General features: G+C 46.5%; 43 protein-coding genes (1 of these 43 cut by a window edge). 21 read left to right on the top strand and 22 right to left on the bottom strand.

The features are described 5' to 3' along the window. The 5 genes from BMW71_RS12200 to BMW71_RS12180 all read right to left on the bottom strand — a co-directional run. Positions 1 to 387 carry the beginning of a ring-cleaving dioxygenase gene (locus tag BMW71_RS12200; RefSeq protein ID WP_092174177.1) on the bottom strand. The gene continues 573 nt to the left of window position 1, outside the view, so only the first 387 of its 960 coding nucleotides appear in the window; the start codon lies at positions 385 to 387; its stop codon lies off the left edge, out of view. Positions 388 to 437: 50 nt separating this feature from the next. Continuing rightward, positions 438 to 965: a YceI family protein gene (locus BMW71_RS12195; protein WP_092174174.1), complete on the bottom strand. Its 528-nt coding sequence runs from the start codon at positions 963 to 965 to the stop codon at positions 438 to 440. Between the two features lie 81 nt (positions 966 to 1,046). Next, the gene (locus BMW71_RS12190; protein ID WP_092174171.1) at positions 1,047 to 1,496 is read right to left on the bottom strand and encodes a MarR family winged helix-turn-helix transcriptional regulator; all 450 of its coding nucleotides are present in this window, start codon (positions 1,494 to 1,496) and stop codon (positions 1,047 to 1,049) included. Positions 1,497 to 1,610: 114 nt separating this feature from the next. Next, the gene (locus BMW71_RS12185; protein ID WP_092174169.1) at positions 1,611 to 4,127 is read right to left on the bottom strand and encodes an ABC transporter permease; all 2,517 of its coding nucleotides are present in this window, start codon (positions 4,125 to 4,127) and stop codon (positions 1,611 to 1,613) included. Continuing rightward, positions 4,120 to 4,797, bottom strand: coding sequence for an ABC transporter ATP-binding protein (locus BMW71_RS12180; protein WP_092174166.1), 678 nt, complete (start codon positions 4,795 to 4,797; stop codon positions 4,120 to 4,122). Before BMW71_RS12180 ends, BMW71_RS12185 begins: the two co-directional genes overlap by 8 nt. A 104-nt stretch (positions 4,798 to 4,901) precedes the next feature. On the opposite strand from BMW71_RS12180, the gene BMW71_RS12175 reads away from it, so the two are divergent. The 4 genes from BMW71_RS12175 (at position 4,902) to BMW71_RS12160 (ending at position 8,947) form a co-directional block, all read left to right on the top strand. Continuing rightward, positions 4,902 to 5,576, top strand: coding sequence for an arylesterase (locus BMW71_RS12175; protein ID WP_092174163.1), 675 nt, complete (start codon positions 4,902 to 4,904; stop codon positions 5,574 to 5,576). 122 nt (positions 5,577 to 5,698) lie between these two features. Next, the gene (locus tag BMW71_RS12170; protein ID WP_092174159.1) at positions 5,699 to 7,438 is read left to right on the top strand and encodes a GMC oxidoreductase; all 1,740 of its coding nucleotides are present in this window, start codon (positions 5,699 to 5,701) and stop codon (positions 7,436 to 7,438) included. Between the two features lie 3 nt (positions 7,439 to 7,441). After that, positions 7,442 to 8,158 (top strand): gluconate 2-dehydrogenase subunit 3 family protein, encoded by a 717-nt coding sequence (locus BMW71_RS12165; protein WP_092174156.1) that lies wholly within the window; start codon positions 7,442 to 7,444, stop codon positions 8,156 to 8,158. A 99-nt stretch (positions 8,159 to 8,257) separates the two neighbouring features. Then, entirely contained in the window at positions 8,258 to 8,947 is a 690-nt protein-coding gene (locus tag BMW71_RS12160) for a 3-keto-disaccharide hydrolase (protein WP_092174881.1), read from the top strand. 11 nt (positions 8,948 to 8,958) lie between these two features. On the opposite strand, the gene BMW71_RS12155 is transcribed toward BMW71_RS12160, so the two are convergent. From BMW71_RS12155 to BMW71_RS12145, 3 genes are all read right to left on the bottom strand, one after another. Next, positions 8,959 to 9,672, bottom strand: coding sequence for a Crp/Fnr family transcriptional regulator (locus tag BMW71_RS12155; protein WP_092174153.1), 714 nt, complete (start codon positions 9,670 to 9,672; stop codon positions 8,959 to 8,961). Positions 9,673 to 9,773: 101 nt separating this feature from the next. Then, positions 9,774 to 10,250 carry a type I restriction enzyme HsdR N-terminal domain-containing protein gene (locus BMW71_RS12150; RefSeq protein WP_092174878.1) on the bottom strand — a complete coding sequence of 159 codons (477 nt, stop codon included), beginning with the start codon at positions 10,248 to 10,250 and terminating at the stop codon, positions 9,774 to 9,776. Between the two features lie 55 nt (positions 10,251 to 10,305). Next, on the bottom strand, positions 10,306 to 11,019 hold the full coding sequence (locus BMW71_RS12145) for a ComEA family DNA-binding protein (RefSeq protein WP_092174149.1): 714 nt from the start codon (positions 11,017 to 11,019) through the stop codon (positions 10,306 to 10,308). 184 nt (positions 11,020 to 11,203) lie between these two features. On the opposite strand from BMW71_RS12145, the gene hemA reads away from it, so the two are divergent. Then, positions 11,204 to 12,478, top strand: a complete 1,275-nt coding sequence (gene hemA / locus BMW71_RS12140; protein ID WP_092174146.1) for a glutamyl-tRNA reductase — start codon at positions 11,204 to 11,206, stop codon at positions 12,476 to 12,478. 118 nt (positions 12,479 to 12,596) lie between these two features. After that, positions 12,597 to 14,180 carry a WG repeat-containing protein gene (locus BMW71_RS12135; RefSeq protein WP_092174143.1) on the top strand — a complete coding sequence of 528 codons (1,584 nt, stop codon included), beginning with the start codon at positions 12,597 to 12,599 and terminating at the stop codon, positions 14,178 to 14,180. Between the two features lie 18 nt (positions 14,181 to 14,198). On the opposite strand, the gene floA is transcribed toward BMW71_RS12135, so the two are convergent. From floA to proS, 3 genes are all read right to left on the bottom strand, one after another. Then, the gene (floA, locus tag BMW71_RS12130) at positions 14,199 to 15,206 is read right to left on the bottom strand and encodes a flotillin-like protein FloA (RefSeq protein WP_092174140.1); all 1,008 of its coding nucleotides are present in this window, start codon (positions 15,204 to 15,206) and stop codon (positions 14,199 to 14,201) included. 3 nt (positions 15,207 to 15,209) lie between these two features. Further along, the gene (locus BMW71_RS12125; RefSeq protein ID WP_092174138.1) at positions 15,210 to 15,671 is read right to left on the bottom strand and encodes an NfeD family protein; all 462 of its coding nucleotides are present in this window, start codon (positions 15,669 to 15,671) and stop codon (positions 15,210 to 15,212) included. 128 nt (positions 15,672 to 15,799) lie between these two features. Further along, positions 15,800 to 17,278, bottom strand: a complete 1,479-nt coding sequence (gene proS, locus BMW71_RS12120; RefSeq protein ID WP_092174136.1) for a proline--tRNA ligase — start codon at positions 17,276 to 17,278, stop codon at positions 15,800 to 15,802. A 131-nt stretch (positions 17,279 to 17,409) separates the two neighbouring features. Between proS and BMW71_RS12115 the strand changes: the two genes are divergently transcribed. Together BMW71_RS12115 and BMW71_RS12110 are read left to right on the top strand one after the other, a co-directional pair. Further along, a complete protein-coding gene (locus BMW71_RS12115) occupies positions 17,410 to 18,777 on the top strand; it encodes a hypothetical protein (protein ID WP_092174133.1) in 1,368 nt (455 codons plus the stop codon). A gap of 251 nt (positions 18,778 to 19,028) precedes the next feature. After that, complete coding sequence (locus BMW71_RS12110) at positions 19,029 to 20,504, top strand: OmpP1/FadL family transporter (protein ID WP_092174130.1); 1,476 nt, start codon at positions 19,029 to 19,031, stop codon at positions 20,502 to 20,504. On the opposite strand, the gene BMW71_RS12105 is transcribed toward BMW71_RS12110, so the two are convergent. The 3 genes from BMW71_RS12105 to BMW71_RS12095 are packed head-to-tail and all read right to left on the bottom strand — an operon-like array spanning position 20,487 to position 22,664. Next, the gene (locus BMW71_RS12105; RefSeq protein ID WP_092174127.1) at positions 20,487 to 21,023 is read right to left on the bottom strand and encodes a shikimate kinase; all 537 of its coding nucleotides are present in this window, start codon (positions 21,021 to 21,023) and stop codon (positions 20,487 to 20,489) included. The two genes, BMW71_RS12110 and BMW71_RS12105, sit on opposite strands and share 18 nt — an antisense overlap. Further along, positions 21,020 to 22,126: a BT_3928 family protein gene (locus BMW71_RS12100; RefSeq protein WP_092174124.1), complete on the bottom strand. Its 1,107-nt coding sequence runs from the start codon at positions 22,124 to 22,126 to the stop codon at positions 21,020 to 21,022. Before BMW71_RS12100 ends, BMW71_RS12105 begins: the two co-directional genes overlap by 4 nt. After that, on the bottom strand, positions 22,116 to 22,664 hold the full coding sequence (locus BMW71_RS12095) for a DUF1599 domain-containing protein (protein WP_092174121.1): 549 nt from the start codon (positions 22,662 to 22,664) through the stop codon (positions 22,116 to 22,118). Before BMW71_RS12095 ends, BMW71_RS12100 begins: the two co-directional genes overlap by 11 nt. 15 nt (positions 22,665 to 22,679) lie before the next feature. Between BMW71_RS12095 and folP the strand changes: the two genes are divergently transcribed. The 3 genes from folP (at position 22,680) to BMW71_RS12080 (ending at position 25,858) form a co-directional block, all read left to right on the top strand. After that, complete coding sequence (folP, locus tag BMW71_RS12090; protein ID WP_092174118.1) at positions 22,680 to 23,564, top strand: dihydropteroate synthase; 885 nt, start codon at positions 22,680 to 22,682, stop codon at positions 23,562 to 23,564. Continuing rightward, positions 23,561 to 24,427 (top strand): diadenylate cyclase CdaA, encoded by an 867-nt coding sequence (cdaA, locus tag BMW71_RS12085; RefSeq protein ID WP_092174115.1) that lies wholly within the window; start codon positions 23,561 to 23,563, stop codon positions 24,425 to 24,427. Before folP ends, cdaA begins: the two co-directional genes overlap by 4 nt. A 462-nt stretch (positions 24,428 to 24,889) precedes the next feature. Next, a complete protein-coding gene (locus tag BMW71_RS12080; RefSeq protein ID WP_092174112.1) occupies positions 24,890 to 25,858 on the top strand; it encodes a metallophosphoesterase family protein in 969 nt (322 codons plus the stop codon). A gap of 308 nt (positions 25,859 to 26,166) precedes the next feature. On the opposite strand, the gene BMW71_RS12070 is transcribed toward BMW71_RS12080, so the two are convergent. The 5 genes from BMW71_RS12070 to BMW71_RS12050 form a co-directional block, all read right to left on the bottom strand. Then, the gene (locus BMW71_RS12070) at positions 26,167 to 26,712 is read right to left on the bottom strand and encodes an inorganic diphosphatase (RefSeq protein ID WP_092174106.1); all 546 of its coding nucleotides are present in this window, start codon (positions 26,710 to 26,712) and stop codon (positions 26,167 to 26,169) included. 202 nt (positions 26,713 to 26,914) lie between these two features. Next, positions 26,915 to 28,003 carry a hybrid sensor histidine kinase/response regulator gene (locus BMW71_RS12065; RefSeq protein WP_092174103.1) on the bottom strand — a complete coding sequence of 363 codons (1,089 nt, stop codon included), beginning with the start codon at positions 28,001 to 28,003 and terminating at the stop codon, positions 26,915 to 26,917. A 6-nt stretch (positions 28,004 to 28,009) separates the two neighbouring features. Next, a complete protein-coding gene (locus BMW71_RS12060; RefSeq protein ID WP_092174101.1) occupies positions 28,010 to 30,142 on the bottom strand; it encodes a 7TM diverse intracellular signaling domain-containing protein in 2,133 nt (710 codons plus the stop codon). Continuing rightward, positions 30,139 to 30,840 (bottom strand): hypothetical protein, encoded by a 702-nt coding sequence (locus BMW71_RS12055; protein ID WP_092174098.1) that lies wholly within the window; start codon positions 30,838 to 30,840, stop codon positions 30,139 to 30,141. Before BMW71_RS12055 ends, BMW71_RS12060 begins: the two co-directional genes overlap by 4 nt. After that, entirely contained in the window at positions 30,830 to 31,942 is a 1,113-nt protein-coding gene (locus BMW71_RS12050) for a ThiF family adenylyltransferase (RefSeq protein WP_092174095.1), read from the bottom strand. The genes BMW71_RS12055 and BMW71_RS12050 overlap by 11 nt, the downstream gene beginning before the upstream one ends. Positions 31,943 to 32,203: 261 nt before the next feature. On the opposite strand from BMW71_RS12050, the gene BMW71_RS12045 reads away from it, so the two are divergent. Then, a complete protein-coding gene (locus BMW71_RS12045; protein ID WP_092174092.1) occupies positions 32,204 to 32,668 on the top strand; it encodes a response regulator in 465 nt (154 codons plus the stop codon). 10 nt (positions 32,669 to 32,678) lie between these two features. Here BMW71_RS12045 and BMW71_RS12040 read toward each other — a convergent pair whose 3' ends face one another. The 3 genes from BMW71_RS12040 to porX are packed head-to-tail and all read right to left on the bottom strand — an operon-like array spanning position 32,679 to position 35,885. Further along, positions 32,679 to 33,899 (bottom strand): alanine dehydrogenase, encoded by a 1,221-nt coding sequence (locus BMW71_RS12040; RefSeq protein ID WP_092174089.1) that lies wholly within the window; start codon positions 33,897 to 33,899, stop codon positions 32,679 to 32,681. Beyond that, entirely contained in the window at positions 33,896 to 34,300 is a 405-nt protein-coding gene (tsaE, locus tag BMW71_RS12035) for a tRNA (adenosine(37)-N6)-threonylcarbamoyltransferase complex ATPase subunit type 1 TsaE (RefSeq protein WP_244891160.1), read from the bottom strand. The genes BMW71_RS12040 and tsaE overlap by 4 nt, the downstream gene beginning before the upstream one ends. Positions 34,301 to 34,331: 31 nt before the next feature. Next, positions 34,332 to 35,885, bottom strand: coding sequence for a T9SS response regulator signal transducer PorX (gene porX / locus BMW71_RS12030; RefSeq protein WP_092174083.1), 1,554 nt, complete (start codon positions 35,883 to 35,885; stop codon positions 34,332 to 34,334). Between the two features lie 63 nt (positions 35,886 to 35,948). On the opposite strand from porX, the gene BMW71_RS12025 reads away from it, so the two are divergent. The 9 genes from BMW71_RS12025 (at position 35,949) to BMW71_RS11985 (ending at position 57,231) form a co-directional block, all read left to right on the top strand. Then, the gene (locus BMW71_RS12025; protein WP_092174876.1) at positions 35,949 to 37,178 is read left to right on the top strand and encodes an HD domain-containing protein; all 1,230 of its coding nucleotides are present in this window, start codon (positions 35,949 to 35,951) and stop codon (positions 37,176 to 37,178) included. Between the two features lie 15 nt (positions 37,179 to 37,193). Then, complete coding sequence (lpxD, locus tag BMW71_RS12020) at positions 37,194 to 38,216, top strand: UDP-3-O-(3-hydroxymyristoyl)glucosamine N-acyltransferase (RefSeq protein ID WP_092174080.1); 1,023 nt, start codon at positions 37,194 to 37,196, stop codon at positions 38,214 to 38,216. Between the two features lie 47 nt (positions 38,217 to 38,263). After that, the gene (locus tag BMW71_RS12015; RefSeq protein ID WP_092174078.1) at positions 38,264 to 39,658 is read left to right on the top strand and encodes a bifunctional UDP-3-O-[3-hydroxymyristoyl] N-acetylglucosamine deacetylase/3-hydroxyacyl-ACP dehydratase; all 1,395 of its coding nucleotides are present in this window, start codon (positions 38,264 to 38,266) and stop codon (positions 39,656 to 39,658) included. Beyond that, positions 39,655 to 40,434: an acyl-ACP--UDP-N-acetylglucosamine O-acyltransferase gene (gene lpxA, locus BMW71_RS12010; protein WP_092174075.1), complete on the top strand. Its 780-nt coding sequence runs from the start codon at positions 39,655 to 39,657 to the stop codon at positions 40,432 to 40,434. The genes BMW71_RS12015 and lpxA overlap by 4 nt, the downstream gene beginning before the upstream one ends. Positions 40,435 to 40,436: 2 nt before the next feature. Beyond that, positions 40,437 to 41,072 (top strand): ABC transporter ATP-binding protein, encoded by a 636-nt coding sequence (locus tag BMW71_RS12005; protein ID WP_092174072.1) that lies wholly within the window; start codon positions 40,437 to 40,439, stop codon positions 41,070 to 41,072. A gap of 43 nt (positions 41,073 to 41,115) precedes the next feature. Continuing rightward, positions 41,116 to 41,598, top strand: coding sequence for a hypothetical protein (locus tag BMW71_RS12000; RefSeq protein WP_092174070.1), 483 nt, complete (start codon positions 41,116 to 41,118; stop codon positions 41,596 to 41,598). A 14-nt stretch (positions 41,599 to 41,612) separates the two neighbouring features. Beyond that, a complete protein-coding gene (locus BMW71_RS11995) occupies positions 41,613 to 42,038 on the top strand; it encodes a nuclear transport factor 2 family protein (protein ID WP_092174067.1) in 426 nt (141 codons plus the stop codon). A gap of 1,297 nt (positions 42,039 to 43,335) precedes the next feature. Next, positions 43,336 to 52,263 (top strand): LamG-like jellyroll fold domain-containing protein, encoded by an 8,928-nt coding sequence (locus BMW71_RS11990; protein ID WP_092174065.1) that lies wholly within the window; start codon positions 43,336 to 43,338, stop codon positions 52,261 to 52,263. Positions 52,264 to 52,275: 12 nt separating this feature from the next. Beyond that, positions 52,276 to 57,231, top strand: coding sequence for an RHS repeat-associated core domain-containing protein (locus BMW71_RS11985; protein WP_092174062.1), 4,956 nt, complete (start codon positions 52,276 to 52,278; stop codon positions 57,229 to 57,231). Positions 57,232 to 57,671 lie beyond the last annotated feature (440 nt).

Genomic DNA, 57,671 nt, shown 5'->3' with positions numbered 1-57,671 from the left:
CAGCTCGATCCCCATCCCATCCGGATCGGTGAAACGTATCACTTCCTCTCCAAAACGCTGCAACGTATCCGAGACCGGAATCCCAAACCCCTTCAATCGCTTTCGCCAAAACGGAATGGATTCCTTGGGGATGGAAAGTGCCGTAAAGGTTAATTCGCCCATCCCTCGTTTACCCTTTGACGCTCCACTGAATGGAAAAAAGGTGAGGATCGTACCCGGGCTTCCTCTTTCGTCTCCAAAATAAAAATGGTACACATCCGGCGCATCAAAATTGATGGTCTTCTTCACCAACCTCAATCCCAGCACGCGGGTGTAAAAATCTACATTCCGCTGCGGGTCCGAAGCGATTGCGGTGATGTGGTGGATGCCAGATATCGGCTGAATCATGACTTATGGGTTTTATTCCGGACTCCCGAATACCGGGAGTCCGGATTGGATTATTGTTTGACCAGCTGAATGCTGGCAAAGATTTTAACTTCGTCTCCAACGACGACGCTGCCCGCTTCCGTAACCGCCGACCAGGTCAGTCCGAAGGCTTTTCTGGAGAGTTTGCCTTCTAGCTCAAAGCCGGCCTTTGTCTGCCCGTAGGGATCCTGAGCGATGCCTCCAATGTCCGCTTTCAGCGAGATGGGATGCGTGGTACCCCGAATGGTCAGGTCACCGTTGACGACCCATTCCCCCTCCTTTTTTTCCAGCTTTCCCTTGCTGAAAGTGAGCTCCGGATGGTTTGCGGCGTCAAAAAAGTCGGCTGACTTCAAATGGGCATCCCGGTCCTTTTGGTTGGTATCAATGCTGTCTACGGCTGCCGAAAAGGCAATGCTAGTATTGGAGAAATCATCCGAATCGCTCTCTGCTTCTCCTTTGAATTCACGAAAATAACCGGTAACGGTAGAAATAACAAGGTGCTTTACCTTGAACGCTACTTCCGAATGGGTGGGATCGATGATCCATTTTGCTTTACTCATCTTTTTAAAATTTAGTATTTGTTGGAATTGATTTATATATTAATACATTAAATGTATATACATTTATTTAGGTAAATTTTTTTACCCACGCAATTTGTCGAGAAGTTCGTTGAGTGTTTCTACTTCTGCTTCTGTCAAGTGAAGGGTGTCTTTATTGAATTTTTTTACTTCTTCTTCCAACTCCTTCAAAACGGCCAGCCCTTTTTCTGTGATGGTGATATCTACCTGTCGCCGATCTTCGGCACATTCTGTCCGGTTCACCATACCTTTTACCTTTAACTTCTCCACCAGCCGGGAAGCATTACTCATTTTGTTAAGCATCCGGTCTTGTATAGACGATACCGTGATCGGGCTGGGGTGCTGTCCCCGTAAGATGCGGAGCACGTTGTACTGCTCGGGAGATAAGTCAAAGGGCTTAAAAATTTTGCTCTGTCGGGTAACCAGGTAACTGTGGGTATACAGCAGGTTGACCACCGCTTTGTTGTAAACATCTTTGAATGGCTTTTGCCTAATCTCCTCTTCAATTTTCATTTAATTTCGATTGTATTTAATGTATAGACATTAATAGTGATCAAAAAGTTCAGGATGCAGCGCTTTTTTTTCAATTTTTTCTTTACCCCTCAGCGTAGCGGTTGAAAACCACCCTTAGGTTCGCAGGATATCCATGGTTTTTGCTTTTAAAATACTGGTGCTATTGATCCAGCCCAAAATCACCGTAAGGAGGGTGATCAGGAAAAAAACCAGGGCTAAGGGGCCCCATTCCATGCGAAAGGATATCTCAAATACGTACCGGGTTAGCAGAAAAGCCGCCAGTACCGATAGCAGGATACCACCCCCGGCAGCCAACCCTCCGAGGAACAAGTATTCCAGCGCGTTAATTCTTAGTAACGTATTGCGGCTGGCGCCGATGGTACGCAGCAGGATATTTTCCCGAATCCGTTGAAATTTGCTAATCAACAGCGAACTAATCAGCACCAACACACCCGTGAGTATACTAAACAAGGCCATGAATTGGATAACAAAGCTAATTTTTCCTAGAATATCCTCAAGGGTTTCTACGATCATGCTGAGGTTTACGACCGAAACATTGGGGAATTGACGCACGATGAGATTTTGCAGGTCTGCGGATTCCTGATCGTTTTTGGTACGGGTGATCAACACGTGAAACTTGGGGGCATTGTCCAGTACCCTGTCCGGGAAAACCACAAGGAAATTCGTTGATACCCGCCGAAAATTCACTTTCCGAAAGCTCCCCACATAGGTAGTAAGCGGCCTTCCCTGCACGTTGAATACCACCTCATCCCCTAGGGAAACATTGTTTCTCTCGGCGTAGCCTTCTTCCATGGAAACAAAAATGCTGTCGCTTTTTCCGAATGGCACCAACTTTCCAGCGGTCAACTCTTCCGTGGCGATCAGGGTATCGCGGTAAGTGACCCGAAATTCCCGGTTGTACATCGAATTGGACCGTCGTTCTTCTTCCTCCAGTTCCTCATTGTCTTGTTTGGTGAGACCGTTAACCTCTGCTACCCCCATGGTCACGATAGGGACATGTTGCAGCACGGGCAGCCCTTCCGCCGCCAGTACCGCTTTCATGCTGTCTACCTGATGGGTTTGTATGTCAAAGAACAGCATGTTTGGCTGATCTTCCTTATCCGCAAAGCGCACCTCATCGAGTAGCTGATCCTGAATAAAAAAGAGCGTACCGATCATGGCCGTTCCCAGGCCGATGGTCGCCAACAGAGAAACGGTTTGGTTATTGGGTCGGTAAAGGTTGGACAAGGCCTGTCGGACGGGGTAGTTCAGGGAGATGGGTAAAAATTTCCGAATGGCCTTCATAATCCCTACGGCCAATAGCCACAAGGATCCAAAGGCAAACACCACAAATCCCGTAAACCAAAACGTTTGGTCCCACTCTTCCAGCAGGTAATAGCTGAATCCCAGAATAAACAACAAAATAGCCAACAGCACCATCCAGCGAAGCGGATCTTTTCCAAAACCGGCGGCAGGATCGTCTGGTCGCAGCGTCATCATGGGAGAAACCTTCCGGACTTTCAGCAGTGGGATCAAGGCAAACAACACCGATATCAACACCCCGGTAATGGTACCCATCGCCACCGCTCTCCAGGAAACCTGCACCGTTACTTCCACTGGGAGGAAGTCACTAAACACAAGTGGCAGCAAAAACTGCAGAAAAGCGCCGGCGGTCGCACCCAGGAGGGAACCAAAGAGTCCCATGATAAAAATCTGTACCAGGTACACAAATACGATTTCCTTTGCGCGTACGCCCAGGCAGCGCAATACCGCGACCGAGGGCAATTTTTCCTTTACGAAGACATTGATGGCGCTCCCCACTCCCACGCATCCCAGGAGGACGGCGATAAATGCCACCAATACCAGGAAGTTTGACAGGTTTTGAAACGACCTTCCCGTGGACTCCTTTTGGGACTGCACCGTTTCGAGCCTGACTTTATCCTCTTCCCAGGATTCTTTTTTTTCGGTAATTAGAGCTTCCAGGTCAAATTCTTCTGGAAATTGGAAATAATGCACGTAATTGACGCGGCTGCCGTACTGTACCAGGCCCGAGGCTTCCAATTGGTCCATGGGAATGTAGACAGCAGGTGCCACGGTGGCGGTAATGCCGTTTTGCCCGGGAACCTTTTGCAAGGCGCCAACGATTTCCAGGGTAACATTGCCCACTTTAATGCGGTCCCCCACGCTGGCTCCGAACTGGGCCAGGAGGGTTTTTTCAACCAGGGCGCGTTTCCCTCCCTTTCGGAATTCCCCGTCACCTGCAGCAGGTAGGGTTTCCAGACTTCCATAAAACGGAAAATCTCCCTCCAGGGCACGCACCTGGGTTAGCCTGCTTTCGCCTACTTTGGGAAAATAGACCATGGAGGCAAAATTCACCTCCAGGGCCCGCCTTGCGGCCCGGTCTTCAAGGTCGGGAAACTCAATGGGCTGGTTCTTTTCCAGGGACAAATCTGCTCCAAGCAATTCCTTGGCCTGCTCGTCAATGTCTTTACTAAGGTTATCACCAAAGGAGGTCACGGCTACCAACGCGGCGATCCCGGTCACAATAGCGGATACAAAAAGAATGAGTCTTCCTCCCGTTTTTCGCAGGTCTCGTTTGGCCATCAACAGGGACCATTTCCAATCAACCATTGAGCGCCTCCTGTAATTTACCACCTTTAATATGAATGGACTGATGGGTCCGGGCGGCCAATTCCAAATCGTGGGTAACCAAAATCAAGGTGGTCCCTTCTTCCTCGTTCAGTTTAAAAATCAAATTTTCCACCATTTCTCCCGTTTCGGTATCCAGGTTGCCGGTCGGTTCGTCAGCAAACAGAATCTTCGGTTCGTTGGCAAAGGCCCGGGCGATGGAAACCCGTTGTTGCTCGCCCCCTGAAAGCTGGTTGGGATAATGCGTAACCCGGTCTTCCAGGCCGACTTTTCGCAACAGTTCCAGGGCTTTTTCCCGGGCATCTTTCCGTTTCTTTAATTCCAATGGAACCATGACGTTTTCCAGGGCTGTAAGGGTCTGTAGGAGTTGAAAATTCTGAAAAATAAATCCCACCAATTGGTTCCGTACGCCGGCGCGTTGGTCTTCAGTCAGGGTTTCCAATGCCTGCCCGTCCAAAACTACGGATCCAGAACTGGCCACATCCAATCCTGCGCAGAGTCCCAGAAGTGTGGTTTTTCCGCTTCCGGAGGGGCCCACGATCGAAAGGGTTTCCCCCAATGCCACTTCAAAATTCACCTCGTCCAATACGGTAAGCTCCCGGTTGCCACTTCGGTAATTTTTCGTCAGATTTTCAACTTTCAATACATTCATATACTTCAAATAAAAATACTTATCCCCTGTTAACAAAAACAATAGTGAATTAAGTTTAGTAATTTTGATAAATGAACGCTAATTTCTTGTCAAATTTACTATTCATGAAAGGTATCCATCGATTAATTCTGATTGTACTGCCGGTATTCCTGGTGCTTTCCTGTAGTCAAAAACAACCGGAGAAACAAGAGACCGAAAATACCGAAGCCAGCCAGCAGGCAGAAACCGCTGTAAAAACGATTTTATTTTTTGGAAATAGCCTTACTGCGGGGTACGGGATTGACGAAGAAGATGCCTTTCCTGCCTTGATCCAGGATCGGATCGATAGTCTTGGGATGGATTACCGCGTCATCAATGCCGGATTAAGCGGCGAGACCACGGCGAGCGGATTGAGTCGTCTGGATTGGTTTCTGGAGGAGCAGCCGGACCTGTTTATCCTCGAACTGGGTGGAAACGACGGCCTGCGGGGGATATCGCTGGAAGAAACCCGAAAAAACCTGAGGGGCATTATTTCACAGGTACGCGAAAAATACGCCGAGACCCAAATTGTACTGGCCGGCATGCAAATCCCGCCAAACATGGGTACCGAGTACGCTGCAGATTTCCGGAGTATGTACGCCCAAATCGCGGAAGAGACCGGTGTAGCCCTGATTCCATTTCTCCTGGAAGGTGTAGCCGGGGACCCCGAATTAAATTTACCGGATGGCATACATCCCACGGAGGAGGGGCACCTGCTCGTAGCGGAAACCGTTTGGCAATACCTGCAACCTTTGCTGTAGACAGGCGTTGCCGAATAGCCCGATTTCGGTTCCTCCGGTATTCCGGGTCAGAACGACAATTCGTTTTTTATTTTAAGAAAATTATCTTACTTTTTGAAAAATTTTAATCAAAGAACAAGTTTATGAGTACACATATCCAAACTGCCGGGGATGCCTACGATGTAGTGATCGTGGGATCGGGAGCAGGAGGTGGCATGGCGTCAAAAATCCTGGCCGAAGCCGGGTTAAAAGTAGCAGTAGTCGAGGCAGGTGCAGATTTTGACCCGGCCAAAGAGGAACACCGGACACAGCTTCGTCCTCCTTGGGAATCCCCACGCAGGGGTGCCGGAACCGTTCGGCCCTTTGGCGATTTTGATGCCGCCATTGGTGGCTGGGACATCGAAGGAGAGCCCTACACCCGGGGCGACGACAGTGAGTTTGATTGGTTTCGGTCCCGAATGCTGGGCGGCAGGACCAACCATTGGGGGCGAATTTCCCTTCGTTTTGGTCCCTTGGATTTCAAACGAAAAGACCTGGACGGGATGGGTGATAATTGGCCGATAGGCTACGAAGACGTCGCACCCTACTACGACAAGGTAGATCAGCTGATAGGCGTATTTGGCTCCAAGGAGGGGATTCGCAACGAGCCGGACGGTTTTTTCCTTCCCCCACCGAAGCCGCGTTTGCACGAATTGCATATCAAAAAAGGAGCCGATAAGGTTGGGATTCCCGTGATTCCATCCAGGCTATCCATCTTGACCCGACCTGTAACTAACGACCGGGGCACCTGCTTTTTCTGTAGCCAATGCAACCGGGCCTGTCAGGTGTATGCAGATTTCTCTTCCGGTACCTGTCTGGTAAAACCTGCCATGAAAAAAGGGCAAGTGGATCTGTTTACCATGGCCATGGTGCGCAAAGTGGTTACCAATGATCGGGGCGAAGCCACCGGCGTACGGTACATCAGCAAGCTGGACATGCAGGAATATACCCTCAATGCCCGGGTGGTGGTGCTCGGTGCCTCTGCCTGCGAATCCGCCCGAATCATGCTCAATTCCAAATCCCAGACCCATCCCAATGGATTGGGAAACAGCTCGGGACAAGTCGGGCACTACCTGCACGATTCTACCGGGGCCGACCGCATGGGCATTCTGCCAGACATGATGGACCGGGAGCGGTACAACGAGGACGGAGTAGGCGGCATGCACGTTTACACACCCTGGTGGCTCAACGAAAAAAACCTGGATTTTGCCCGAGGCTACCACATTGAGTACTGGGGTGGGATGGGTATGCCTTCCTACGGCTTTGGCGGTGGGATGGATACCATGCGCAAGTATGTGAAAGACGAATTTGGCAACCCGAGTCCGAATGGTGGATACGGTGAGGGCTTGAAAAAAGACATTCGCCGATTTTATGGCAGCACCGTGGGCATGTCGGGAAGAGGCGAAAGCATCCCGCAGTACAGCAACTACTGTGAAATCGACAACCAGGTGGTCGACAAGTACGGGATCCCTGTTTTAAAATTTCACTACAAGTGGACCGATCAGGAGCTCAAGCAAGCCAGGCACATGCACGATACCTTTGAGGAAATACTGGGCAGCATGGGGGCCATTATTCTGGGATCCAAGCCGGGAGCCGAGCAACAGTACGGTTTGCACAAGCCCGGGAGGATCATTCACGAAGTGGGAACCACCCGTATGGGTGACAACCCGGAGACTTCCGTACTCAATAAGTTCTCCCAGGCGCACGATTGCAAAAATCTATTTGTGGTCGATGGCGGACCATTTGTCTCACAAGCCGATAAAAACCCCACCTGGACCATACTGGCACTTTCCTGGAGAACCTCCGAATACATCATCGATCAATTAGCAAAGCAAAACATCTAAGCCATGAACAGAAGAGAAAATTTAAAGCTGTTATTCACGGGGTCCCTGGCTTCGGGCTTCCTTTTTACGGGCTGTGGTCCAGAGGCACCCGAATCCACGGAAATTCCACACAATCCTACTATCGGTGAATTTGGAAGTTATGGCCGTACCCCAGAGGAAATTCTTCACAACGAAACCCTCAAGTCTCAAACTTTTTTTACCGAAGAAGAACGAAAAAAACTGGATATACTGGTAGACATCATTATTCCCGCAGACGATACTTCGGGCAGTGCTACGCAGGCCGGTGTCCCGGATTTCATTGAGTTCATGATGAAAGACATCCCTACGTACCAAACCCCCATGCGGGGAGGGCTGTTGTGGCTGGATCACCTTTCCGACGAAATGTTTGGTGCAAAATTTCTCGAAATCAGCGAAGCACAACGCATTCAGGTCATTGACGAGATTGCTTGGCCAGACAAAGCCAAACCTGAAAACGAAGGTGGCGTTCGGTTTTTCAACATGCTCCGCAACCTGACTGCGACCGGTTTCTTTACCAGCGAAGAGGGGTTTAAAGACCTGGGCTACGTAGGAAACCGTCCCAATGCCTGGGATGGAGTACCGGAAGCCGTTTTAGCCAAGCACGGTCTCCAAAACGATCCCAAGTACAAGGACGTTTACCTGGATATCTCCACCCGAGGCACCATTGCCCAATGGGACGATGAGGGCAACCTGATCGGGTAAGACCCGAAGGCCTTTTCTTCTTTTCATCCAAGCGCCGGAAGTAGGGGATTGCCTTGCTTCCGGCCCTATTCTATCCACCAACAGGAACCCATGATGCCGATGAAGCCTTTTTTTTACTTACCCATGCTTGCAGCCTTTTTGCTCGTCTTTGCTGCGAAGGGGCAACACGTACCCTTATTTAACGGAAAAGACCTGAGTGGCTGGCATGCCGATGTCCCCGAAAAAGATAAGAATCCGGACCTGGGACCTTCTTTTTTGGTTCGAGACGGCATGCTCGTGAGCCTGGGAACCCCTCAGGGGCATCTGATCAGTGATGCGATCCATGAAAACTACCGTATTACCGCCGAGTACCGTTTCCCGGGAGAGACGGGCAATTGCGGCATATTGGTCCACGCCTCTACACCCCGATCGCTATACGGGATGTTTCCCAAATCCATCGAAGTCCAAATGATGCACGAAAATGCTGGCGATTTCTGGTGCATCGTGGAAGACATTGAGGTGGACAACATGGTAGCGCGAAGGGGACCGAAAAAAGATTGGGGCATTACTGAGGGAAAAAACCGACGCATTCTAAACCTAACCGACGGCTCGGAAAACCCTCCGGGGGCCTGGAATGAAATGGTCATCGAATGCTTTGAAGATCGGGTGCGCGTATGGGTAAACGGCGCCCTCGTCAACGACGGCTACAATGCTACCGCCAGCAGCGGGCAAATTGCGGTACAGGCAGAGGGAGCCGAAGTCGAATTTCGGAAATTAATCCTTGAAAAAATTACCGGTCTTTCCGAATGAACCGGCCGGACTCAGCCGTAGAAGTCCGACAGGCGTGCAAGTCCTTTTCGGTCCAGCAGCAGAATTTTCTTCCCCTGAAGATCGATCAAACCATCTTTTTTAAACTCTGACAGCAGGCGAATCACTGTTTCGGTAGCGGTACCCACAATCCCGGCAATTTCCTCCCGCGTCAGGGTGATATCCAATCGTTGCTTGTTGCCCCCGTCTACGCCGTAACTATCACCCAATTTTAACAGAGCCAGGGCCAGGCGTTCCCGAATGGATTTCTGGGTAGCATCGGTCAACTTGCTTTCCATGACGCCCATGTCGTGGCAGAGGGCTTGGGTTAGGCGGCGGTGGAAGTTGTTATCCTCGCCCAAAACCTTCAGAAAAACCTCCTTCGGGACAAAGCAAATCTTGGCGTCCTCCACAATCGTAGCGGTCGTAGAATACGCCTCCTCGCCTATAAGGGAGGTATACCCCACAAAATCACCTTTTTTCGCCAGACGAATGATTTGTTCTTTTCCATTGGAGGCAGTCTTAAAAATCTTTACCACCCCGCTATTGACACAAAAAACTCCCAACGGTTTGGTATTCTCGTAATACAGTATCTGACCTTTTTTGTGAGAAATGAAGTTCTTGCTATCGGAAACGGTGCATAGGTGGGCTTCTCCCAAATCCGAAAACATGGAAAACTTTCTACTCAAACACAATTCACAGGGGGTGTTTTTTACCGGATTGTTCATGTTGCGTTGTCAAATTCACTGGAAATCTATACCCTAAATTTACTAATTTACATGACTAAAGTCACTGAACTTTCACTATTTCTGTAATTTAGTTTGGAAAGCTAACTTGAAAAATCGGGAAAATGCTGAATCTGCCTGTACTTTCCCGTTCCGGCGTCTCGTTGCATGCAGATGTGTGTGTTTCCATTGCTGACCCCTAAAAAGGCCGCCTGAATTTTTTGATTGTACACACTGACCTGTTCCACCACTTTTTGGGTAAGGGGGATTCCCGGAGCCTTGCATTCAATCAATAAAAAAGCTGCACCGGTCCGGTCCCTGACGAGAATATCAAACCGCTTTTGTAGGACGTGGTATCGAAGCCCTCGTTCCAGAGAAATCAAACTTTTCGGGTAGTCCAAATACGCCGTCAAGTAGTGGACCAGATGAACCCGAACCCATTCTTCCGGGGTAAGCACCAGGTACTTCCTTCTCAGGGGATCAAAAATCGACACATTCCCATTTTCTTCCTCCCGGAACCGAACATCAAAAGCAGGTAGGTTTAACTTTTGTTCGCGCCAATGCTGCAGCTTGTCGACCATGATGCAAAGTTGCGGGAAAAAAACCATCCGACCAATACCTTTTTAAAAATGTGTCCTAAAAACTCAGGTAAGGCGCAATGCGGTCCACCCATTCTTCAGTGAATATCTTGATTTGAAGTAGGTCTGCAGCACGCGTATAGGGCCCGTGTTGCTTCCGGTACGCGACAATTACCTTGGCCTCTCCAAAACCGATATAGGGATGGTTTGCCAGCTCCCCGACCTCCAGTTCATTGATCGCAATGGTTCGGTCTATTCTGGCCTGAAAAGGGAATACTGCATAAATTTTGTCCGCCAGCTCCCCGTCTATACCGTACACTTCCAGCAATTGTGCCGGCGAATGAAATCCTCCAAGTTTTTCACGAAAGGCCTCAATACGAGCCGAAAGGACCGGCCCCACGCCCGATACCATCTGCAGTTCTACCGAACCAGCCTCCGGAAACAGCACCGTGTTTAAACCTGGCGCTTGGGGTCGACTAAGTCCGCCCGCCTTTCTTTCGGAACCCCGCTTGCCCTTTTCCTCCTGAAACGAGGCGGTGCGCTGTGCGGTATCAGAATTCACCGGTAACTGCAAGGATATCTCGGGGAGTGCATCTGCCGCCTCAAGGTACCGCCGGTATTTCTTTTGTTCTACGGATCGCAAATAACCCGAAATCAGGTTGGGAACCGCGTGCAGAACCAACAGCAGGGGAATAACGAAGACGAATCCCCTGGACTCTTTTCGGGTAAAACCCAGGTAACCCTTGAGAAAATAAAACAACTTATCCGCCATCGGTTTTATCTATTGCCTTCATAAATTAATAATATTGGAATTATATTCCAAAAATTCGCATTATTGCATGTTGAGAAGTGGATGGGAAAATTATTTAGAAGGATTATAAATTAATTTCCAGTGACTGAATTAATTCCTTTCGTCCGTTTTCTGTAATAAATTTGTAGCCGAAAGTATCGTGTCCATGCAATCAAAGTTTAAAGCTTTAAGTCTCTCTTACAAAAACGCCCCTGTAGAAATCAGGGAACTGGTTTCGTTGGATGAGGGTGCTGTGCGTTCGCTGCTTGGAAAATTAAAGGAATTTTTTAGCCTTACGGATACCTTGATTCTTTCGACCTGTAACCGCACGGAAATCTATTACAGCCATGAATTGGATCTTTCAACCGAGATCATCAAGCTGGTAGGTTTGGAAAAAGGGCTGGTTGATACGATTTCCTATCTGGAATACTTTGATTTGTTTCCTAACGATAAAGATGCCATCGAGCATCTATTTCGGGTGGCCATGGGCCTGGAAGCACAGGTAATCGGGGACATGCAAATAGCCAATCAGGTGAAAAGAGCCTATCAGGCAGCCGCAGATATGGAGATGGCTGGTCCGTTTCTTCACCGGTTGATGCACACCATCTTTTTCACCAATAAGAAGGTGGTACAGGAAACGGCGTTCCGGGATGGAGCCGCATCGGTCTCCTACGCCGCCGTAGAACTGATAGAAGAATTGACTTCCAATACCCACCAACCCCGGGTATTGTTGATCGGATTGGGTGAAATCGGAGAGGACGTCGCCAAAAATTTGGCCTACCTGAAAGATGCCCGCATCGTGATTTCGAACCGGACGTATACCAAAGCAGAGGTACTCGCTGCTGAATACGGCTTTGAAGCCATCCCATTTGAAGATTGCTTCGAGGCCATGAAATATTCGGACGTGATCATTTCCTCTGTCATGAAATCTCAACCTTTTATCACAAAGGGTTTGGTAAGCAATTTTGAAATAAAAAGCTACAAACTATTTGTGGACCTGTCTGTACCCAGGAGCATTGACACTGCTCTTGAAGACATTCCGGGTGTGTTGTTGTACAATGTGGATAACATTCGAAGCAAAGCCAGTGAGACGCTAAGCAAACGCACCGCGGCCATTCCATTGGTAGAGGCAATTATTGAAGAGAGTATCCGTGAATTTTACGATTGGAAAAAAGAAATGATGGTATCCCCTACCATCAACAAACTGAAAAACAGTTTGGAACAAATACGCAAGGAAGAATTGGAACGGTATCTAAAAAACACCTCCGACAACCAGTTCGAAATCATCGATAAAATCACCAAGAGCATGATGCAGAAAATCCTAAAGGTACCGGTGGTACAATTGCGGGCTGCCTGCAAGCGGGATCAGGCAGAGGAAATGATTGATATAATCAACGACCTTTTCGACCTGGAAAAGCAAGAGGAGAAAAAGCAGGAATAACCGCCTGCTCCCATTATGGGGACTAGAGCGCGTTTCCTTTTGTCTTCGTTTGTTGCGTCCGTTTTTTTTATTGAAAATACGCCGGTTTATTTTTACTTTCACGTCAAACGAAGTCCGTATGCAAAAAAACTACCCAATTGGTATTCTATTTTTCGCTCTCCTGTGGTCGGCAGTACTTCCCAAAACTCAGGCGCAAACCTGGGAAGTCTTTGATAGCAATTTTAACCTGGAAAAAAAGATTGCTTCCGGCAATATTTTCCTCCTTGGAAACTCCTTACGGATTAACGTTTGGGAGGATGATTTGTCTTTTCTGGACCCCGAATACAATTCCTTTGCCCGGATAGACAGCGCACGCCTGTACCAGTACATGGAGCCCTGGATTGTGATCAAAAACGGAAAAAATTACGGGGCCTTCCATGAATATGGAGAACAGGTGCTGGAAAGCACATACGACGAAATCACCACCTTTTACACCCATCTTCTGGCAAGAAAGGGGACGGACTATTTCGTGTATGACCGGGGTCAGCGAACTACTCGGGCGATTGGTTCTTTCGCCGAAGCGCGAATTGCGAGAAACGGGCAGGTAATTGCCCGGCATTCGGACGGATCCTTTGCACTGCCCTTATCACAAGAGCCCGATCGGCGGTTTGTTTCCCTTACGGACCCAGCCCCGGATGTGATCCTGGCCCAGGAAGCATCGGGTTACGGTTTAATCAACCGAGAAGGCTCATACATACTGGAACCCATTATTGACGAAATGAGCCACCTGGAAGAAAACCATTTCTTTGCCAAAAATGACCGGGAGTACTTGTTGATCAATGCCCTTTCCACAGACGCCGATATCCGGTACAACAGTTTTCACCAAATAAGTATAGAAAAGGGGGTATTGGTGGAATACATCCATGGAAAACTCCGGCGAATCATGAAAAAGGACGGAATCCTGCTAGACATTGTGGGCATGGATTCGGTGCGAAAAATTGATGACTATTACAACGTTCATTTCCGGGACGCTTCCACCGGTCTGCTTAATCCGGAGGGCAAATGGGAAGTGCGGCCCACGGCCGCAGCCAGCCAGCTGCTACCTGGAAATGAAGGCTTGTATGGTGCCAGGATGGGCGGAAGCTATGGGTACGTAGACGCTACGGGAAACACCGCAATCAAGGCCCAATACGACCGGGTACTTCCTTTTTCGGAAGGCCTGGCCGCCGTGCAGGTGGGCAGCAAATGGGGCTATATCGATGCTGCAAACGAGCTGTCCGTTCCCTATGATTTCGATGCTGCCGGTCCCTTTTCGCAGGGAGTTGCAATCGTACGGGAAGGGGAGCAACGGCAGCTCATTGGCCGAAATGGGGAAAAACTAGGAGAGGCCTGTGACCGCATCAGTCGGACGCAAGACGGGTATTACCTGCTGGAAAAAAACGGGCTTTTCGGCCTGGCCAAACCCAATGGCCATCTGATCTGCAGCCCGCAATTTGACGAAATCCGCAGGGAAGGTCCAAACCAAATTCTGGTTCGCAAGGAAGGCAGCTACGGCATCATGCAGGAAAATGGGGATTTTGTGCTACCGCTGTATTACAGCCGGATACTATTTGACGAGGAAAATCAGAAAATCCTGGCGAAAAGTGAGGCAAACGAGACGGCTCTCGAAAAGGAGACTGCTGGAAAAAAGGCAAAGAAAAAGAGGAAAACAACGGGAGCCTAAGGCCCCCGTTTGGTTACATTATTTTTTGTCGCTCCCTTTCGATCCTCCAGATTTACTTTCATCCGAATTGGCGATGGAGTCCCGCATGCTGGTGTCGGATTTTACGTTCTCCATTTTGTAATAATCCATGATTCCCAAATTTCCGGAACGGAAAGCTTCTGAAATCGCCTTTGGGATTTCTGCTTCCGCTTCGGTGACCTTGGCTTTCATTTCTACATTCTTGGCTTTCATCTCCTGCTCCAAGGCTACAGCCATGGCTCGTCTTTCTTCGGCCCGCGCCTCGGCTACTTTCAAATCCGCAGTGGCCTGATCTATCTGCAATTTGGCACCGATATTGGATCCAACGTCGATATCTGCAATATCTATCGAAAGAATCTCAAAGGCCGTTCCCGCATCCAAACCCCGCTCCAAAACCAGTTTGGAGATTTTATCCGGATTTTCAAGCACGCTTTTGTGATTTTTGGCAGAACCAATGGAGGTAACGATCCCCTCTCCTACCCGGGCAAGGATGGTTTCTTCCCCGGCCCCACCCACGAGTTGGGCAATATTGGCACGAACGGTCACCCTGGCTTTGGCAATAAGTTGAATGCCATCCGCAGCCACTGCGGCCACGCTGGGGGTATTGATCACCTTGGGATTGACCGAGATCTGCACGGCTTCGAATACATCCCTTCCGGCCAGATCAATTGCCGTAGCTTGCTTGAAGGAAAGGGTGATGTTTGCCTTATCAGCGGAAATCAGTGCCCGAATCACATTGGGCACGTTTCCTCCCGCCAGGTAGTGGGTTTCCAGGTCGTTGGTGGTCAGGTTTAGCCCGGCCTTGGTGGCCGTGATAAGGGAATTAACGATCACTCCGGGAGGCACCTTCCGGATCCGCATCCCCACCAACTCCAATAAGCCAACTTTTACATTGGAAAAGATGGCGGTAATCCAAAGATTGACCGGTACAAAATACAAGAAGACAAAGAGGAGAATCAGGCCGGCAAACGCCGCGATCAAAATAAAGGCCGAATTAGAAATGTCCATGATTTACGGTTTTATGATAAGTGTATTGTTAGCAATTTTCAGTACGGTCACCTTGGTTCCGGCGGCAATAAATCCGCCCTCGGATTTGGCTTCGTACATTTTTTCTCCAATTTCTACTTTTCCATAGGGTTTGCAATCCGAAATGGTGCGGCCGATCTGACCGATTTCCAGTCCGGCAAGCCGATCGTCGTAGGTGCGGTTTTGCAGCGTATCTTTCAAGGCAAACTGCTTCCATACCCCGGACTTAAACCCGTAGACGAGAAATCCCAGATTTACCAGAAGGCTTAATGCAAGAACCGTGTACCCAACCCCGGTAGAAAAACTGAGAAACGCATAATAGACCCCGGCTCCGGTGAATAAGAGTCCCAGCCCTCCTACCAGGGTGGTTCCGGGGACAAACACCACTTCCAGCAGTACCAGAAGTGCCCCAAACAGAATAAGGCTTCCTACGATTAACCAGGCCATGTATTGGAATTATTAGTATCAAGCCCCGACAACGCCGGACTTTTGTAAATTTACAAGAAATCGGAACAATAGAAAGCCCAAAGCCGAATTCATCTGTATTAGCAGCGATACTATTTTCTACCACCTCCTCAATAAGCCCGGGCAAAGAGCACCCGCCCTACGGAAGGTTTACCGGTCAGGATGCAGCTGCCTTCCTCGGCTTGCTGATCCAACGGAATGCAGCGGATGGTGGCTTTTGTTTGCTCCTTGATGCGTTCTTCGGTTTCCGCGGTGCCATCCCAGTGGGCAGCAATAAATCCTCCTTTTTGTTCCAGCACCTCCACAAAATCCTCCCAGGTGTCTACTGTGGTGGTTTTCTCCTGCGTAAAGGCCGATGCCTTGCGGTAGATGGATTCCTGTATATCCGCCAATGTTTCCTTTATTGTTGCCGCAAGGTGTTCGTCCAGGTCCACCACGGACTTGCTAAGCGTATCGCGGCGGGCCATTTCGACGGTGTTGTTGGCCAAATCCCGGGGACCGATACCCAAGCGCAAGGGCACGCCTTTGAGTTCGTACTCCGCAAATTTCCAGCCCGGCTTGTGGGTATCCCGATCGTCAAATTTTACCGAAATCCCGAGGTCTTCCAGGGATTCCATGATTTCGTTGGCTTTGGCACGAATGGCCTCCAACTCGTCTTCCCGCTTGAATATGGGAATAATTACCACCTGAATCGGCGCCAATTTTGGTGGGAGTACCAATCCCTGATCGTCGGAATGGGCCATGATCAACGCACCCATTAGCCGGGTACTTACGCCCCAGGATGTTCCCCAGACGTATTCCAGCCCTCCTTCCCGGGTGGCAAACTTCACGTCAAAGGCCTTGGCGAAATTTTGCCCCAGGAAATGAGAGGTACCAGCCTGCAAGGCCTTCCCGTCCTGCATCATCGCCTCAATACAATAGGTGGATTCTGCACCGGCAAATTTTTCGCTTTCGGACTTTTTACCTTTAATTACCGGCAAGGCCATGAAATTTTCCGCAAAGGTAGCGTAGACATTCATCATGCGGATAGTCTCCTCTTCGGCTTCTTTTTTGGTTTCGTGCGCCGTATGCCCCTCCTGCCAGAGAAATTCCGAAGTCCGCAAAAAAAGGCGGGTCCGCATCTCCCAGCGCACCACATTTGCCCATTGGTTGATTAGCAGCGGAAGGTCTCGGTAGGACTGTATCCAGTTTTTATAGGTGCTCCAAATCACGGTTTCCGAAGTGGGCCGGACGATCAACTCCTCTTCCAGCGCTGCCTCGGGGTCTACGATGACTCCCTTTCCCGAGGGATCCGCCTTTAGGCGGTAATGCGTAACCACCGCGCACTCTTTGGCAAAGCCTTCCACGTGACTGGCTTCCCGGGATAAATAAGACTTGGGGATGAACAATGGAAAGTAGGCATTGGAGTGCCCCGTCTTTTTAAACATCCGGTCCAATTCGGCCTGCATTTTTTCCCATATGCTGAATCCATAGGGTTTGATCACCATACAGCCCCTCACCGCACTATTTTCCGCGAGATCCGCCCTTTTCACCAATTCATTGTACCAGAGGGAATAATCCTCGCTTCGTTTCGGTAATCCTTTGCTCATTAGTATTTCTTTGTTGTAATAAAAAAACTCGCTATATTTCGATTCTTGATTTCAGGCAAATATAATTTAAAAAATGATAACCCTCCTGCTATGTTCCCGTATATAGTAGGGAGTAATAAACTGAAAACCCCATGATTCATTTCAATCCAATTCGGACCGTAGGTGCATTGGCGATTTTGGGCCTCGCTTCTTGTAGCACGAGCTACACGGCAAGCAGAGGCGGCGAAGAAATCGACAACTTGTATTTTATGGCTTCAGATGCGCGCATCGCCACTGAATTCGCCGTGAAAAACAACAACCCTGATAATTTCAAGGAAATAGAAGACATTCGTTCGTTTGACCGGGAAGCAGATAATTTCTCTGCCAAAAACGTCAATCCCGAATACATTGCCAAATACCAACGCTCAACCGCCCCGGCGGAAGAGGAAGGAACCGTCTATTTTGACGACTCTCAAGCCAACGGAGACCTTCCGCAGGGCCAACCGAATATTAACGCATACGATAATTATCGGGGAACCAACGGAAACAACGCCGGCGTCACCAATAATTTCTTCATGAGTCCCATGATGGGAATGGGAATGTTCCCGATGATGGGAATGGGCGGTTTTTACGATCCCTTCTGGGGACCAGGCTTTGGAGGAATGGGCTTCTACGATCCCTTCTGGGGACCAGGGTTTGGTTTCCGACCCGGATTTAATCTCAGCATCGGTATGGGATTTGGTATGGGTGGCTTCGGTTGGGGAAGTCCCTTCATGAGGCCAGGATTTGGGTTCTACGATCCCTTCTGGGGACCAGGTTTTGGATTCAGACCCGGATTTGGCGGATTGTACGGCGGAGGAATGTGGGGAAACAATATCATTGTACTTCCCGGAGGCAATGAAGGTAACCGACGACCAGTGGTGCAAGGTGCGCGACCAGGCCGATCGTCCTCACTGGCAAATTCTGCAAACAGATCTTCCCGAAATATTGCACAGCCGAGTTCATCCAGAGCATCTGCACGTAGGGAAGCGATGAATAGCAGCGCGCTAAACAGGAACCGTACCGCGGCGACCAACAATTCGTTCTCTCGGTCGCAAAATGATTACTACAATGCGGCTTCAGCAGCTCCGGCTCGACGAACCATCAATTCTCCAGCCATGAATCGCGCTGGTAGCACGTCGACTCGAAGCAGTTACAACGCACCAAGGAGTAGCAATTCGTACAACCGTTCCGTATCGCCTTCAAACAGCAATTCGCGAACCTACAATTCTAGAAGTAGTAATCGATCTACTTATTCGACTCCAAGGAGCAATAGCCGTAGTGCTTCTCCTTCGTACAATCGAAGTGGGTCCACTCGGACAACCACACCAAGTTATCAACAACGATCTACCTCTCCAAGCAGAAGCACCTATTCTGCTCCATCCAGATCGTCGTCGTCCTACAGCGCTCCTAGCAGGAGCAGCTACGGAGGAGGCGCATCCAGAGGAGGTAGTGTCGGAGGCAGTAGAAGAGGGAATTAATTCCCTCTTTTTTTTCTCCGTTTCCAACAACTCCTTTTTTTATTCTTTCTCAGGGACGCACAGCCTTTCCTGGACTCACCGATACCCTCATAAAATAAGTTAAACTTCTACTCCGACGGTACGTATATTTCAACTTAATTTCACGATTTCCGTTTCGGATAGTAAGTCTTTCTTATTTCGAAAACCCCTGAAGCGTACGGAAACATTCGTTGTAACACGTAGAACGCTTCATCAAAACTAGTTTAGTTGACATGAAAGGATTAAAATTTATCGTTACCATAGCGGTCCTGCTGATCTTTCATTTTCAGCAGCTGAAGGCACAGAGCGGCTATGTGGAAGACGCGCTGAGGTTTAGCCAGTATGGACAGACGGGTTCCGCCCGTATCACCGCTTTGGGAGGAACACAAACGTCACTCGGTGGAGATATCAGCAATGTACATGGAAATCCTGCGGGACTGGGTTTTTTCCAAAACTCGGAATTCAGTGTTTCTGCTGCCTATGGAGACTGGACCTCGGATACCTTTTTGAGAAATCAATTGCGAGGCTACAATACGACCAACTTCTCCCTGCCCAATATAGGTGCAGTGATCAGCCGGGCAAAGGGGCCGCTGGAAATTGGTGACTGGCGGGGAGGTTCGTTTGGCATCAGCCTAAACCGGCAATCAACGTATAACCAGGATTTCGGATACTTTTCAAACCAGCGGGAGCAAGGTTCCATCCTCGACTACTACGTGGACTTGTACAACGAGCAGGGCGTACCTACAGGTACGGATGCCTTGTTTTTTGATGCCTTTCTGATCAATCCGGTAGATGGTGGTGGTTACGGCTTTGTACCCAATGCCAGCAACGCCCTCGAGAAATCCGAACTGATCGAAAACGCAGGGAACCTGACGCAAATCAGTTTTTCATACGGAGGGAATTACAAAAATAAACTCTTCTTGGGCGCCTCTCTGGGAATCAATAGCATTCTCTACCGCTCCACCAAAACCTACAACGAAGAGTTTTTTGACGACGGTGGGCAACAGACCACCCTCTTCAGCTCCCTGCAAGAAAATCTTTTCCTGGAAGGATCCGGAATCAATCTGGGCGTAGGGGTTATTTACAAGCCAGTAGATCAGCTGAATTTGGGACTAAATTTCAAGTCGCCGACCTGGAACCGGATAAACGAGGAATACGACGCCGACCTGTTTGCCGACTTCTCCCCTCCTTACGAGGATCCCGAATTTGGAACCGTTGCGGAATCGGATGCGGAAACGGATATTTTTATTAGCAGTTACAACTTGCGCACGCCGATGCAACTGGGGGCAGGCCTGACCTACTTCTTTGGAAAAAATGGGTTCATCTCCGGAGATATCAATTACCTGGACTACAGTACCGCGAATTTACGTTCAAACGTATTTAATACGGGACAAGACAACAGCGAAATTCGTCGCATCTATTCCCAGGCCATAAACTACAGCGTTGGAGGCGAATACCGCCTGCAAAAATTTCGCCTCCGGGCAGGCTATGCCTTCTTTGGCGACCCGTTTGGAGAAACCGGGGGACTTGACCGGAGCACCACGCAGATTTCGGGTGGTGTCGGACTGAAACTCCCCTCCTTCAGCGTGGATTTCAGCCTGGTCAATAGTCAATTTAACAGCTTTTACACCTCCTATCCCGGTGCTGATTTGGCCACTACCGAAAACAACCGGATCACCGGCATGCTGACTCTAGGATTTCGCTTTTAATAAGGGCATCCAGGAAGCAATCACAAGCTCAGGGGAGATATCTTCTCCCCTGAGCTTTATTTTTGCCTGTTCGTAAAACGGGCTACGCTCTACGTACATGTTTTTCAGCTTAAGGATGATTTCAGAGGTGTCCATACCAGAAAAAAGGGGCCGGATGTCCAGCGCTGTTTGCGTCAGCCGTTGCAAAATATGATTCAAGGGCACATCCAAAAATACCGACACACCCTTGCTGTTGATCCGCTGCATGTTTTCGTTGTAACAAGGAGCCCCACCGCCGGTAGCCAAAACAAAGGCTTCCCCACCAGCGAGCCGCTCGCTGAGCACGGACGATTCTAGCTTTCGGAAATACCCCTCCCCTTTTTCCGCAAAGATGCGGGCTATCTTCTTTCCTTCTTTCTCCTCAATCAAGTCATCCAGGTCGTAAAAGGGGAAATTGAGCTTTCCTGCCAACACACGGCCCAGCGTAGATTTACCGCTTCCCGGCATGCCCACCAAAACGATCTTTTTTGGATCTATCATGGCGCAAAGTAGGCTTTGGCCGTTTCCGGGTCCGGCGTATTCCGGAAATGGAACTTGCCTAGCACCCTTCCCTCTTCCAGGAATACGATTCCTGGATTGGATCGGATAATGGTCTTTACGACGGTAGCGTCGGCCATGTAATAGCCCAATTTCAGCCCGTGGTCGCTCAGGAACGTTTCCATCTCATCCTCCGAGGAGGCCGCTACCAATACCACCTGCACATCTGTCCCTTGAAAAGTATTGATCAGTGCACTGATCTGTTCCATCTGCCCAATAGAAAGGTCAATTTTAGAAATCTGGTGGGAAAGCAGCAGCACTTTCTTGCCAGTAAGCATTTCTTCCGTATGGTCTCCGGCATCGTTCCAAATGGCGAAGTCCGAGATTTTCGGTAGGGCTTCCGGGTTTTTCAACTGCATTTCTACAAATTCGTAGCGCTCATCGTCGGGGTATTGGTCAAAGATCACCGTTTCTCCATCCTTACGCATCAGGTACCGGTATTCCAGATTCGCGGAAGGTTGCATGGCTTCGGGGATCGACACTCCTTCTTTAAAGGCTCGGAAATCAATAAAAGGCAGGTTTCGGATGGCCAGAACGGCAAGCAGCAGGGATACCAGCAAGGATCCGATCGTCATCCACTTGCCCAGCAAAAAACGTCCCTCCGGAAGTCGCTTTCTGAACGCAAGTAACAACAAAATAAGGGCGAGCAGAACCAGATCTTTGTAAAAAGACTCCCAAGGCGTCAACTTGATGGCATCGCCAAAACAGCCGCAATCCGTCACTTTATCAAAATAGGCCGAATAGAACGTCAAAAAAGTAAAGAAGAGGATCATCCCCAGCAGCAGGTAGATGCCGGTCTTAATTTTCCAGCCGGTGAGCACCATCACTCCCAAGGCTACTTCCAGCACCACCAGTAAAACGGCAATCGGCAGAGAAAGTGCTTTTAGGTGCGCAAATAGGGGAGAAATATCGGTGGCAAACACATCGAAATATTCCTGCATCTTAATGGAGGTACCAACGGGGTCATTTACCTTGATGAGTCCCGAAAATACAAAGAGGCCCCCCACCAGAAAACGGGCGGAAGCAAGGAGCAGTTTAACGATCATTCTGATTCAGTTTTATCATACAAAATACCGCATAGTTAAGCATGTCCTGATAATTGGCCGCTACACCTTCGGATACCAGGGTCTTTCCCTGGTGGTCTTCGATTTGCTTGACGCGCAGCAGTTTCATTAGGATGATATCCGTCATGGAAGCTACCCGCATGTTTCGCCAGGCTTCGTCATAATCGTGGTTTTTATTGGCAAGCAATTCCTGTGTAGCACGCACCCATTTGTCGTACAGGGGCTCCAACTCCTTGAAATCGATCTCCATGCGTTTGTCCTGCCTCAATTCCAGCTGAATCAAGGCAATCAGGCAGTAATTGATGATGCCCACAAACTCGTCTTTAATGGAATCGGTGACTTTTTGGGTGCCTTTTTCCTGAATGGAACGAATGCGTTGCGCTTTGATAAAAAGCTGGTCAGTCAGCGAAGGAAGCCGCAAAATCCTCCACGCCGTTCCGTAATCCTGTGTTTTCTTCTTAAAAAGTTCTTTACAAAGGCCAATAACTTCATTATATTCGCTTGCAGTTTGCGTTTCCAAAGCAACGGTGTTTTTATGTTAGAAAATCTACATTCGGGTAGTAAGCTCGAAGATACTTTATTTCCCCCAAAAATAACACTTCGGATAAAAGGAAAGCTCCTTGCCCTGAACAGCCCCTGGATTATGGGAATCATCAACAGCACCCCGGATTCGTTTTTTAAGGGGAGTCGAACCAGCTCCAGAAAAAAGGAAGTACTGGACAAAGCCGAGACTATGGTGATACAGGGTGCCCAAATTTTGGATATCGGCGGCTACAGTTCCCGGCCGGGAGCTGATTTTGTAGCCGAAGAAACCGAACTAAAAAGGGTCATTTCCGTTATCACTGATATAAAGGAACGGTTTCCGGAGACGCTGGTTTCCATCGATACGTTTCGGCACCGGGTAGCCAAAGAAGCTGTTGCGGCCGGGGCGGATATGGTAAATGACATCTCAGGAGGAGCTATGGACAGCTGCATGCACGATACGGTTGGAAAATTGGGAACCCCGTATATCTGCATGCACATGAAAGGAACGCCTCAAACCATGCAGCGACAAACGCAGTACGAGCACCTGGAAAAAGAATTGCTGGATTATTTTTCCCGAAAAATACGGGCCTGTTACGAAGCTGGCATAAAAGATGTTATTGTAGATATAGGATTGGGTTTTTCGAAAAATCTGGAGCAGAATTACCAGTTACTCCGCAATATATCCCTTTTTAAAACCTTACAATTGCCACTTTTGGTAGGCCTGTCACGTAAGTCCATGATTTACAAGGTGCTAAAATGCAGCCCCGAGGAGGCGCTAAACGGAAGCACAGCGCTACACATGGCGGCACTGATGCAGGGTGCAAGCATCCTGCGGGTACACGATGTAAAAGAAGCAAATGAAACACTATTACTCTATAAACAACTGATCGCTTGAACTTACTCTTTAAAATAGGCTTTTTGGACGTTTCCCTGGTCAATCTTATTGACATTACCTTGGTAAGTATACTTATCTACCAAGTGTATAAGTTGATGCGGGGAAGTGTGGCCATAAAGATATTTTTGGGGTTTTTGTCGATCTACCTGATTTACCTGGTCGTCAGCGCGGCGCAAATGGAACTGCTAACCATTATTTTGGGACAGTTTATGGGTGTGGGTGTGCTTGCTGCCATTATCTTGTTTCAACAGGAAATCCGAAAATTTTTGTTAATCGTCGGCAAGTCCTCCATTTTTTCTAACGAAAACCTCTGGCAGGAGATTCTTTTCTGGCGAAAAAAGGAAAGCCAGGCGTTTAACGTGACGCCTATCATCGAGGCCTCCAAAACCCTATCCGGAAGCAGTACCGGGGCCCTGATCGTGCTTTCCAGAAATTCAGAGCTAAAATTCTACGCTGAGAGTGGAGACCTTATCGATGCACTGGTATCCAAGCGCCTACTGGTATCGATTTTCAACAAATACTCTCCCCTGCACGACGGTGGGGTGATCATTTTCAATGGTCGGGTAAAGGCTGCCCGCTGCATACTGCCTGTAACCGAACGGGAAGTACCCGCCCAGTTTGGCCTTCGCCACCGGGCCGCCATCGGTATGTCGGAGGCAACCGACGCACTGATCTTGATCGTATCGGAAGAAACTGGCCAGGTTTCCCTGGCCAAAAATGGGAAAATCTTACACAACCTGTCCTTTCAGGAAGTACGTGAATTGATCAATCGCTACCTTACCGGCGAAGAAATAGAAGAGAAGTTCGAGCCCATCAGCCAAACGGATAAGCCCCGAGATTTTAAAAAGCCCACGGAAGTGTAGCCGGATGCTCAAAGGAAAAAATAGATTCCATTCTTCCCTTTAAAACCGGTCATCAGGTGAAGTTTGTACCTGCTCCTTCCTATTTTCGCTGTTTCCGACCGATGCTGCGCTTTTCAAAGCCATTTGCAATGGCTTACACCGGACGGAAATTAAAGACGTAGCCTTCTTTCATAATTTCTGTAAGAACCGGCATGGCAGATGCCAACGTTGTTGTACCCACTTGGCTATTTTGCAAACTACAGCAAACGCATGCCAAAAAAAAATCGGTGTCTATCGGCGGTAAACCGCGAATCAATTCATTGCAGACGCACAGGTAACCTGTGCCTAAAAAAGCCGTAGCACCTACGTCCGTACACTATCAAAAAAAGAATGCTAGTGGGGAGGAGAACTTCTTTGTTCATTTTTATATTAGTCCTTTCTGCCGCCTACCCGGTATTCATGTAGAAAAGATTCTAACGATCTATGCGACTGTCTTTTGCTAGCATTCTTTTGATTTGCTCATTCGCTAACTGCCAACCAGCGCCCCACTACCAGTCAGTGCGTATAGGCATGTGCAGCGACGTGCACCTACCCACCATGCACGACTCCGAAAAACGAATGACTGCTTTTGTTGATAGCATGGAAATCGCTCAGCCGGATTTCATCATCGAACTGGGCGATTTTCTGATACCTGATGAAAAGTTTACCCCCTTTTACGAGCTGTGGAAACGTTTTCCGGGTCCCAAATACCACGTGATCGGCAATCATGAAATGGACGGAGGAACCTCGCTTCAAGAGGCCCTCGCCTACCGAGGCATGGAGAATTCGTATTATACCTTTGAGCAAAAGGGATTCCTTTTCATTGTACTCGACGGTAACGACAAAAAGTTTCCGGACCAACAGGGATACCGATCCTACATTGGACCCGCCCAGATCCAGTGGCTGCAGAAACAATTGGCCGCCGCCACCATGCCGATCGTCATCTTTTCGCATCAGGGAATCGGATCGGACCCCGGCAACCCCGGTGAGCGGTATTCCATTGAAAACGATGCCGAAGTACGGGCGCTGTTCGACGCACACAACCAAGCGAATCCCAAATCGAAGATCATTGCCTGCTTTAACGGGCACACCCACCACGACCATGTGGAAAACAGGGAAGGTATCTGGTACATTACCATCAATTCCATGTCCTACAAATGGCTGGGAGAGGAATACGCCCACATTCGGTACAGCGAAGCGGTGGACAAAGACTTCCGCTGGATCAAGTATACCGCTCCGTACAAAGACCCGCTTTTTACGGTAGTGGAAATTTCTACCGAGGGGTTCATCAAAATTGCAGGCAGCTATTCCGAATACGTTGGCCCCTCCCCCTGGGAATTGGGCTATCCGGAGCATCTAAAGGAGGTAGTCAAGCCCCAAATCACCGAACGGTACCTGGAATTCGATTTCTAGCAATGGAGGTGCATGGTGGGCCAGGAGCCGGGAAGCGGCACCCAGGGATGGTGTTATTCAGGCAGGTCAGGCCTGCGTTTAATGGCATTGGTAAATCAATAAAAGCAAACTCCGTTGTTTTCCTTAACAACAGCGCTCGGGTTACCAGGAAAAAAAGTGATGCCTCCCGTTTTATCCCGACGTACCTCTATATCAAAGGCATCCGAAGTCTCCAGGTAACCAACCGGCAACTGTTGTTTTCTCCGTTTTCAGATGCGCCTGCTTTTTCTCCCCGAGGGTGAAAACAGAAAAAAGAGCGCTATACCCGCTCATTTTTGCCGAAGTGTTCGAAAGGTCTTGTCGTATAGAGCGATGGCCTCGTTGATGATTCGGGTTGCATCCGCTTTGCCCAAAAAGTCTTCAACCTTCACCTCTTTGTTTTCCAATTTTTTATAATCTTCAAAGAATCGATGGGTTTCCTTCATCAAATGTGGCGGGAGCTCGGAAATATCGTCAATGTAGTTGACCGATTGATCATCAGCAGCGACCGCTATGATCTTGTCATCTGCTTCCCCGCCATCCACCATGCGCATGACACCGATGACCTTCGCCTTGACCAGGGTCATAGACGGAATATCTATTTGAGAAATGATTAAAATATCCAGCGGGTCATGGTCCTCACAAAATGTTTGGGGAATAAAGCCATAGTTGGCAGGATAGTGGACCGCCGAAAAAAGAACCCGGTCCAACAACAACATGCCGGACTCTTTGTCTAGCTCGTATTTGCCTTTGCTTCCTTTGGGAATCTCAATTACGCCCATTACGAATTCCGGAGAATCTGCGCCAATACTTACGTCATGCCAAGGATTAATCATAAAAAAAACATTTTAATTACCATTATTTGCGGTGCAAATTACTTCCAATTTACCTCTCAACAAAGCAATTAGGGAAAATTTTATTTGGCGATCCCGAAAGCTCCTGGGAAAGATCCCATTAAAAATAACAGCCTTTTCCCTTCCGGCCTGGCAGGGCTATCGGTCAAGGGATGTCACCGAACCAAATTGGGGAAGCTACTCCTCAGGAAGTTTCAAGGCTGGGCAAATCTACCCGAATCACGGTGCCTTTGCCTACTTCCGAAGAAAGCTGCACGGTACCCTTTAATTGCTCCACGGATTCTTTCACCATGTACAAACCCAATCCTGACCCAACGTTTCGTTGGGTGGCACGATGAAAAAGATTAAATACATCCGTTTGGTGCTTTTCTTCTATGCCTATGCCATTGTCCGAGACCTCTAGAAAAGCGTTACCTACCCTTACCTTTATCCGGATACAGATCCAGCCGGATCCGCTTTCTTTTTGAAACTTGTAGGCATTACTAAATAGATTGTTGATAATCACGCGAATTTTGGATTCGTCAGAGTAAAACACACCCTCCTGTTCGATTTCAAGTTTTGTATCAAGGCGACTCAAATCCCATTTCAGGTTGTATTCGTCCACCAATTGGCCCATGATGTCTTCAAAATTAATGGGGACGACTTTGTTCTCAATTTTGGTAGACCGGTAAAAGTCCAGCATTTTGTAAATAAAATCGTCCAATTTCAAGGTAGCGGAGTCGATCATTTCAAAATATTCAATGATCCCCGGTTCGAGAACCTCGGTTTTCGCCAGCTTTGAGATTCCGGAGATACTCATAAGTGGCCCTCTCAATTCGTGGGAGAGGCTGTACACAAACTGATTCATTTCCGTGTGCAGTTTCTCCAGTCGTTGGTTTTTCTCCTTTAGCTCCTTTCGTGCATAGTAGATTTCAGACGCATTGATAATGGCATTTTTTATCTGCTCCAGGTTCCAGGGCTTGTCTATAAACCGATACACCTCGCCTCGGTTGATGGCATCAATCACGCTGGCAATGTCGGAATACCCGGTAAGTAATATGCGAATGGGATTGGGATTGACCTCCACAAGTTTTTCAAAAAATTCCACGCCGGTCAGGCCTGGCATCCGCTGATCGGCAATCACCACCTCAAATTCCTTGGTTCTGGCTAGTTCCAGTCCTTCTTCGGCATCCAATGCCGTATAGACGTTAAACTCCCTCCTCAATGCTGCCTTGAATGAACTCAGATTATTATCTTCGTCATCAATGTACAGCACATTGATTTTTTTTGCCATTAGCTGTTAATTTTGATTGATCGGCAGATCAATAATAAAAATAGTTCCTACTTGCTCTTCTGACTCAACTTTAATAGTGCCCTTATGGTTTTCAATAATTGTGTATACGATGGAAAGTCCCAATCCGGTTCCTTTTCCAACTGCTTTTGTAGTAAAGAAAGGTTCGAAAATCTTATTCCGTACATGGGGCGGCATTCCCGGACCATTGTCTTGAATTTTGATGATAACCCGGCCATTTTCCAAAGCAGTACAGATGGTAAGCTCGGGTTCCCTTCCCTCTATTGGGTGGTCCAGCAGCGCATGAATTGCATTGCTGATAATGTTCATAAATACCTGATTGATTTTACCTGCAAGACACTCTACCTGAGGTATGGATCCATAGTTCTTTGTCAGCTTTATTTTCCCCGACATGTTGCTGTTCAACAAGATCAATGTACTATCTAACCCGTCGTGTAAGTCAACCTTTTTCACATCCTGCTCGTCCACCCTGGAAAACAATTTTAGCCCACGGACTATTTCAACGGTCCGTTTGGCGCCGTCTTCCATTCCGTTGAGTAATTGCTCTACTTCTTCGATCAGGTAATCGAGCTCGATGTCCTCTTCCATCTCTTCGATTTCAGACTTACTTTCCTCGTTAAACTCTTCCTTTCCTTTCTCCCGGTAAATCTCCATCAACTCCAAAATATCCTTCAAATCTCGTTTTAGCGGGGAAATATTCGAACTCACAAAATTGATTGGATTATTGATTTCGTGCGCAATCCCCGCAGTTAGCTGACCGAGAGAAGCCATTTTTTCCTGGTTTACCAACTGAGTTTGTGTGTTTTGGAGGTTTTTTAATGTCATTTCCAACTCCTCTGTTCTGGACTTGACCATGTCCTCCAAGTAAAGGTTTTGCTCTTTTATTAGCCGTTCATTTTCCTTGAGTGCCTCCAATTTATCTAATTGCTCGTGTTCCTTTTCCTTTTTTAAGATATTGATCTTATCTGCCAGGGCAAAGGAAAGCAGCAAGGCCTCTATGGCCGTTCCTGCCAAAAGCGGAAAATTTGCATAAGAACCCAGGTCGATGATGCGGAGGTTGTGCATAATAAATACTACCAGGCCAAAAAGCAAAAAACTCCAGGCCAGCAAAAAGAAATAGGCGGATCGGTATCCCTTTCTTGCGGCCACAATACCGATGCTAAAAAAACATACCGCTAGAATCAGTCCATTTAAATTTGTCAGGGAATAGCTCACCGCCACATAGCCCAACATCCTGAACACCAACGTAATAACATATGCCGCGGGGATTAAATACAACAACTTATCGTATTTGGGTACATAGACGTCTGTTTTTAGGAACAGCTGAATAAATGGAATCACAAAAATGCTGGATACGGTAGTAAAACCGATGATACTGATTTCGTAAAGAAATGCGTTCTCGAATAGAAAAAAATACGAGTACCCCGAAAGGGACAGTTGTGCCATGGCAATAAACAGGATATAGAAACAATAGTAGAGATAGACCTTGTCTTTAACCGAAAAATAAAGAATAAGATTGTACAGAAACAAGGCAATCATTATTCCAAAATAGGTACTGATGATGATTAAACGCAGGCTGTAATTTTGAAAAAAAGAGCTCTCCGGTGAAATTGCCACATCAAATTCTACCGGAACATTGGCTCGAATCCGAAAGACAAACTGGGAACTGAGTGCGTCGGTATGCTTGATTTCAAAAAATGGGTTGGGGTTCTTAAGGGGGTTAGAGCCTGAAAACAAAGTTCCGGTGCTTTCCGTAAACGCTAGGTTTCCATTGCTATCTAGCCGCACCAACTCTACCTCTCGAAACGAAGGGTTGCTCAGTTCAACAATGTAGAGGCTATCGCGCAAGACACCCTCCACATCATTTAAATCCAGCTTTAGATATACGTTTTCAGTCACCACGCCGAGATCAAGTTTTTGGGTTGCATTCTGGGTAAACAACCCCATATCGATCGGATCGTAGGGAATAGCCTCCTCCGAAGTAAAATAGGAGAAGCTTTCAAAACGCATGCCCTCATCCTGACTAAAGACCCCCAGGTAATAAATGATCGGCACAGTGACAAAAAGAATCAAAAACAAGGAGAGTCCAATGCTCCTCAGGTAATTGTACAGGTTTTTCATTTATCAGGCTTAGGTATTTGAAGTTCAAACTGCAGTTCCATTTCCCCTTTTGGTCCGCTTTCAATCGTATTGAAGTTTATTTTCTTTCTCAAATCAAAAATATACGATCGCTCGGTATCTTGTGCATGAGAAAGCTCATTGATATCGTTGATTTCCAGCGCAGTGGCAATCAAGCCTTCTTTGGGGTAATAAAAAGAACCATTGTCCCCCAGCATGGAAATGACCTCGTACCCCACGCTTTTGGAAATACTCAAGGTAACCGGTGAACTCAAACCAAATAATTTTTTGAGATTTAACTGGGGTAAAATGGCTATACCCACCCGTACCAGGTAAATGCTACCGATTCCATAACCCGCTACTTCTCGGCTATTCCACAGGCCGCAATATTCTGCCACCTCCAGATCCTTGAAAACCGACAGGTAATCCATGATTTTGGGATCAATTTCTTTGATCGCTAACTCAAATGGCAACGGAAAATTTTCCGTTCGCAACTGGATTCTTCCTCCACCCAAAATCCGTAAATCCTCCATGGACTCAAACAAGATCAAATAGACATGCGGATTCAACGCCCAGGAGCGGTCTGCAGATGTTACCTTGGTAATGCCATAAGATTCTAACACCTTATGGTGACCAAAAATGTATTTTTCGGTGGCTTCAATGTCATCTATAGCCCTGACGATCCTAACTCTAACCTTCATTCAGATTGATTATATGGTCCAAATCAACATAAAACCTTCCCGAGGCCAGCTCTTGCCCAAGAAGCAACATCCTGGCATAATGGCAACAGGCAGCGCCTCCCAAAATAACAGATGAGGCCAGTTGAGGCCAGGAAGTAATGGATTTTCCAAGTTCAGAAAAACTGTACTTTACGCGATCAGATAGGTTTTCAAACTGCAAAAGCGCCATCATTACCTCCTTCCCATTTTCAGGCAATTTTGCCAATAGGCTCTTTTCCTCGCCGAACGCTTCTAACAGCCCGTGAAAAATAGGCCTTTCCGGCTCCCTGTCAAATCGCTCTATGTCCATCATGCCTCGATCGCTGGTATCCATCATCACGGGAATCCGCATGGCCTTGGCTTGAATTCTACTAAGTAATTTAATTGGCAAACTATCACACTCCTCGATTAAAACGTCCAGTTTTTTTCCCTCCCAGGTAAAAAATGTCTCCAGGTTGCTTTCGGTCACTCCCTCATTAAACAAGGTTACCTTCAGGTAGGGATCGATTTCTGCTATTTCACGCGCCACGATCCAGGATTTCTTAATCCCAAGATTAAACAAACCTGTCCGAATGCGGTTCATGTTGCTCAAATCCAGGGTGTCAAAGTCGGCAATCCGAAGTTCGCCAAAACAGCGTTCCATCGCCAGACAAAGTGCAACGCTCTGACCTACAGAAAGCCCAATCACCCCAATTACTTGATTTTGAAGCTTTTCCTGCTCTTCCTGGGTGATTTTGTACCGGTTTCTGACCGTTCGTAACTGCACAAATTCGTTTTCTTCCAGAATCCGAACCAGTGTGTTCCTCCATGGATAATATACCCAGTTACCAGATTCCATCGAACTCTTCCCGGAGGCTGAAAAAAAATCTGCCTTTTTTTCCGACAACTCCTCCAGACTTAAATTTCTTTTCGGATTGCGCGCCTTGATCAACTCTGTCAACTGTAGTTCAAATGTATCAAAAAACATTACTTTACCTGTATCCTTCAATTTTTTTACTACATCTGTATCCTCCTGGTTTCTAGGAGAAAGGATGACAGGTTTCCATGCATGATCTAACTCATTTTTTTTGGCTGAGTTGTCCATAATTTTTATGACTAAAACAGGTGATAATATTGGTAAAGTTATATTTTTGTAATCATAAACAATCAAAAATACAGAATTAATTTATTATATTTTTTTTTGTATTTTTGGTTTAATTCCTTAATTTATAAAATAAACTTTTGAATATAAATAAATTACGATTAAACTAATGAATAATAATTGAAAATAACGGTTATTTTATTAAAATTAAAAATTCAATTTTTTATTCTTTACAAATTAATGGGCAATTACGATATTTAAGGCATGGAAAAAGAAAAGATCAGGATATTGTATGTGGATGATGAGGTGAATAATCTCAAGGCGTTTAAGGCTACATTTAGAAGGGACTATAAGATCTTTCTGGCAGAATCCGCAGACGAGGGCAGAGATATATTACTACAGCAGGATATTGACATCATCATTACTGACCAGCGGATGCCCAAGGAAAACGGGGTAGACTTTTTGGAATCAATCATCCCCATGCATCCCGATCCTATGCGGATTTTGTTGACGGGGTACACCGATATACAAGCCGTGATCGATGCCATTAATAAAGGTAAAGTGTACCATTACCTGACCAAACCCTGGGAGGAAGATTACCTGCGAACCGTGGTGAAAAATGCATTCGAAGTATTCTCGCTGAGGAAAGAAAACAAGCAACTCACGGATAGTCTGCTAAAGGCCAATGACCAGTTGGAATTTCTCCTTCGACAAAATCTGCTTTCCTAAAGGCTGCGATTCAATACCTTGCAGCCAGCAAAAGTTGAAGCTCTTTGTGTGCCATCTGGAATTTCCTCCCCAGGTGGGCGTTTGTCAGGCTACCCCTATAGGTATAGACCCCCTTCATAAACCATTTATAGTTGAAGATCATCTCCTCTGCGCCACCAAGGTCCGCCATTTGTAACAAGATGGGTGTAAAAATATTACTCAACGAATAGGAAGCTGTCCGGGATACCCTCGCTGCAATATTTGGTACGCAGTAATGAATCACCCCGTGCTTTCTGTATACGGGATCGCTGTGACTGGTCATTTCTGACGTAGCAATGCAGCCCCCCTGATCGATACTCACGTCTATCAGGATGCTTCCTTCCATCATCTGCGCCACCATTTCCTCGGAAACCACCACTTTTGGCCTGCCCTTTTCAGCCCGTAGTGCACCGATGACTACATCTGACTCCTTGAGCGCCTGTCCCAATACGTAGTTATCTATCGTAGAGGTAAACACTTGCTGCCCGAGCACCTGCTTGATCCTCCGAAGTTTGTAGATGTGATTGTCGAAAATCTTGATGGTAGCCCCCAGTCCCAGCGCTGCCCGCGCAGCATACTCCGCCACCGTGCCCGCACCGATGATTACTACCTGGGTCGGCGGCACTCCCGTGATTCCCCCCAACACCAGTCCTTTTCCTTCGTTCGCACTGCTTAAGTATTCGGCAGCTATTAACATCACGGTGCTACCCGCAATCTCACTCATGGCCCTGACTACCGGCATGCCCCCCACCTTGTCTTCCAAATGCTCAAACGCGACAGCCGTGATCTTCTTTTGATTCAAACCCTGAATGAAGGCAGCATTTTGCTTGCCTAGTTGAAGGGCAGATATTAAACAGGATCCTTGCCGTAAAAAATCAATCTCTTCCAGGGTTGGAGGCTCTACTTTCAACACCACATCCGCGTCCAGTGCCTCTCGATTGCTAAAGACCACGGAAGCTCCTGCTTCCGAATAATCCGTATCGGAAAACTTCGCCAATTTCCCGGCATTCGTCTCTACCTTTACCCGCTGCCCATTCTGTACCAAAAGAGAAACCGCTTCGGGCGTAAGCACCACCCGCTTTTCCTGATCTGCGGTCTCCCGCGGGATTCCGATCACGACCTGGGCGCCCCTTTTTTTAACCCGCGCCATGGATTCTTGGGTGTATACGCGTGTTTCTGTCGCTATTTCAGAAAATCCTGATCCCGTTATCATTGATGGATAAATTTTACCGCTAGATGCCTTGTTTCTCCTTTTCCCTTCTGTATTTCGATTACTGCAAACGAATCCGGCAAAAAAGAAGGAATTTTTTCTGCCCACTCTACAAAACAGTAATTCCCGCTATAGAAATACTCCTCAACGCCTATGTCCAACGCCTCCACAGGATCTTCGATCCTGTAAAAGTCAAAGTGATAGATGATTTTAGCATTTTTTGTTTGGTATTCATTAACCAGGGCAAAGGTGGGACTGCTTACCGGATCTTCCACTTCCAGAAGACTGCAAATGGCCTTGATCAGGGTCGTTTTGCCTGCTCCCATTTCTCCCCTGAACACCCAAACGTCAAAATCTCTGCATAAATCTAGGATTAATTCGGCGGATTTTGAAATTTCATCCAATTGTTTGCACTGCCAGGTTTCCAAACGATCGCTATTTTGGCTGTAAATGAACGATGGGAATAATCATCTCCTCGAGCGAAACCCCTCCGTGTTGAAACGTATCCTTGTAAAAATTCACGTAATAGTTGTAATTGTTGGGATAAGCAAAGAAATAGTCCTCCACCGCGAATACGTAACTGGATGAGATATTCAATTGCGGGAGTCTGGCTTCTTCGGGCTTTTTGATTTCAAAAACCTTCCCGGATTCAAAATTAAGGTTTTTTCCCTGCTTGTACCGCAAATTTGTGGTCACATTTCGGTCACCAATGATTTTATAGGGCTTATTGACACGTTTGGTGCCGTGATCGGTCGTGACAATGACCTCGGCGCCGGATTGACTGATTTTTTTAAACAGCTCAAAAAGGGAGCTATGCAAAAACCAACTGATGGTGAGTGAGCGGTAGGCCGACTCGTCCGGTGCCAACTCACGGATCATTTTCATGTCCGTCCTGGCGTGCGACATCATATCTACAAAGTTGTATACCAATACATTGAGATCGTTTTTGATCAGATTGGGAAACTGATCCAGCACGGCTTTCCCCTGATTGGTTTGCAGGATTTTCTGGTAACTAGACCGGATTGATAGCCTGTTTCTCTTCAGGTTTATTTTAAGAAATTCCTCTTCATTGTTGTTTTTGCCTTCCTCGGTTTCCTCCCCTTCCCAAAGATCGGGATGTGATTTGGCCATATCCAAAGGCATCATTCCACTAAAAAGGGCATTTCTGGAAAATGCCGTAGTCGTTGGAAGAATGCTGTAATAAGTCAGGTCTTCCTTTACAGTAAAATAGTCACGGAGTTGATTTTCAATCATTTCCCACTGGTCCAGCCGTAGATTATCAATGACTATAAAAAACAAAGGTTTCCCTTCCTTCAATTTTGGAAACACGTGTTGCTTCATCACCTGATGGGAAAGCACCGGCTTGCTGCTGTTGGGAATATTCAGCCAGTCCAGGTAATTCTCCTTGATAAACCGGGCAAAATTAACATTCGCTTCCACTTTTTGCGATTCCAAAACCTCCTGCATGCTTTTGTTTTCGGTTTCGTCAATTTCCAATTCCCAATAAGTCAATTTTTTGAAAATATCTGCCCACTCTTCATGGTCGATGGCATCGTTATACGCCATGCTGATATTCCGGAAGTCTTGCTGATACGATAGATTTGTCTTTTCACTGATCAGTTGCTTGTTCTGCAAAATCTTCTTGACAGACAAAAGAATCTGATTGGGGTTGATAGGTTTGATGAGGTAGTCGGCAATTTTGCCCCCAATCGCATCGTCCATGATGTGCTCCTCTTCACTTTTGGTGATCATTACCACAGGAATTTGTGGTTTCAGGCTTTTGATCTGCTGCAAGGTTTCCAAACCGGTCATGCCTGGCATCATTTCGTCTAAAAAAATCAAATCGTAATTTTCCTCCTCAACCTTCTCTACGGCATCCAAACCACTGTTTACCGTGACAATATCGTAGCCGCGTTGCTGTAAAAATAAAATATGGGGTTTCAACAGATCAATCTCATCATCTGCCCATAATATTTTGAAATTTTGCATAGTAATTGGTTTAATTCTTTTTAAGTTTAGTTACTTTTGGCGTATTGCCGGATGAAAAGGACATTGAAAAGCCATAAAATAATCAACGACCCGGTGTACGGGTTTATCACCATCCCCAGTGAGCTTATTTTTGCCGTTATAGACCATCCCTACTTCCAAAGGTTACGCAGAATCAAACAGCTAGGTTTGACCGATATGGTTTATCCGGGCGCCCTGCATACCCGGTTTCACCATGCACTCGGGGCCATGCACCTGATGAGCATCACACTCGACCAACTTCGAACGAAAGGAATTGAAATATCCGAGCAAGAATACGAAGCGGCGCTAATCGCCATATTGCTCCACGACATCGGCCATGGCCCCTTCTCGCATGCCCTGGAATCCGTCCTGCTCAAAGGACAGCACCACGAATCCCTTTCACTCCTGTTTTTTGATAACTTAAACGAGCAATTTCATGGCCAACTTTCCCTGGCCAGAAAGATTTTTGTGGGAAGTTACGAAAGAAAATTTTTCCATCAACTGGTTTCCAGCCAACTTGACATTGATCGGCTGGATTATTTGCAACGTGACTGTTATTTTACCGGAGTTTCGGAAGGCACCATCGGGGCGGATCGAATCATTAAAATGATGACAATCGTAGACGACCGCCTGGTCATCGAAGAAAAAGGCATATACAGCATCGAAAACTTTTTGAGCGCCCGAAGGCTGATGTACTGGCAGGTATACCTGCACAAAACCACTGTTTGCGCAGAAAAAATGCTGATTAACCTGATTCTTCGGGCAAAAGAACTGGTGATTTCGGGAAGTACGCTCGCCGGGTCCACTGAATTGTTGCAATTTCTCTCCCGGGACCTATCACAGGAAAACCCGTCCGGAATTCCGGATTGGCTGGATGATTTTTCCCAGCTGGACGACTACGATATCTGGGGAGCGATCAAACTATGGAAAAACGACAAAGACCTCGTATTGCGAGAGATTTCCCACATGTTCCTGACAAGGAATTTATTTAAAATCCAACTGGTAAACCATCCTTTTTCCGCAGAGGCAATTTCGCAGTTGAAAGAAAGCGTCCAATCCAAGCTTTCGATTTCCGAGCAGGAATTAAGGTATTTTTTCTCGGCCGGCGAAATCAGCAATTACGGCTACCTTGCTGAAGACAAAATCTTAATCCTAACAAAAAAAGGAGAAGTGATAGACGTAGCCATGGCCGCGGATCTTCCAAACATCAAAGCGATGAGTAAAATTGTCAAAAAATACTATGCTTGTCATGCTAAAAATTTAACTTTACGGTAAAACAATCAGAACCTCATGGAATTTACCATCGATCAAATTGCACAACTTTTAGATGGAAATGTGGAAGGAGATGGATCAACCAAAATCAATCGCCTGGATAAAATACAGGAAGGAACAGCCGGTAGTATCGGCTTTTTAGCCAATCTTACGTACGAAAAACACCTGTACCAGACCCAATGTTCGGCTATCCTCGTATCGGAAAACTTCCAGCCTCAAAAGGAGACAACAGCCACACTTATTCGGGTGAAAGACCCGTACATCGGCTTTACCAAACTACTGGAAACCTACCAAAAAATAACGAAACCCGAGCTTATCGGCACGGAAAATCCCAGCTTCAAACACGAGAGCAGTACCATTGGTGCCAATTTTTTCCGGGGAGCTTTTTCGTACATTGGCAGGGATTGCAGCATCGGCGATAATGTAAAGATTTACCCTCAAGTATACATTGGGGATCAGGTCACGATTGGTGATAATTGCATTTTTCACCCGGGCGTAAAGCTCTATTCCGGAACCATCGTTGGGAATAACTGTGAAATTCAGGCAGGAAGTGTGATCGGATCGGATGGCTTTGGTTTTGCTCCCCAGGCTGACGGCACCTATAAAAACATTCCCCAACTGGGCAATGTGATTCTGGAAGACAATGTAAGCATTGGGGCCAACACCACCGTTGATTGTGCCACCTTGGGGGCCACCCGTATCGGGAAGGGGGTAAAAATAGATAACCTGGTACAAATCGCCCACAACGTGATCCTGGGCGAAAATACCGTCATTGCATCCCAGGCGGGTATTTCGGGTTCCACCACCCTCGGAAAGAATTGTGTGCTCGCCGGAAAAAGCGGTATCGTCGGACACATTCAGCTGGCAGACCGCACCACCGTGGGCGCAAATACCGGCATCATGAAAACCGTGAAAGAGCCGGGTAAAACGTTTTTAGGCTATATTGGCATGGATATTAAATCCTATTTGAAATCGTATTCAATTTTCAAAAAGTTACCTTTACTAGAGAACAAATTAAGAGAGCTGGAAAAAAAACTATAAATTTGTCAGTTATTCGGCAGGTCTCAGTTAATTAGTTAACCATCTTAATGAAAGTAAAACAGCATACCATAAAAAAACAAGTGACCATTTCGGGTGTAGGCTTGCATACCGGAATTGAAGCAAACATGACATTTTTGCCAGCTAGCCCAAATCATGGCTATAAGTTTCAACGAATGGACCTCGAAGGTCAGCCGATCATCGATGCAGATGTAGACAACGTGGTGGACGTGTCACGCGGCACGACATTGGAACAAAGCGGAGCGCGGGTATTTACGGTAGAGCATGTCCTGGCGGCACTGGTTGGTATGGAGGTAGACAATGTATTGATCCAATTAAGCGGACCCGAACCGCCCATTTTAGATGGCAGTAGCATACAATTTATCGATATTCTGGAAGACGCGGGCCTGGAAGAACAAAATGCGCTGCGTCGGTTTTTCGAAGTACCGGAAAGCATCCATTACAAAGACAGCGCCCGGGAAGTGGAAATGGCCGCGCTTCCGCTTGACGATTTCCGGGTCACCGTGATGGTGGACTACAACTCGCCGGTTTTGGGCAGTCAGCATGCATCCATCACCGATATCAGCCAATTTCGGCAGGAAATTGCCTCTTGCAGAACCTTCTGCTTCCTCCACGAATTAGAAATGCTCTACAACAACAACCTGATCAAAGGTGGAGACCTGAACAATGCCATTGTGGTAGTGGACCGCGTAGTAGAGGAGGCCGAATTATCCAGCCTGGCCAAAATGTTTAACAAGCAAAAGGTCGAAGTAAAAAAGGAAGGCATTCTGAATAACGTGGAGCTTCGGTACAAAAACGAGCCCGCCCGACACAAACTATTGGACGTAATTGGCGATCTGGCTCTCGTTGGAAGACCCTTAAAGGCGCAAATTCTCGCCGCACGCCCAGGGCATGCCGCAAACGTCGCCTTCGCAAAAAAAATCAAACGGGCCATGGAAAAAGCAGGCCCCATGAATATCCCCTACTACGATCCGAAATCGCCTCCGGTTCTGGATATTAACCAAATCAGCAATATCTTGCCCCATAGGTACCCGTTTCAACTGGTGGATAAGATCATTTACCTGGACGATAAGGTGGTGGCCGGCGTGAAAAACGTGACGATCAACGAGCCGTTTTTTATGGGACATTTTCCAAACAATCCAGTCATGCCGGGTGTGCTTCAGGTGGAAGCCATGGCGCAAACAGGAGGGATTTTGGTATTAAGTACCGTAGAAGATCCAGAAAATTATTGGACCTATTTCCTTAGTATAGAAAATTGCAAATTCAGGAAAATGGTATTGCCCGGGGATACGCTGATTTTCAAATGCGAATTACTCAACCCTATTCGGCGGGGAATCGCAAAAATGAAGGGAGAAGCGTTCGTAGGAAACACCTTGGTATGTGAAGCCGTTATGACTGCCAGTATCGTAAGAAAAGACGCATGATCAGTAAGCTATCTGAAATAAGTGAAAAGGCCCAAATTGGGGAGAATGTTTCGATAGAAGCATTTACATCCATTCATCCCAATGTTGAAATTGGTGAAGGAACCTGGATTGGCTCCCATGTAACCATTTATCCAGGAGCCAGAATTGGAAAAAATTGCAGAATTTTTCCCGGTGCCGTGATCGCCGCCATTCCACAGGACCTGAAATTTAAAGGAGAAGACTCCCTCGTGGAAATTGGAGATGGAACGACCATACGGGAGTTTGTTACAATAAACAGAGGGACTGCCGACAAACAAACTACACGAATAGGGAATAATTGCCTGCTCATGGCCTATGTGCACATCGCGCATGACTGCCTCATTCACGATCGGGTGATCATCGCTAATTCCGTGCAGGTAGCCGGGCACGTCACCATCGATGACTGGGCGTTTATCGGCGGGAGCAGCGCCATCCACCAATTTGTAAAAATTGGCATGCACAGCATGGTGTCCGGAGGCTCGCTGGTCCGAAAAGACGTGCCCCCCTTTACCAAAGCGGCCCGAGAACCTCTCAGTTACGCCGGGGTGAATTCGCTCGGACTTCGAAGACGTGGCTTTGAGAGCCAGACAATCAGTGAAATTCAGGAAGTCTACCGCTATTTGTTTTTAAATAGCTGGAACAATAGCCGCGCACTGGAGGAAATCGAAATCAATCTTCCCGCTACCAAAGAGCGGGATGAAATCGTGAATTTTATCCGCTCATCCGAACGAGGCGTGATGAAAGGGTACATCCAATAGACATGTTTTCTGTAAATCTGGAGCTGGGAGGAAAACGATTTCAGCGGGAATGGATATTTAAGCAGCTGCCCCTTCGTGCTTCCAGTGGTGAGAAAATTGCCATCACCGGAGGAAACGGATCCGGCAAATCTACCCTTCTCAAATGCCTGTCCGCGCAAATGCCACTCACCGAGGGCACCCTCCATTTTTCCTGGAACGAAAAACCGATTCCGGCAGAGGACATTTACCAATACCTGGTCATCAGCGCCCCCTACCTGGAGCTGCCCGAAGAATTTACGCTCCGTGAATTTCTTCGGTTTCATTTCTCCTTCAAAAAACTAAACCCGGAAGTTGACGCGAAAGAACTGGTAAAATTACTGTACCTGGAAAATGCCGTGGATAAACCGATTTCCCTGTTTTCCTCCGGAATGAAACAGCGACTGAAATTGGGTATTTGCTTTTTTTCCCAGGCCCCCCTGATCCTGCTGGACGAACCTACGTCAAACCTGGATGCCCGGGGCATACAATGGTACAGAAACCTGGTGACCGACTACGGAGCCAACAAATGCCTGCTCATCGCATCCAATGACTCCAGAGAATACGACTTTTGTGAACAAATCCTTAGCCTGGAAGATTATAAAAGGCAAAGATTACTTTGATTCATTTCGGAATTGATTAAATTTACCACTTTAGGTCGGGTTTATGATAGCTTTAACAAAGACGTTTTGGGTAGTACTTCTCGCCGTGGCGCTGACTGCATGTAACGGAGGAGATAACGGAGAGCCGGAAAAATCAGCCGAGCAACTTGCCATTGAAAAGCTAGCCGGTACTTCGGGTAGTGAAACCTGGACCGTAAGCAACGGCGGTTCGGTATCGAAAGATGGATCACTTCAAAGCGCAGATTTTGCCGATTTTGAAATCCGCTTTATTTCCAACAATACCGGAAAAACCTACATTACGCAAAACAGCAACCTGCTTTTCGATAACAACGGCAACTGGGCCTTTGAAGGGGAAAATTTCGATAAAATCACCCTTTCCGGAATCCAGCCGGCAGCAAATAAGGAAATATCTTTCACGCGAAGTCAAAACCGACTCCGGCTTGAGTGGACCGTGCCTGCCCCCCAAAATGCCCGTGTCACGGGACTCGTAGGCTTTTACGTCTTTGACCTTGTTTTACTTGAATAAACTCCAATAAACCCATGCACACGTACCTTTTCCTCTTTTTATTCCTCGCTTCTACCGTCACCTTCGCCCAAAACAAAGAGGTGGCCGCCGTGGAAAAAGCAGTAGCCGAGCTGGTAGACGCCATGATCGTCGGCGACGAAACCCGACTAAGAAACCTTACCGATCCGCAGTTGACCTACGGTCATTCCAACGGATTGATTGAAGATCAGGAAGCCTACATCGAAGCCATCCGTTCCGGGGTATCCAATTTTACAGAAATCAACATCGAAAACCAATCCATCGATATCAAGGATAACATTGCCCTGGTTCGGCATTTTTTGATCGGGCAAACGCACAACCGCGACAGTGACCCAGCGCCGGTCAATCTGGGGGTGCTGACCGTTTGGCAGAAGAAAGGAAAAAATTGGCGCCTGTTGGCTCGCCAGGCTTTCAAGCGCTAAGATTTGAGTTGAACCAGGGTAATCCCCGAACCTCCCCGATAAGCATGCTGATCCGACGACAGGATGTCAGCAGCCATTTTTCGAACGATAATTCGGGTGATAGCTCCTGGAATGCCGTCACCTTTTCCCTGAATGGCCTTGCGTTCGTTCCCGCCCGGTAGCTATCCTGCGTATATCCAGCTGTCGAGAAAAGATGTTCCCGCAAGGACCGCATACATACAATTTTTGGCTTGGTGCAGTCTTCAAAGCAATGCAGACGAAGCCGTATATCCCCTGCGCTAGCTGATCAAACCCTCAGCAGTAAAAATTACTAAGTATTTAGGAGATACTTTTAAGTGGTATCAGCGGTAAAACCGCCCAGTCACTATTCGATCACCTCCATTTTTTTGCATTTCGAATGTATTCTTCTGGCTTTCAACCAATTTACCTTTACGCAACGATCGGGCACATTGACGAATCCATCGGGTAGCTTCACGAATTTGTGAGGGTTTTACTGGTTGGAAAGAGGCATATTGTAGAGGGTATGGGAAGGTATTGGGTGGCTTGATAGGTGTCGTAAGGACCAGAAATCGTTCATTTAAATAAGATGGAAAAACGGCATTCTGAGTTGTTTCCTGCGATGATGGCGCCTATTGCAAAGGAACCAATCTAGCTGTATACCTTCGCCATGCTACTGCAAGTACACTGGGTATATCCTTCTTTTTTGCTGGGCTTGAATGATGCTGTATTCATACAAGACGGCCTAAAAATAAAGAAAAACCAAAAAAAACAAATAAATGGATATACCCATATTAGTAGGTAGAAATGCGTGCAAGCCATATATTGATCTATGCTTGGTTGGTATGCGGCCGGCGATCCGATTCTACCTCTAAAGGTAAAAAGAACGATAGAACCATCAAAGGATGAGTGTGTTGACGCTTTCCTCAGGCAACGAAAGCAGCATCTCGGATAAATCCAACAGAGGCCTAGCAAGCATTGTTTGTTTCCTCTGATTAGTGTTTTAGCCAAAAAAAAATAGCGGTTACCCTCCATGTAAAGAAATTAGTTTTATCTGGCACAGAAAAAAAGTAAGGTTTTGTAGACAAAATGGTATCATGACTGAAGAAGATAATGGTGGAAAGCAGTGCTTTCTGAGAGTGCTTTTACAGGGAAGCTAGATGCAACCAACTACAAGCGTCGGGTGGAAAACGGAGTGATTTACAAAAACACCAAACAACATCTGATACCTACAGTAACCGTGCTTGGTGCACTATAAAACCTTGCAATCCAATATCGGACGAACTCGATCCATATTTCCATGAATAGAAGATTGATATATTGGTTTCTATTGCTAACAACTTCTCTGCAAACAGCCCTTTCTCAAACCGTCAGTTTGGATTCGGGGCTTGTCGCCTATTATCCCTTCAACGGAAACGCTAACGATGAGAGTAACAATGGAAATCATGGTACCGTACGTTTCGACGCCATTTTAACTACCGACCGTTTTGGTGCGGCCAATGGTGCCTTCTCTTTTGATGGTAGTAATGACGACATAATGATTCCTGAAAATGGCACCTTGGACCTTAGTGGCACCCTATCGATAAGTTTGTGGTTCTATGTTGATTCAAATTTTGCTACTTGGCAGACACTACTTTCCAAAGGAAACCACCTAAACGAAAATTATGCCCTATACTACAAAAGTTCGGGCGATTTGTACCAATATTCCCTGGTAGACGGGGTACGAAGAAACTACAGTATCCCGACAAATAGTATACGAATTCAGACCTGGCACCACGTTGTCGCACGATTTAATGGTTCTAAAGCTGAAATCTTTTTTGACGGCGAGAAAGCAGCGGAGGTAGAGTGGGAGGGAAATCTTACGCCTAATGATGATCCACTTTACATTGGCACCGTAGGCGGAAGGTACGACTTTGACGGAAAAGTCGATGATATCCGAATTTACAATCGCGCTTTAAACGATGTGGAAATCAACCAACTTTACGTTGAAGGCACAATCCAATTGCAAAAACCAGAAGACCTTACTAGTCAGGTTTTGGGGTTTGATCAAATCGAATTGTCTTGGACAGATACCAATCAATCCGAAGACGGTTATGAGATATGGCGTTCCGAAGGCAATGACCCGGACTTCAAATTGATTACTTTAACCTCTGCCAACGACACGCGTTTCATAGATACGGACCTGGCGGAAAACACCACCTACTTCTATCGAATCAAGGCTACGAGCCCGCTCGTTGACGACTCTCAATTTACTGAGGTAATTCAATCTACCACATTACCAAAAGTAGCGTTGGATAGCGGATTAATTGCATACTACCCTTTCAATGGAAATGCAACAGATGAAAGCGGGAATGGAAATGATGGCACAAGTTTCGGAGCCGAACTGACTAGGGACAGGTTTGGGAATTTAAACAGCGCCTATCTTTTTGATGGTATAGATGATTATATCGCAGCCGACCCTATTCATTTAGAAAGAAGGCAGTCTTTGGTGGCTTGGATTAAACCTGCTGAGGGATACAATGCCAACGGGCAGGTCATTATTGAAAACCGTGATAATCTCTCAATTACAGACTATGCACTTTTTATAGACAAAGGTAATAATCTGGTAGAACCAAGATATTTTTTGAGAAAAGCAGATGGTGATGACGGCCCCAGTATCAAATCTAACAAAAGCTTTGAGGAAGAACAATGGCTACTACTGATTGGGATCTATGATGGACAATCATCCAGCATATATGTAAATGGACAGCTACAAGGCGAACCAACCCTTTTTACTGACGATTTGAGACAGCTAGGTACTTCTTTCAGAATAGGCGATGATACTGGTAATAATGCACCTTTTAAAGGTATAATAGATGATGTAAGGGTATACAACCGTGCCCTAAATGAGGAGGAAATAACATCAATATATGACAATGGAGGCTACCAGAAAAACGACGCCGCCCTAATCGATTTTGACCTGGATGATGGAGACCATGTAGCAGAGGGGATTCATCCAATTAAAGTGCTCCTAAAAAATGTGGGAAGCGCAGTCCTGAACTCTGTCACTGTCAACTGGACAATAAATGGTATGGCACAGCCTCCCCTGGACTGGAACGGTTCACTCGATTTGCTAGATACTGCGTACGTTACCTTGGGTGATGTGGACTTTCAGTCGGCTATTATCTATACCATAGAAGCACGTGTGACTGCTGCCAATGATGGCAATTCCCTGAATAATGGGGCTTTAGTGAAAGACCTGCTGGTAGTACCAACAGGCCCAAATTACGCCCTTGATTTTAATGGAGATTATGACTTTCTGGTCGTTTCAGAAAAATCAGAGGACTTTAATGTCCAAAACCTGACAGTAGAAGCCTGGCTAAAACCGGAACGGTTAAGCAATTGGTCTTCCGCCCTGATCAAATCCACCCGCGGCTGGGGCGACGGATTTGGACTGACACATTACACTTCTGGTAATGACATCCGCTTTTTTGTAAACAGCTATAGCAATGTGAATGTAAGGGGCTTTCTGGAACTGGATAAATGGCAGCACGTGGCCGGCAGCTACGACGGGCAGTTCCTTCGGCTATTTATAAATGGCAAGCAAGTGGACTCTTTAGCTTACAATGCTGAGATAGAACACTCAGAAACAGACCTGCTGATAGGTAACGCGCCTGAAAGAAATTACCATTGGGAAGGGGGTATAGACGAAGTACGGGTTTGGAATATCGCACGTACTCCCGCCCAAATCAAAGAGTTTTCAGTGAAAAATGCCAAACTAATAGGACAGCCTGGTTTAATAGCCGCTTGGCACTTTGGAGAGAATATTGGTAATAAGACGTTTGACATAGCGTCCGGGAAGCCGGCAGTGTTTGAGGGTAAACCAGCATGGGTACAGTCAGAAGCACCTATTGGAGATAATCGATCAAATAATGACGCAGGAATACTAGCCATCAATTCCCCTCAAAATACGGGGTTTGAAAAAGGGGAAAAAGAAGTCGTTGTCACCCTGCAAAATTACGGAGCGCTTCCCTTGACAATTAGTACGATAAATTGGTCAGTCAATGAGCAGTTGCAAAGAGCTTTTACCTGGAACGGAGTACTACTTCCTTATCAACGTGACACGGTAGCTATCGGTAGGTTCAATTTCAGTGATGGAAAACCGTACGCACTGAAAGCTTGGACATCAGGGCCTAATGGTTTGCAAGATGAATCTACGTTTAATGATTCTACTGAGGTATTGACCGTTTACGCAGGCTTAGCCGGCACTTACACTATTGGTGGGCTGAATCCAGACTTTGAAACATTGACAGAAGCAGTAGATGCCTTGAATAATGGTGGAATAAGTGATGCCGTAACGTTCGATATCCGCTCTGGAGTCTATGATGAAAAAGTATCCATAAAAGCTTTTGAAGGGACGGATTGTACTAGAAAGGTAATCTTTCAATCGGAAACGGGTAATCGAGACGATGTCATTATCAAATCCACCTCTACTGCTGAGGATAACTATATTATTCAAATAAATGGATCCAATGGTATTGTCATCAAAAATCTAACCCTTCAAAGTGAGGGCAATGATAGGTATGGAGGGGTAATCGATTTGGTAGATAGCCTTGGGTGCATAACCATTTTTAACAATCATTTGATAGGGGTTCCGACGACGGATACCGATGCCAGCCTGGCAGTTATTTCCATGTTGTCGGGCGAAACACCGGAAGGCAGCATTACGCTATCGTCAAATTTGGTTGAAAATGGTTCCTTTGGTACGAATTTGAGGAACCCCTCCCCTAGAAGTGTTCATTATCAGGTAAGCAAAAACGAGTTTGTAAATCAATCGCTGAGAGGCATCGGTATACACGATTTGGAAAGTGTGCAAATCACTGGTAACCACATCAGTGATAGAGGTATTGAAACCAATTATGACGGTATATACGTTTACGACTGTGACGAAAATCTACAAATTACTGATAATGAGATCAGAATTAGGTATGGAGAACATGGAATCTATTTTAGCCGGTCTACCCCTCCGGATGGAAACCACAGCTTAATTGCCAATAATTTTGTTTCCCTCAGTAGTCCCAACGACGCGGTCGGAATTTTCTTAAGCGAAAGTAATAGAGCCAAGGTATTTCACAACACCATTCATCTATTAGAAGGCGATGAGTCAAGTAGTGCCTTTAGAATTTGGAATCGGAGTTCCAATTCGTTTGACATCGACCTAAAGAACAATATTCTTGTCAATAAGGGCCAAGGCTACAGTTTACGTTCGCGTATTTGGAATGACACATTTACTTCCGATTTCAATGTTTTGCTCAGTGAAGGAGAATTTCTGGCAACATCGTTTGGTGGTGATTTTGCTACTCTGGCAGACTGGCAAACAAGGTACAGCTCTCAGGATCAAAACTCAATATCGATTGATCCCCTATTCCTTTCTGACACGGCCTATGTAGTAACCAATCCGTTATTAAACAATTTGGGCACCGTCCTTTCCCAGGTACCAACAGATATTGAAGGGAAACCTCGAAATGCAATAAATCCGGATGTAGGAGTGGTTGAGTTTGAATCTCCGCCAAATGATGTAGGGATTGTCACTTTCGTAGCACCCGGGTCAGAAAACTGTAACCTAAGTGACTCGGTAACCGTGGCTGTGGAGTTGCTCAACTTTAGCGGTCAGCCACAATCTCGCTTCAACTTGAACTACAGAATCGGAAATGGTTTTCCGGTAGTCGAATCCCTTCCTGATTCCGTGGTGATGCTGCCCGGAGAACGATACACGTATCCGTTTGTGCAGAAAGCCAATCTTTCAGATTTGGGGCAGTTCCGAATAAAAGCGACTGTGTTGGTGGATGGCGACGAAAACTACGCAAACGATACGCTGAGCCTTAAAGTCCGGAATTTCCTACCCGTGGAAGCGGTGAACAACCTGCTTCCCGCAGACAGTTCATCCTTCAATGAGCTTCCAGTTGTATTCTCTTGGTCTCCTGCTGCCAATGCCACCCACTACGACTTGTATATCTGGAGGGTTTCTGAAACGAAGCCAACCGAGCCGACTGTGGCAGGTATTCCCTCCATACGATATACGCTCCGAGACCAATTGGAGCATGGAACTGCCTACTACTGGCAAATAGTCGCGAAGAACGTATGTTCAGAAGAGCCAAGTGCCATTCAGATGCTTGTAACTCGGGATTTACCAGATTTGGTTGTGGATGTTATCGAGGTACAGGGATCCCCATTCTCAGGAAAAGAGGTACCCGTAAGTTGGACCATAAAAAATAATGGTTTAGGAGCTACAGGTACAACTCAATGGTTCGATGCACTTTATTTATCTAATGATCCAGCACTTTCCGATGAGATAGGTCTCAATGCAAATGGACGCGATATTTACCTGGGAGCATTTCCTAATTCAAGTGCCTTACAACCAGGGGAATCCTATAAAAATAGTACCACGCTAAACTTACCTAGAAATACAGTAGGGGATCGTTACCTGCTGGTCATTAGCGATTTTTACAGGCAAATTCAGGAAACAGATTCCCGAAATAACCTCTCTTTTTCCGAGCCTCCTATGGATGTGCAATTGACCCCGCCGCCAGACTTGCGGGTATCATCTGTGACCGTTCCAACTATTCCCGTTTTTTCGTCGAGAACATATCCCATCAGTTGGGAGGTAGTCAATACAGGAACCAACCCTACCCAAACAGACAATTGGAAAGATCGAATCTATTTGAGCAATTCTGAAGAACTGAATCCCGTAGGAGCAACTATTTTAGCAGACATTGAGCACACAGGCCAATTAGAAGCCGGTGGAGGCTACACGGCAAATGCCGAAATAACCTTGCCACAAGGCATAGATGGGGAATACTATATTTTTGTACATACAAACATCAATCGTAAAGTATTTGAACATACCTATACGGACAATAATACGGGAAGGAGCGATTCTTTGGAGGTGGTACTGTTGCCTCCTCCCGATTTGATCGTCAAGGAAGTAGCTATGCCGGATAGTGCAAGTAGCAATCAAAGCATTGAGGTATCCTGGGAGGTTCAGAATGTTGGTGCAGGAGACAGCGATGCCGACAGTTGGACTGATGCGATTTTTATAAGCGAGGACACGATTCTTAGTACCAATAGTGCCGTTTTGCTTGGTGCTTTTTCCAGAACAGGTGGGCTAAAGAAAGACTCCTTGTATACACAAACTGCAACAGTACGTCTACCCGATGATATGAAGGGAGGAGCGTATTTTTTACACGTGCTCTCGGACAGAGAAAACCAAGTCTTTGAGTTTGACAGGGAAAGCAATAATTCTGCCGCAAGCCCAAAAACATTGTCTCTCGGTGTCCCGGATTTGGTGGTAAACGACATTAACGTACCGCCGTTACTTTCATCCGGCAATCCGATCACAGTAAACTATACCCTGAAAAACAATGGTCCGGGACACCTATTAGCGACGGATTTTATTGACCGGATATATCTCAGCCCGCAGCCGGATAGCAACGATCCTAATGCTTTACCACTAGGAAGACTAACTAACAACGGCATTACACTATTACGGGATAGTATAATGCGCCTAACGCGCACGTTTATGTTGCCAGAGGGATTGGAAGGAAGCTATTACTTGGGTATACATACCGATGCAAATGATGAGGTTTTCGAGGATTTTCGGGATTTCAATAATAGTTCCTATACCGGAAACACTGTGAATATCTCGCTCTCTCCATCACCTGATTTACAGGTACAAACATTGGAATACGCGCCAGAAAAGCAAGCGGGAGATACACTCATTGTTCGCTATACGATTCAAAATAATGGCCTGGGAGACGTTATCGGGGAAAGTTGGCAGGATAATCTGTACATCGCTGATTCCACTACCTGGATTAATGGAGGGGCCAGGCTTTTGAATCAACAGGTCATGTCGCAGGTGTTACCCACTGGTGGTTCCTACGAACAGGAGGTTACTGTCACGCTTCCTACTGATCTGGAAACCGGCACCTATTATCTCTATCTGGAAACAAACGTAAACGATGCAGTCTATGAGCATGCGGGGGCCAAGGACAACAACGTTCAGATTGGGGATTCGATTACAATCGGCGCCTATCCTGATATAGACCTTCAAGTAGTTACCGCGGAGGCGAGTGTGAACGGTCCGCGCGCAGGAGAAAGGCTTAGTGTGAGCTACTCAGTTGCAAATCGATCCGAAATTGATGCCGTTTTTGCGTTCCGTGATGCCCTGTATCTATCTGCGGATACCGTGCTGGAAAAAGACGTCGATATACGCTTGCAAACATCTGAGGCGAGACCTTCTTTACCAGGTAAGGCCACTTACGAAAATTCACTATGGGCATCCTTACCAAACGGTGTGGGGGGAGAGTTTTTCCTATTATTTGTAACCGACGATGAAAATAGCAACTCCGATAGCAATCCGGGCAATAATGTACGGCTGGTAACCATTTCTACCAATGGGCAGGCCGAAAATAGAGCGGTATCCATACACGCGCCGCCGCCACCAGATTTACTCATTACTTCTTTTAATGCGCCAGCCAGTGGCATTGCAGGACAACCCATTGATCTAACGTTCACCATTACCAACCGGGGGGATAGTACCACAGTGCCCAATAATTGGCGTGAATCAGTGTATTTGGCCGCAGATGCCCAAGGAAAAACCGGCAGGCTTCCCCTGGGTACAAGAAATTCCAAGGAGAGTTTGGCTGTAGGCGAATCCTACTCCGATAGCCTTACCGTTACGCTGCCGATCAGTGCGCAAGGCAATTATTTCTTAATCATGGAAACCGATGCCGGGAATAGGGTTTTTGAAGGGGCGATGGAAGGAAATAATCGGGTCGCCACTGGATTTAACGTAATCCGTCCCCCCGTTTCTGACCTGGTGGTCGATCAGATCTTCGGCCCGGATTCCGCGTATGCGGGGGAGAGCATTCAAATTCAATGGGCGGTGACCAACATCGGTGCAAACCCAGGTCGAGGAGTGATGCAGGATGCAGTCTACCTCTCCAAAGATACCAGACTAAGTGACGATGATCTACGCCTGGGGGTTCGTACCAGGTCGACTAACCTTGCCCCACTGTCAACATACTCCGATAGCCTGACTGCCCGGATAGGAAGCCTACAGGAAGGGAACTATTTCGTGCTTGTAGCAACTGACGTACGGAACAACATTTATGAATCCGAAGAAACGAACAACCTCACGAGCATTATCAGCCCCTTACATATCCGGCTGACAGCGTTGCCAATAGAGACGCTCTTTTCCGATAGTCTATTTCACCGAACCGAAAAGTACCTCAAATTCGACGTGCCTCCCTCTCTGAGAGGAGAATCCCTAACCCTCCAACTTCGCTCTGAATCCACGAACGCGTTTAATGAAGCTTATATTCGCTACGGCGAAGCCGCCACAAGGACCAATTATGATTTCGTATACACCAGTCCCTTCCGAAAGGATCAAAATGTTATTATTCCTGAGTTGGATACGGGTACCTATTACATCACGCTCTATGCCAATAGTGAAAACTCCGTAGACCAAGCCATTACCCTATTTGCAGATGTTTTGGAATTTGAATTGCGCGATATTAATGCCGAACAAGGGGGAAATACCGGGAGGGTCACCGTAAAAATTGAGGGATCCAAATTTGAGCAGGGCATTAGGGCTCGGCTGGAAAAGGATGGGCAGCGTTTAGAAGCAGCTTCCGTCTTCCGGCGGGACCCTACCGTTATCTTTGCTACGTTTAATCTTTCCGGTGCTTCACTGGGGCTATACGATGTAGTGTTGGAAAACTTGGATGGAGAAACGGTATCTCGGGAGACAGCCTTTGCAGTGGTGGAGGGGTCCGCAGGTGTGACGGTTGCGACTGGAGGAAGAAGTGCAGAAGGAGAAGGAAATATTTGTTGTGTATACGCGACAGGTACTGACAATATACTGGATGTAGAAATTGAGCATCCCTCTGCTGTGAGGCCCAACCGTATCTACGATATAATTATAGAGTTTACAAATACAGGAAATATCGATTTACCGATTCCCAATCGAATGTTGGTTAGTTTAGATGGCGCACCGATAGCCTTTAACTCATCAGATCTTGAAAAAGGATTACTAGAACTCTTTTTAGAGTTTGAGGAAGATAGTGGTCCTTTTAAGACGTTCAGACCTGGAGCCACTAAAAAGTTCATCATTTATACATTATCCACGCCCCAAGGTTTAAACCGGCGTACTCGTGGCGTAAGGATTCGTTTCCGTCTCATCGAATAGAAAAACGAACTCATGAAAAAATATTTTGGATATAAATTACTTTTAGGGCTGTCCCATTTGATGATTATCCTATCTGCTAGTGCCCAAAAGTTCAATCGGCCCAATATCCCCGGACCAAACGGTATACAAGTCAACAGTTTTAATGGGAATATTTTTCATGAGCGACAAGACCATTACATACCGGGCAGCGGCTTCCCATTAAATATGGCATTCTCTTATAACGGACTACGCGATGCCTTGGACTTTGGCTATGGCAAAGGCTGGACACTTGCCTATAACCTATATTACGAGCGCGACAGCGCAGACAATGTTGTAATGGTTCGGGGCGATGGCAGAAGAGATGTGTTCTCGGCAGAGGAAACCGGCTTTGTGCCCCCTGCTGGTGTTTTCGATTTTTTGGAAGAGTACGAAACAGGCAAGTTGAGACTGACTACAAAATCAGGGATCGTCTATTTCTTTGAAGAGGCGGCTCACAAACGCTTGACCAAGATCAACGATACCAATAATAATGAATTAGTACTTGCCTATGAATCAGGAAGGCCCGTTTCTATTGCAAATTCAGCAGGAAGGAGTTTAACGTTGTCTTGGGAAAATGACCGATTAAAGGAAGTAACGGATGCCAGTATTTCCCCCGCCCGAAAGTTTCAATATAAATATAATGCTGAAGGTTACCTGACCCAAGTAACCGATCCGCTGGGTGGCATCCAAAAATACGCCTATAACGAACAAGGGCAAATGACCGAAATGACCGATAAAAACGGTCAAGCTACCTCGCTCATCTACAATGAGAACACCATCATTAGTCAAATTTGCTCTCCCATATCTACGCTTACACTCAAATACAACCCTGAACGGAACCAAACCTTCGCCATTGAAGAAGGAAGCTCCGGCAACCAAGTAACCACTTATACTTTTAACAAAGTAGGGAACCTCATCCGCAAAAAAGGGAGCTGTTGTGGGTTTGATGTGCAGTATGAATACGACGAAGATAACAACATCCGTGAGATGACGGATGCCAATGGCAACGTAACCGAATATACTTACGATGAACGTGGCAATCTGATTTCAGAAAAAGATGCGCTAGGTAACCAAACCATTTATCGTTATGAAAGCACTTTTAACCGCTTGGTTAGTGTAACCGATGCCAATGGAAATACCGTAACCAATAGTTACGATGGGCAAGGCAATCTCACGACTGTTGCCCTTCCGGAAGGTATAACGCTTGCCTATAGCTATGACCAAAATGGCAATATTACCTCTGCCATAGATGGCAAAGGCAATACGACTTCATTTGAATACGATGGCTTGGGCAATGTGGTCAAGACTATTTATCCCTCAGGGGAAGAAAACTATACCTATGACAATGCGGGCAACATGCTCAGTCTGAGAGATATTAATAGGAATACTTTGGTTTTTACCTACGATGGTTTGGACAGGCTCACCAAACTGGCAGACCCACTAGGTAATGAAGTGAATTACGAATACGATGGCAATGGCAACCTCATCCAAGAAACTGATCCAAACGGAACGGTGAAAACCTATGGCTATGATGCCTTGAATCGTTTAAAACAAGTTACTACACCTGCGGGTACCACCACTTATACCTACGACCAACTGGGCAACCTGACCAGTATCAAAGATGCCAACGGTAAGATAAACACCTATACCTATAACAGTTTAAACCTCTTGGCTTCTGAAACCGACGGAGCTGGTTTTACCACTTCCTATGAATATGATGGCAATGGCAATATGATCGCCAAGATCACCCCTAACGGTGCTATTATTGAATATACCTACGATGCATTGGGTCAGTTGATACGTAAGAAATATGGCGAGAACGAAGATGTATTTGCCTACGATGCTTTAGGCAATTTGGTAAATGCCGCCAATAATGTCATCAGCTACCGCTATGCGTACGATGGCCTAAACCGCTTAGTAAGTAAGTCAGCTACCAATTGGCAAAAAGTAATCCGCTACACCTACGATTCAAATGGTAATCGTGCCACCATGACCGACCCCAATGGTGGGGTTTCAAACTATATCTATGATGCCGATAACCGCCTTACCCAATTGCAAAACCCCTTTGGCGAAACTTTCCGCTTCGCGTATGACGGAGCAGGGCGAATTACGCGACAAGATAATGAAAACGGCACTTATACCACATATACCTATGATAACGCCGACCGTTTAAAGGAATTGGTGAACCATGATGCGGGGGGAGGGATTATTTCCCGCCATGCCTATACCTACGATGCCAATGGCAACCGCCTGAGTATGGACACCGAAGAGGGAACACATTCGTACTCGTATGATGGGGATAACCGCTTACTTACAGTAAATTATGCCGATGGCAGTACCGAAAGTTTTACCTACGATGCTACAGGTAACCGCATTAGTAAAACTACCGATGGAACAACTACAAATTATACGTATGATGCAGGAGATAGGATACTGACAGCCAATGGTATTACCTTTGGGTTTGATGCCAATGGCAACCTCCTGGAGAAAAATGAGGGTGATCAAATCACCAGTTATACTTATGATCCAGAAAATCGATTAACAGGCGTTACACTGCCTGATGGCAGGACGATTAACTACGCGTACGACCCCTTTGGTGACCGCATTAGCAAAACGACTCCCGATGGTATAGAAATTCGGTACTTTTTGGATGGAGACAATGTATTGCAAGAACTAGACAGGAATAATAATCGAGTGGCTCAATACACCGCCACCGAAGTAATGGACTCCTGGCTAAGTATGCACCGACACGGCCAAAACTACACCTATCACCAAGATGGTCTGAACAGTACCATGGCATTAAGCAATGGTACTGGAATCATGGTAAATACCTACCGTTACGAAGCTTATGGCAAGCTAAAATCACAAACAGGTGATCTAGCTAATCCCTATACGTATACTGGTAGGGAATTAGAACCCATAGCTGATTTATACTACTACCGCACCCGTTACTACGAGGCAGGGATTGGGAGGTTTATGGTAAAAGATTTCTTCCAAGGTTTTATGAAAAGACCTATGAGTATTAATAAGTATGGGTATGTGGAGGGGTCACCTATAAACTATATTGATCCAGATGGTAAAGCTATTCCAGCACTAATATTTGCAGGCAGGATTCTATATACAGGATACGGAGCAGTTAAAACATATAGAAAGGTAAACGCTAACTATTTGAAAATTGTTGGTTCTTTAAATGCATTTAAAAAGTCATTAAGATATTCTTTATTCAGAACGCTAGCTAGAAATAAATATTTTAAATATATGACTAGAAACAAGTTCGCTAGAGCATTTAGGAGTACCTCAAGAATTTGCAGGAGAATCAACAATAAAATTGGCAATTTGAATGATATGCTAACTTACAATCCAATTGAAGCGTTGAAAAGTACGATTCATAAAAAAATAAAAAAAGAAACAAAATTGGTAAATGATGCAATTACTCTTTTTGAAGAAAATGAAGATATTGAAGATGATACTACAATCGGGGAAAAATTAGTAGATAGAATAAATTCTTCTGATTGTGGTCAAACAATTCAAGGGGTTGAGGATTTAGTGAAAAATATTACAAATATATATAATCAAATTTCTTTTGCAATTATAACTGCCGTCGATCCCAACGACATCCTAGGGCCCGCAGGTTACGGAGATGAAAAATGGGTATCGGCCAATGAAAATCTGGACTACACCATCCGTTTCGAGAACGATCCCGATTTTGCTACGGCCGCTGCGCGCAATGTGTTTATCGATATGCCTGTCAATACGAATGCAGATCGGGGCAGCTTTCGGGTGGGTAATTACGGCTTTGGAAGCTTCCGCTACGAAACTCCCGAGGGCCGAAGTTACATCGAACGTTTGCTAGATGTGAGGGATTCGCTTGGGGTAGTGGTGAATTATGTATCCGGCTTAGACGTCACAGAAAATAAAGGCTTCTGGATATTTAATTCGGTAGATCCGGTCACTCGCCTGGAACCCAGCGATGCGCGCCTGGGCTTCCTGCCGGTGAACGACTCGATTATCGGAAATGGCGAAGGTTTCGTCAATTTCACCATGCGGGCAAGCCGAGAGGCGGTTACCGGAGACACGCTTTTTGCCCAAGCCTCCATCGTGTTCGATGAGGAGGCTCCCATTATTACCAATAACCATTTTAATACCATCGATGCCGACGCACCGGTATCTTTGATGGAAATCAATTCGGTTGCCGAAGACTCCTCCTTTCTTATCCATGTTCAGGCGGCGGATGTAGGTAGCGGCCATCGACGTACGGAATTGTTTTATTCGGTAAACGGGGGATCGTTACAAATACTGGCTGAGACCTTTGCATCCGATACCACTATTTCGTTTTCGGCCTTACCCGATTCTACCTATTGCTTTGTAAGTATCGCGGAAGACAACGTAGGCAATGTAGAAGAGGCCAAGCCGATTAATCGGCACTGCCTGGTATTGGCAGAGACTTCTCCAGTACTTATGGGATTTTCGCCCAACCGGGGTTGGGTAGGCGATACCGTGACGATAAGCGGAGAAAATTTGGATCTGGTAAATGCCATTTCGCTAAATGGGGTTGCAGTGAATTTCACCTTGCTTGATTCGGCTACGATAGAATTGACCGTTCCCGAAGGAACGACCACAGGTAAAATTAGGCTGTCTTATGAAGAAGGCGAGATCGAGAGTATGGAGGACTTTACCATGGATCTCGTAACCTCAATTCCTGAACAAATTAGCTACAGCTTTACCGTTTACCCAAATCCCGGATCAGGTATTTTTATCGTGGAAACAAACTACCACGAAGGCCATAACATTTTGTATAAAGTACATGACCCCACCGGAAAAACGGTGCTTGAGGGAGAAATCGATGGAGATCTTACGGAAATTGATATTCGGAGTTTCCCGAATGGTATGTATTTCATATACCTGTTAACCAATCAGGGAAGGTATGTTTCCAAAGTTATCAAACAGTAGTATCAGGAAAACATAATAGCCTGGTACTGCCTTGCCAAACGTTAGCGTTCATTGGAAACACGACAGAAACAAAGAAAACAATAAATTTGACAGGCGAAATCCGCTTAGCCTTTTTAACAGCGTAGGAATAATTTAAAACAAATAATATGACAAAAAACAAATCAAGACCCACTTTGCTCCTCACAGCAGGACTGCTATGGGCGGGCTTGGCACAAGCTCAAGAAAGTGCAAACGCCTCAGGCGGTGATGCCACTGGAAGCGGTGGAACAGTTGCTTACAGTGTCGGACAGGTAGTCTCAACATGAAGCTTTAACAAAAACAGATAAATTTAAATTAGTATTACCAATTTAACTTTAGAGAAATGAAATTCTTTGCGCTTCTCCCATTGCTGGTAATGGGTATATTTTTAGTATTTGCAAGCAGTTGCGAAAATGATGATG

Origin of the sequence: Cyclobacterium xiamenense (assembly GCF_900109255.1) — a bacterium.
GTDB classification, from domain to species: domain Bacteria; phylum Bacteroidota; class Bacteroidia; order Cytophagales; family Cyclobacteriaceae; genus Cyclobacterium; species Cyclobacterium xiamenense.
Note: the sequence above shows the minus strand (reverse complement) of the source record. Positions and strands in the feature narration are given on the sequence as shown.

Excerpts from the sequence above, each read along its gene's own strand:
- hemA (WP_092174146.1), top strand. The coding sequence starts at position 11,204 with ATGCAATCAAAGTTTAAAGCTTTAAGTCTCTCTTACAAAAACGCCCCT.
- floA (WP_092174140.1), bottom strand. The coding sequence starts at position 15,206 with ATGGACATTTCTAATTCGGCCTTTATTTTGATCGCGGCGTTTGCCGGC.
- BMW71_RS12125 (WP_092174138.1), bottom strand. The coding sequence starts at position 15,671 with ATGGCCTGGTTAATCGTAGGAAGCCTTATTCTGTTTGGGGCACTTCTG.
- BMW71_RS12070 (WP_092174106.1), bottom strand. The coding sequence starts at position 26,712 with ATGATTAATCCTTGGCATGACGTAAGTATTGGCGCAGATTCTCCGGAA.
- BMW71_RS12190 (WP_092174171.1), bottom strand. The coding sequence starts at position 1,496 with ATGAAAATTGAAGAGGAGATTAGGCAAAAGCCATTCAAAGATGTTTAC.
- BMW71_RS12045 (WP_092174092.1), top strand. The coding sequence starts at position 32,204 with ATGGAAAAAGAAAAGATCAGGATATTGTATGTGGATGATGAGGTGAAT.
- BMW71_RS12110 (WP_092174130.1), top strand. The coding sequence starts at position 19,029 with ATGAAAGGATTAAAATTTATCGTTACCATAGCGGTCCTGCTGATCTTT.
- BMW71_RS12105 (WP_092174127.1), bottom strand. The coding sequence starts at position 21,023 with ATGATAGATCCAAAAAAGATCGTTTTGGTGGGCATGCCGGGAAGCGGT.
- BMW71_RS12065 (WP_092174103.1), bottom strand. The coding sequence starts at position 28,003 with ATGGCAAAAAAAATCAATGTGCTGTACATTGATGACGAAGATAATAAT.
- BMW71_RS12115 (WP_092174133.1), top strand. The coding sequence starts at position 17,410 with ATGATTCATTTCAATCCAATTCGGACCGTAGGTGCATTGGCGATTTTG.
- BMW71_RS12135 (WP_092174143.1), top strand. The coding sequence starts at position 12,597 with ATGCAAAAAAACTACCCAATTGGTATTCTATTTTTCGCTCTCCTGTGG.
- BMW71_RS12170 (WP_092174159.1), top strand. The coding sequence starts at position 5,699 with ATGAGTACACATATCCAAACTGCCGGGGATGCCTACGATGTAGTGATC.
- BMW71_RS12150 (WP_092174878.1), bottom strand. The coding sequence starts at position 10,250 with ATGGTCGACAAGCTGCAGCATTGGCGCGAACAAAAGTTAAACCTACCT.
- lpxA (WP_092174075.1), top strand. The coding sequence starts at position 39,655 with ATGATCAGTAAGCTATCTGAAATAAGTGAAAAGGCCCAAATTGGGGAG.
- BMW71_RS12080 (WP_092174112.1), top strand. The coding sequence starts at position 24,890 with ATGCGACTGTCTTTTGCTAGCATTCTTTTGATTTGCTCATTCGCTAAC.
- BMW71_RS12175 (WP_092174163.1), top strand. The coding sequence starts at position 4,902 with ATGAAAGGTATCCATCGATTAATTCTGATTGTACTGCCGGTATTCCTG.
- BMW71_RS12165 (WP_092174156.1), top strand. The coding sequence starts at position 7,442 with ATGAACAGAAGAGAAAATTTAAAGCTGTTATTCACGGGGTCCCTGGCT.
- BMW71_RS11990 (WP_092174065.1), top strand. The coding sequence starts at position 43,336 with ATGAATAGAAGATTGATATATTGGTTTCTATTGCTAACAACTTCTCTG.
- BMW71_RS12050 (WP_092174095.1), bottom strand. The coding sequence starts at position 31,942 with ATGGACAACTCAGCCAAAAAAAATGAGTTAGATCATGCATGGAAACCT.
- proS (WP_092174136.1), bottom strand. The coding sequence starts at position 17,278 with ATGAGCAAAGGATTACCGAAACGAAGCGAGGATTATTCCCTCTGGTAC.
- BMW71_RS12185 (WP_092174169.1), bottom strand. The coding sequence starts at position 4,127 with ATGGTTGATTGGAAATGGTCCCTGTTGATGGCCAAACGAGACCTGCGA.
- BMW71_RS12195 (WP_092174174.1), bottom strand. The coding sequence starts at position 965 with ATGAGTAAAGCAAAATGGATCATCGATCCCACCCATTCGGAAGTAGCG.
- BMW71_RS12015 (WP_092174078.1), top strand. The coding sequence starts at position 38,264 with ATGAAAGTAAAACAGCATACCATAAAAAAACAAGTGACCATTTCGGGT.
- BMW71_RS11995 (WP_092174067.1), top strand. The coding sequence starts at position 41,613 with ATGCACACGTACCTTTTCCTCTTTTTATTCCTCGCTTCTACCGTCACC.
- BMW71_RS12000 (WP_092174070.1), top strand. The coding sequence starts at position 41,116 with ATGATAGCTTTAACAAAGACGTTTTGGGTAGTACTTCTCGCCGTGGCG.
- BMW71_RS12040 (WP_092174089.1), bottom strand. The coding sequence starts at position 33,899 with ATGATAACGGGATCAGGATTTTCTGAAATAGCGACAGAAACACGCGTA.
- porX (WP_092174083.1), bottom strand. The coding sequence starts at position 35,885 with ATGCAAAATTTCAAAATATTATGGGCAGATGATGAGATTGATCTGTTG.
- BMW71_RS12100 (WP_092174124.1), bottom strand. The coding sequence starts at position 22,126 with ATGATCGTTAAACTGCTCCTTGCTTCCGCCCGTTTTCTGGTGGGGGGC.
- BMW71_RS12055 (WP_092174098.1), bottom strand. The coding sequence starts at position 30,840 with ATGAAGGTTAGAGTTAGGATCGTCAGGGCTATAGATGACATTGAAGCC.
- BMW71_RS12155 (WP_092174153.1), bottom strand. The coding sequence starts at position 9,672 with ATGAACAATCCGGTAAAAAACACCCCCTGTGAATTGTGTTTGAGTAGA.
- folP (WP_092174118.1), top strand. The coding sequence starts at position 22,680 with ATGTTAGAAAATCTACATTCGGGTAGTAAGCTCGAAGATACTTTATTT.
- BMW71_RS12060 (WP_092174101.1), bottom strand. The coding sequence starts at position 30,142 with ATGAAAAACCTGTACAATTACCTGAGGAGCATTGGACTCTCCTTGTTT.
- lpxD (WP_092174080.1), top strand. The coding sequence starts at position 37,194 with ATGGAATTTACCATCGATCAAATTGCACAACTTTTAGATGGAAATGTG.
- BMW71_RS12180 (WP_092174166.1), bottom strand. The coding sequence starts at position 4,797 with ATGAATGTATTGAAAGTTGAAAATCTGACGAAAAATTACCGAAGTGGC.
- BMW71_RS12005 (WP_092174072.1), top strand. The coding sequence starts at position 40,437 with ATGTTTTCTGTAAATCTGGAGCTGGGAGGAAAACGATTTCAGCGGGAA.
- BMW71_RS12145 (WP_092174149.1), bottom strand. The coding sequence starts at position 11,019 with ATGGCGGATAAGTTGTTTTATTTTCTCAAGGGTTACCTGGGTTTTACC.
- BMW71_RS11985 (WP_092174062.1), top strand. The coding sequence starts at position 52,276 with ATGAAAAAATATTTTGGATATAAATTACTTTTAGGGCTGTCCCATTTG.
- BMW71_RS12160 (WP_092174881.1), top strand. The coding sequence starts at position 8,258 with ATGAAGCCTTTTTTTTACTTACCCATGCTTGCAGCCTTTTTGCTCGTC.